Source organism: Oceanobacillus timonensis (genome assembly GCF_900166635.1).
GTDB lineage: Bacteria > Bacillota > Bacilli > Bacillales > Amphibacillaceae > Oceanobacillus > Oceanobacillus timonensis.
The window spans coordinates 173,015-230,685 of record NZ_LT800497.1 but is presented as its reverse complement, the minus strand read 5'-3'; the positions used below and the strand labels follow the sequence as shown (position 1 = coordinate 230,685).

At 37.1% G+C, this 57,671-nt stretch carries 47 protein-coding genes and 1 pseudogene (1 of these 48 cut by a window edge); 11 read left to right on the top strand and 37 right to left on the bottom strand.

Features of this window, described 5'->3' with window-relative positions; genetic code table 11:
* The 10 genes from rhuM to B7E05_RS01480 form a co-directional block, all read right to left on the bottom strand.
* Positions 1 to 110, bottom strand: the 5' portion of a protein-coding gene (gene rhuM / locus B7E05_RS22335; RefSeq protein WP_245832910.1) for a RhuM family protein. The gene continues 70 nt to the left of window position 1, outside the view; 110 of the gene's 180 nt are visible here — the first part of the coding sequence; the start codon lies at positions 108 to 110; its stop codon lies beyond the left edge, outside the window.
* Between the two features lie 9 nt (positions 111 to 119).
* Positions 120 to 380 carry a virulence RhuM family protein gene (locus B7E05_RS22330; protein ID WP_245832908.1) on the bottom strand — a complete coding sequence of 87 codons (261 nt, stop codon included), beginning with the start codon at positions 378 to 380 and terminating at the stop codon, positions 120 to 122.
* Positions 381 to 836: 456 nt separating this feature from the next.
* The gene (locus B7E05_RS01515) at positions 837 to 1,607 is read right to left on the bottom strand and encodes a hypothetical protein (protein ID WP_080871982.1); all 771 of its coding nucleotides are present in this window, start codon (positions 1,605 to 1,607) and stop codon (positions 837 to 839) included.
* Positions 1,597 to 2,457, bottom strand: coding sequence for a hypothetical protein (locus tag B7E05_RS01510; protein WP_080871981.1), 861 nt, complete (start codon positions 2,455 to 2,457; stop codon positions 1,597 to 1,599). The genes B7E05_RS01515 and B7E05_RS01510 overlap by 11 nt, the downstream gene beginning before the upstream one ends.
* 135 nt (positions 2,458 to 2,592) lie before the next feature.
* Positions 2,593 to 4,368, bottom strand: coding sequence for a hypothetical protein (locus B7E05_RS01505; RefSeq protein WP_080871980.1), 1,776 nt, complete (start codon positions 4,366 to 4,368; stop codon positions 2,593 to 2,595).
* Positions 4,369 to 4,860: 492 nt separating this feature from the next.
* Positions 4,861 to 5,649, bottom strand: coding sequence for a phosphonoacetaldehyde hydrolase (gene phnX, locus B7E05_RS01500; protein ID WP_080871979.1), 789 nt, complete (start codon positions 5,647 to 5,649; stop codon positions 4,861 to 4,863).
* Positions 5,646 to 6,740 carry a 2-aminoethylphosphonate--pyruvate transaminase gene (gene phnW, locus B7E05_RS01495; RefSeq protein WP_080876180.1) on the bottom strand — a complete coding sequence of 365 codons (1,095 nt, stop codon included), beginning with the start codon at positions 6,738 to 6,740 and terminating at the stop codon, positions 5,646 to 5,648. The genes phnX and phnW overlap by 4 nt, the downstream gene beginning before the upstream one ends.
* Before the next feature lie 69 nt (positions 6,741 to 6,809).
* Entirely contained in the window at positions 6,810 to 7,796 is a 987-nt protein-coding gene (locus tag B7E05_RS01490) for an extracellular solute-binding protein (RefSeq protein WP_218672688.1), read from the bottom strand.
* A gap of 16 nt (positions 7,797 to 7,812) precedes the next feature.
* Positions 7,813 to 9,429 (bottom strand): ABC transporter permease subunit, encoded by a 1,617-nt coding sequence (locus B7E05_RS01485; RefSeq protein WP_080871978.1) that lies wholly within the window; start codon positions 9,427 to 9,429, stop codon positions 7,813 to 7,815.
* Positions 9,422 to 10,174: an ABC transporter ATP-binding protein gene (locus B7E05_RS01480; RefSeq protein WP_080871977.1), complete on the bottom strand. Its 753-nt coding sequence runs from the start codon at positions 10,172 to 10,174 to the stop codon at positions 9,422 to 9,424. The genes B7E05_RS01485 and B7E05_RS01480 overlap by 8 nt, the downstream gene beginning before the upstream one ends.
* Positions 10,175 to 10,574: 400 nt before the next feature.
* Between B7E05_RS01480 and B7E05_RS01475 the strand changes: the two genes are divergently transcribed.
* The gene (locus tag B7E05_RS01475) at positions 10,575 to 11,339 is read left to right on the top strand and encodes a DeoR/GlpR family DNA-binding transcription regulator (protein ID WP_080871976.1); all 765 of its coding nucleotides are present in this window, start codon (positions 10,575 to 10,577) and stop codon (positions 11,337 to 11,339) included.
* A 236-nt stretch (positions 11,340 to 11,575) separates the two neighbouring features.
* Here the strand turns inward: B7E05_RS01475 and B7E05_RS01470 are convergent, their stop codons facing one another.
* The 3 genes from B7E05_RS01470 to B7E05_RS01460 form a co-directional block, all read right to left on the bottom strand.
* Positions 11,576 to 12,457: an RsiV family protein gene (locus tag B7E05_RS01470; RefSeq protein ID WP_080871975.1), complete on the bottom strand. Its 882-nt coding sequence runs from the start codon at positions 12,455 to 12,457 to the stop codon at positions 11,576 to 11,578.
* A gap of 181 nt (positions 12,458 to 12,638) precedes the next feature.
* A complete protein-coding gene (locus B7E05_RS01465; RefSeq protein WP_080871974.1) occupies positions 12,639 to 13,964 on the bottom strand; it encodes a 6-phospho-alpha-glucosidase in 1,326 nt (441 codons plus the stop codon).
* A 24-nt stretch (positions 13,965 to 13,988) separates the two neighbouring features.
* Positions 13,989 to 15,569, bottom strand: a complete 1,581-nt coding sequence (locus tag B7E05_RS01460; RefSeq protein WP_080871973.1) for an alpha-glucoside-specific PTS transporter subunit IIBC — start codon at positions 15,567 to 15,569, stop codon at positions 13,989 to 13,991.
* A 152-nt stretch (positions 15,570 to 15,721) separates the two neighbouring features.
* On the opposite strand from B7E05_RS01460, the gene B7E05_RS01455 reads away from it, so the two are divergent.
* Entirely contained in the window at positions 15,722 to 16,480 is a 759-nt protein-coding gene (locus B7E05_RS01455; RefSeq protein ID WP_080871972.1) for a MurR/RpiR family transcriptional regulator, read from the top strand.
* A gap of 111 nt (positions 16,481 to 16,591) precedes the next feature.
* Here B7E05_RS01455 and B7E05_RS01450 read toward each other — a convergent pair whose 3' ends face one another.
* From B7E05_RS01450 to betB, 3 genes are all read right to left on the bottom strand, one after another.
* Complete coding sequence (locus B7E05_RS01450; RefSeq protein WP_080871971.1) at positions 16,592 to 17,800, bottom strand: hypothetical protein; 1,209 nt, start codon at positions 17,798 to 17,800, stop codon at positions 16,592 to 16,594.
* A 390-nt stretch (positions 17,801 to 18,190) separates the two neighbouring features.
* Complete coding sequence (gene betA, locus B7E05_RS01445) at positions 18,191 to 19,870, bottom strand: choline dehydrogenase (protein ID WP_080871970.1); 1,680 nt, start codon at positions 19,868 to 19,870, stop codon at positions 18,191 to 18,193.
* Between the two features lie 208 nt (positions 19,871 to 20,078).
* Positions 20,079 to 21,536: a betaine-aldehyde dehydrogenase gene (gene betB, locus B7E05_RS01440; protein WP_080876178.1), complete on the bottom strand. Its 1,458-nt coding sequence runs from the start codon at positions 21,534 to 21,536 to the stop codon at positions 20,079 to 20,081.
* 379 nt (positions 21,537 to 21,915) lie between these two features.
* On the opposite strand from betB, the gene B7E05_RS01435 reads away from it, so the two are divergent.
* Both B7E05_RS01435 and cudC read left to right on the top strand, forming a co-directional pair.
* Complete coding sequence (locus B7E05_RS01435; protein ID WP_080871969.1) at positions 21,916 to 22,806, top strand: glycine betaine ABC transporter substrate-binding protein; 891 nt, start codon at positions 21,916 to 21,918, stop codon at positions 22,804 to 22,806.
* 254 nt (positions 22,807 to 23,060) lie between these two features.
* Complete coding sequence (cudC, locus tag B7E05_RS01430; RefSeq protein ID WP_080876177.1) at positions 23,061 to 23,639, top strand: choline uptake/conversion transcriptional regulator CudC; 579 nt, start codon at positions 23,061 to 23,063, stop codon at positions 23,637 to 23,639.
* Positions 23,640 to 23,908: 269 nt separating this feature from the next.
* On the opposite strand, the gene B7E05_RS01425 is transcribed toward cudC, so the two are convergent.
* The 10 genes from B7E05_RS01425 to B7E05_RS01380 form a co-directional block, all read right to left on the bottom strand.
* The gene (locus tag B7E05_RS01425; RefSeq protein ID WP_080871968.1) at positions 23,909 to 24,910 is read right to left on the bottom strand and encodes a response regulator; all 1,002 of its coding nucleotides are present in this window, start codon (positions 24,908 to 24,910) and stop codon (positions 23,909 to 23,911) included.
* A gap of 146 nt (positions 24,911 to 25,056) precedes the next feature.
* A complete protein-coding gene (locus tag B7E05_RS01420; RefSeq protein WP_143833152.1) occupies positions 25,057 to 26,145 on the bottom strand; it encodes a glycosyl hydrolase family 8 in 1,089 nt (362 codons plus the stop codon).
* 18 nt (positions 26,146 to 26,163) lie between these two features.
* Positions 26,164 to 27,288 carry a non-hydrolyzing UDP-N-acetylglucosamine 2-epimerase gene (gene wecB / locus B7E05_RS01415; protein WP_080871966.1) on the bottom strand — a complete coding sequence of 375 codons (1,125 nt, stop codon included), beginning with the start codon at positions 27,286 to 27,288 and terminating at the stop codon, positions 26,164 to 26,166.
* A gap of 25 nt (positions 27,289 to 27,313) precedes the next feature.
* Complete coding sequence (locus B7E05_RS01410) at positions 27,314 to 28,570, bottom strand: glycosyltransferase family 2 protein (protein ID WP_080871965.1); 1,257 nt, start codon at positions 28,568 to 28,570, stop codon at positions 27,314 to 27,316.
* Entirely contained in the window at positions 28,563 to 30,326 is a 1,764-nt protein-coding gene (locus B7E05_RS01405) for a polysaccharide deacetylase family protein (protein WP_080871964.1), read from the bottom strand. The genes B7E05_RS01410 and B7E05_RS01405 overlap by 8 nt, the downstream gene beginning before the upstream one ends.
* A 563-nt stretch (positions 30,327 to 30,889) precedes the next feature.
* On the bottom strand, positions 30,890 to 31,564 hold the full coding sequence (locus tag B7E05_RS01400; protein WP_080871963.1) for an LrgB family protein: 675 nt from the start codon (positions 31,562 to 31,564) through the stop codon (positions 30,890 to 30,892).
* Complete coding sequence (locus B7E05_RS01395; protein WP_080871962.1) at positions 31,561 to 31,929, bottom strand: CidA/LrgA family protein; 369 nt, start codon at positions 31,927 to 31,929, stop codon at positions 31,561 to 31,563. Before B7E05_RS01395 ends, B7E05_RS01400 begins: the two co-directional genes overlap by 4 nt.
* Positions 31,930 to 32,190: 261 nt before the next feature.
* Positions 32,191 to 33,072, bottom strand: coding sequence for a LysR family transcriptional regulator (locus tag B7E05_RS01390; protein ID WP_080871961.1), 882 nt, complete (start codon positions 33,070 to 33,072; stop codon positions 32,191 to 32,193).
* A 264-nt stretch (positions 33,073 to 33,336) separates the two neighbouring features.
* Positions 33,337 to 35,031: a methyl-accepting chemotaxis protein gene (locus tag B7E05_RS01385; protein WP_080871960.1), complete on the bottom strand. Its 1,695-nt coding sequence runs from the start codon at positions 35,029 to 35,031 to the stop codon at positions 33,337 to 33,339.
* Between the two features lie 658 nt (positions 35,032 to 35,689).
* Positions 35,690 to 35,932 (bottom strand): hypothetical protein, encoded by a 243-nt coding sequence (locus tag B7E05_RS01380; protein WP_080871959.1) that lies wholly within the window; start codon positions 35,930 to 35,932, stop codon positions 35,690 to 35,692.
* A 109-nt stretch (positions 35,933 to 36,041) separates the two neighbouring features.
* Here B7E05_RS01380 and B7E05_RS01375 point away from each other — a divergent pair, with 109 nt between their 5' ends.
* Positions 36,042 to 36,263, top strand: coding sequence for a helix-turn-helix domain-containing protein (locus B7E05_RS01375; RefSeq protein WP_080871958.1), 222 nt, complete (start codon positions 36,042 to 36,044; stop codon positions 36,261 to 36,263).
* Positions 36,264 to 36,418: 155 nt separating this feature from the next.
* On the opposite strand, the gene dcm is transcribed toward B7E05_RS01375, so the two are convergent.
* Positions 36,419 to 37,675 carry a DNA (cytosine-5-)-methyltransferase gene (gene dcm / locus B7E05_RS01370; RefSeq protein WP_080871957.1) on the bottom strand — a complete coding sequence of 419 codons (1,257 nt, stop codon included), beginning with the start codon at positions 37,673 to 37,675 and terminating at the stop codon, positions 36,419 to 36,421.
* 137 nt (positions 37,676 to 37,812) lie between these two features.
* Between dcm and B7E05_RS01365 the strand changes: the two genes are divergently transcribed.
* From B7E05_RS01365 to B7E05_RS22325, 3 genes and pseudogenes are all read left to right on the top strand, one after another.
* Positions 37,813 to 39,201, top strand: a complete 1,389-nt coding sequence (locus B7E05_RS01365) for a Sau3AI family type II restriction endonuclease (RefSeq protein WP_080871956.1) — start codon at positions 37,813 to 37,815, stop codon at positions 39,199 to 39,201.
* Between the two features lie 224 nt (positions 39,202 to 39,425).
* Complete coding sequence (locus B7E05_RS01360; RefSeq protein WP_080871955.1) at positions 39,426 to 40,895, top strand: MutH/Sau3AI family endonuclease; 1,470 nt, start codon at positions 39,426 to 39,428, stop codon at positions 40,893 to 40,895.
* A 24-nt stretch (positions 40,896 to 40,919) separates the two neighbouring features.
* Positions 40,920 to 41,351 (top strand): annotated as a pseudogene (locus B7E05_RS22325) (IS630 family transposase); the annotation flags it as partial.
* Positions 41,352 to 41,886: 535 nt separating this feature from the next.
* On the opposite strand, the gene B7E05_RS01350 reads toward B7E05_RS22325, so the two are convergent.
* Both B7E05_RS01350 and B7E05_RS01345 read right to left on the bottom strand, forming a co-directional pair.
* Entirely contained in the window at positions 41,887 to 43,524 is a 1,638-nt protein-coding gene (locus tag B7E05_RS01350) for an AIPR family protein (RefSeq protein ID WP_080871954.1), read from the bottom strand.
* Between the two features lie 259 nt (positions 43,525 to 43,783).
* Positions 43,784 to 44,566 (bottom strand): adenylate/guanylate cyclase domain-containing protein, encoded by a 783-nt coding sequence (locus B7E05_RS01345; RefSeq protein ID WP_080871953.1) that lies wholly within the window; start codon positions 44,564 to 44,566, stop codon positions 43,784 to 43,786.
* Between the two features lie 75 nt (positions 44,567 to 44,641).
* On the opposite strand from B7E05_RS01345, the gene B7E05_RS01340 reads away from it, so the two are divergent.
* Positions 44,642 to 45,142 (top strand): Pycsar system effector family protein, encoded by a 501-nt coding sequence (locus B7E05_RS01340; protein WP_080871952.1) that lies wholly within the window; start codon positions 44,642 to 44,644, stop codon positions 45,140 to 45,142.
* A 192-nt stretch (positions 45,143 to 45,334) separates the two neighbouring features.
* Here B7E05_RS01340 and B7E05_RS01335 read toward each other — a convergent pair whose 3' ends face one another.
* The 7 genes from B7E05_RS01335 to B7E05_RS01305 all read right to left on the bottom strand — a co-directional run bounded on the left by B7E05_RS01335 (position 45,335) and on the right by B7E05_RS01305 (position 53,913).
* Entirely contained in the window at positions 45,335 to 46,471 is a 1,137-nt protein-coding gene (locus B7E05_RS01335; RefSeq protein ID WP_080871951.1) for an ArgE/DapE family deacylase, read from the bottom strand.
* A 204-nt stretch (positions 46,472 to 46,675) separates the two neighbouring features.
* A complete protein-coding gene (locus B7E05_RS01330) occupies positions 46,676 to 47,578 on the bottom strand; it encodes a quinate/shikimate dehydrogenase (RefSeq protein ID WP_080871950.1) in 903 nt (300 codons plus the stop codon).
* Positions 47,579 to 47,614: 36 nt separating this feature from the next.
* A complete protein-coding gene (locus B7E05_RS01325; RefSeq protein WP_080871949.1) occupies positions 47,615 to 48,802 on the bottom strand; it encodes an MFS transporter in 1,188 nt (395 codons plus the stop codon).
* 12 nt (positions 48,803 to 48,814) lie between these two features.
* A complete protein-coding gene (locus tag B7E05_RS01320; RefSeq protein WP_080871948.1) occupies positions 48,815 to 50,050 on the bottom strand; it encodes an MFS transporter in 1,236 nt (411 codons plus the stop codon).
* Positions 50,051 to 50,373: 323 nt separating this feature from the next.
* Complete coding sequence (locus B7E05_RS01315; protein WP_080871947.1) at positions 50,374 to 51,393, bottom strand: LacI family DNA-binding transcriptional regulator; 1,020 nt, start codon at positions 51,391 to 51,393, stop codon at positions 50,374 to 50,376.
* A gap of 347 nt (positions 51,394 to 51,740) precedes the next feature.
* Positions 51,741 to 52,625, bottom strand: a complete 885-nt coding sequence (locus B7E05_RS01310) for a putative RNA methyltransferase (RefSeq protein WP_080876176.1) — start codon at positions 52,623 to 52,625, stop codon at positions 51,741 to 51,743.
* Between the two features lie 394 nt (positions 52,626 to 53,019).
* Positions 53,020 to 53,913: a LysR family transcriptional regulator gene (locus B7E05_RS01305; RefSeq protein ID WP_080871946.1), complete on the bottom strand. Its 894-nt coding sequence runs from the start codon at positions 53,911 to 53,913 to the stop codon at positions 53,020 to 53,022.
* Between the two features lie 169 nt (positions 53,914 to 54,082).
* On the opposite strand from B7E05_RS01305, the gene B7E05_RS01300 reads away from it, so the two are divergent.
* Positions 54,083 to 55,273 (top strand): coenzyme F420-0:L-glutamate ligase, encoded by a 1,191-nt coding sequence (locus B7E05_RS01300; RefSeq protein WP_080876175.1) that lies wholly within the window; start codon positions 54,083 to 54,085, stop codon positions 55,271 to 55,273.
* Between the two features lie 130 nt (positions 55,274 to 55,403).
* Here the strand turns inward: B7E05_RS01300 and B7E05_RS01295 are convergent, their stop codons facing one another.
* A complete protein-coding gene (locus B7E05_RS01295; RefSeq protein WP_080871945.1) occupies positions 55,404 to 56,018 on the bottom strand; it encodes a hypothetical protein in 615 nt (204 codons plus the stop codon).
* Positions 56,019 to 56,221: 203 nt separating this feature from the next.
* On the opposite strand from B7E05_RS01295, the gene B7E05_RS01290 reads away from it, so the two are divergent.
* Positions 56,222 to 57,469, top strand: coding sequence for an ISL3 family transposase (locus B7E05_RS01290; protein ID WP_080871944.1), 1,248 nt, complete (start codon positions 56,222 to 56,224; stop codon positions 57,467 to 57,469).
* The last annotated feature ends 202 nt before the right edge of the window (positions 57,470 to 57,671 follow it).

Sequence of the window (57,671 nt, the reverse complement as noted above, 5' to 3'; positions counted from 1 at the left end):
TCATCCATGGTAAATCCTTTAACAAGGTATTCATTCAAACGTTCCGTAGCCCACTGACGAAACTGGGTGCCGCGGTGGGAGCGAACACGATAGCCAATGGCGAGGATCATTTCGAGGTTTTAAAAATGAACATCGCGCTCAACTTCTCTCTTGCCTTCACTTTGAACTATTCGGTTTTTCCGAATAGTTGAAGCTTCCTGTAACTCTCCTTCTTCATATATGTTTTTAATGTGTTCATTGATCGTATTTACTCCTTTTTGATACAACTCAGCAATTGCCTTCTGTGTCATCCAGACTGTTTCATTTTCTAAACGGACATCTATTTTTGTATCGCCTTCTTCTGTTTGGTAGATAAGCATGTTTGTATCATTAATATTCATCAGTTCTACTCCTTTCGTTTCGGAGGTGAGGAATATTATTTCTATGCTACCATTTAAAATACATATTCATTTTCTATATTCGTCTTCTTTACTTAATATCATTATTTTAACACAAATTTGGCGAATAAAATTTTCCCTTATCAAATAAGTTACTAAAATATACGGAGGGGATAAATAGAGAAAGGATTAATCATTTTTACATAAGTATAGTCAATCAATTGAAAATAAGGTAAACAATTTTAATAACCCTTTCAGCGAACTGATCCATGATATGACACTTTAGGTTATCAGTATTACTCGTCAGAAAGGGTTATTTTTTCAATTTAAATGGGAATTTTTACGGTAAAGATTTCAATTTTCACGTTCTTATCTCTGTTTCAATTAATAGTTCTCTAATTTTATACATTGGTTTTGTATACATTCAAGGGACTATTTCTTATCTTGTATTTTCTTAACTTAAGCTAATTGCTCTTCTCCACTTTTGTCAGTCTCTAAGTACATATGGAGAGCTGCAAAAACTTCTTGTTTCAGCTCTTCCTTATCCAAAAAAGGTGACATTATTACAGGATAATTTTTATTTAACTCGAAAATCACCCTTCTTCCATATCTTTCATCTTTCCCCAGGTCTGGTCGATGCTTAATCTTTTCTTTCATAATTTTTGACAAGTTTTCTTCATCAATAATCTTCAACAGTTTTACAACAAAATCAGCGTTTCTAAAAATAGAATACTTTATAATATAATTGTACATGTCCAAATTAGAATAAATAAGATGTATATACTTGTCTATTTCCTGATCTTTAATTTCTGCGTTTTCAATGTATTCAGCTGCCAAGACGCATTTGTAAATATAATTTTCCCAATCAAATTTTTTCAACACTATATTATAAAATTCCTTTTGATCCTCTAATATAATTGGGTACTGTTTGATTAAATAGTCGCGTTTTTTTGATACAAGTAGGGAATGCCAGAAAAGTCCGTTCAAATGGATTTCTCTATCCGTTTGAATATAATACTTTTTTAAAGTTATTACTGCTTCACGGAATAATCCTTCTTTGCTGCCTTTTTTCTCTTTGTTCCCCATATATACCGGAAAGTCAGGAGCTTCTTCGATGAACTTTTCCTGATCAGAAAAATATTCTGCATTTTCATCAATTCGGTCATTTACAAAATCCTCATAAAGACTCTGTGATTTTAAGTAATTGCTATTTAATAATTTAACCTGCATAATTCCCCACCTCGCGTACACTATCAACATACTTTTCGACGATTTTATTTGAAATAAGTGCAATAACTTCATCAATATTTCCCGGATGCAATTCTGATATTCCTTTGTTTTCCATTAAATCCAAAAGCTTTTGATCTAAATCACTTACTTGCGTACTGCCACTTAATTCCGTTAAATCAATAAACTCTTCATCCCCTATATTGTCATTGATAAACTGCGTTAACGCTCTGCTTAATCCTTCGTAAATATACATATTCATTAAATTATTATGAGGAACCATACCATTTAATTGATAAGCTTCTTCCTTAAATTGTAGAATAATAGTTGATGAGCTTAATTCTACTTTGAATGCTATTGGTAATTTCGGGTCTACTACTTTATGAATAATTTCTAGCGGTTTCACTTTACTTCCGCTGTAACTGACAATATTAGAGTATCCGATTAATTTATGCTTTTCAATATGGATGTTATCCTTTATAACTTCATAAAATGGGCTTAACTCCATACAATTATCAAAATAAATATCATCTTTAGATTGAATATGCAGTTGCAAAGTAGTTTTATTAGATAAAGATAACCGCTTTTTAGGTACAGTAATCTCATTCACCCCATATGGTATTTCTTTGAAGTAATTATCACTTGATTGAATAATGATGATGAGGCTGGCTTTTCCAGACCTCAACAGCTCTTCAATAAAAACAGAAGAAATAACATATTTAAATGTAAACAGATAGTCTTTACTATTCGTCTCTAAACTAGTCACATCAAAATAAAATTCACTATTTAAATAACTGCTTGATGTATTTGAAAAAACAGGATAAGAAAAGGAAGCATCTTTTTTATAAATCATTTTTTCACCTCTAACTGATAAAGAAATTTCAAATTAGAATTATAGCCGGGTAAGCATTCCAATTTCAGTATAATAAGCCCTTTTACAATGTCTACATCAAAGATTTTTTGAGTGTTAAATGAATAGCTTTTTTGGCTATTTGAATCTGTTACTATTGAAAAAATTCTCAAGATCGAATTCATTATCAAGTTCATTCCCCATTCCATCTATTACCTTAAAAGAAATATTACAGGTTCTCCACTGAGATCCATTTTCAATTTGGTTCAGATTAATTTGAAGTAATTCATTACTTCCAATAATAGCACGTTGGACTATTCCCGCAGGAGCAATAATAGTCTCTCGAATCGATGTATCTTCATTCGATTTTTTTATCTTTCTTGGTTTTCTTATATTACTGTTAATTGATTCTGAATTAAAATCTGATTTCTGTTGATTCCTGCGTTTTCGGGTTTCCTTTACTTTCTTTTTTATTAAAGTCTGTTCATTATCAATGCTTATTTTTTCAGACATCTTAGTCAGTTCACTTTTGAAGTTATTCTCTGTTTCAAATAGTAAGTCTTTGGTATCCACCAAGCCGTCTGTTTGATTGTTCCTATTAAAATACTCATCGATAACTTTACTAAGTTCCTTGTTTAAATTATTAATAAACTTTTTAGCATTTCTTTTTTCTTTAACGTCCCGAATATTCTCTTCTGTTATTTTCGTATGGGACTCGTTTTCTAGTGATTTCAAGTATTCATCTTCTTTCGTTCCACCTAACAGTAATGCATTAAAAGGCTTTCGAACATTATTTTTAACCTTAAAATCTTCAATTTTCATTCCGATGGTACGCAGAATGCCAACTCGACCAGCAGGAATCTCCTCATCGTATGTAAAATAAAGAGAGAATGTGTACTCTTCTGTATTATTTGACACTGTTAATTCAATTGGTTCATTTTTTAAATATGTCTGAATATACAGCGGTGTAAAGCTTTTTTTCTTTACCATCTGCTCTTTATCTGTTTCAAAGAATTCACCAGATGCGACTAAATCACTGATTGTTTCATAGCTAATAAGCACAGTTTGATTAGAGTCTTTTATCTCAACCTCGAGTTTTTTCTGTAAGACAGCTAAAAAGAAATTATCACATACTGCTTTTACAATTCTCTCCATTTTATTAAATTCTTCTCGAATATAGGGAATGATAATTTTTAAACCACGAGTGGATTTAGTAAAGGTAGATGAATAGCCTTTATTTTCAAAAGGATATAACTTTCTCTTCCCATCTTCACCTTGAATGTATGAAAAATAACCGGTAGATCGGTAAGATTTTCCGTTAAGAGTGTGCTCAATTAACTGTGTATTTCCTCCAAGATGCTGATAACCGTACTCATCACAATTTGCAAAATACATCAGGTGAATATCTGATGCTGCATTGTTTGATATCTTACCAATTCCATGGGAACCTCCACGAGAAATTTCCTCTTCTTTATTTTCTTCTGTAAAATGGACACCCTTGCTGTACGCATATATGCCAAAAGTATCTTTTTTACTATTGGATTGACCATTCATCGCACCTGTTAACCCCTTTGTATTATTATCCTCAATAGTCAATACAGGAACGCTTGTTACATCAGTTTTTGCTTTCATATAGTCAATGATGTCTGCTGTATAAGAGTTCGAACCTTGTAGCGTATTTATACGTTCAAATACTTCATTTATTCCGGGTAGATCTCCTTTATTAACGTTTTCTAATGAAATTTTTAATTTTACAGTCAGATCTTTTTCCAGTCTTGCGTCTAATGCATTCTGAATATCTTCTTTAATAGTGCCTTCAATTCCACTTGCATAAAAATCACCAAGAGAATTATCAAATGTTGCTACTTCAATATTAGGTATTTCTGAGAATTGAAATGAATTTTTGTTCATCATTTTGTTACAACATCTCCAGTATTTTTTAGAAATTAATTAGTAAAAAGTAATTTACTTTTTACTAATTATAAAGAATAACCTCATATTTTACTATATTTTATATTTATTTCTTAATTTTCAATTTATAAAGCGTGTTCAAAAAGTGCGATAAATAGGACCAAGAAGTTCACAAGTTGGTGAAGCTTTGGAGAAAGAAGCATATGATTTTACATGTGTAAATATCAGAAAAGAAAGTCAATTCAGAAGTTTGCTATGCATTTTATTGGAATTTTGAACATCCTCTTAATATATGTATTTAAATTTCTAGTGAATTATACCCTTTAACATAACCAATCAATAGTTTAATTGTCACATTATTTTTAGATAATTAGCTTCAATTAATTTAAAAACAGCTGTGTTATCACTACTTTTAAAAAGAGGTAGTGATAACACAGCTGTTTTTATCGCAAAATCCATTTGTTATTTAACTTTAAAAGCTAATCAAACTCACCCCTAAATCCCCCGATCAATCTCCTCCAAAACCCCCGGCAGCTCCCCAAAAGTCCGAATCGTAAAATCAGCTCCGTGCTTTATAAAAGTCTTCTCCACCCGTTTAATCCATTCTTCTTGCTCCACATCCGACAATGCGTAAAATTCCGCTTCACTCAAGCCCATTTCCGAGCTTCCAATCACAACAGCAACCGACCAAACGCCTGCATGTAATGCTTCTTCTATATCCGGAATTGTATCTCCTACCTTAACTACATGCCGTGCTGCAGATAATTTCAAGGCTTCCATATTATGATAAACCATATATGGATACGGTCTTCCCATGCCGCTTGTTCCATCGGCTGTGATATAAAAATCCGGCTGATACCCTTTTTTCGCTGCTTCCGGAGCAACAATATCCATCATTTTTTGTGTATACCCGGAGGTGGAACCAATTTTTAAGTTTTGTTCTCTTACCTTTTCGATTGTTTCCAAGACCTCTGGCTTGGGATCTGTGTAGATTACTAAAGTTTCCAGCAGCGCAGACTCAAATCCGGCATATAAACGCTCTACATCATATTCTGTGAACTCCTGTCCATACCTCTCTTTCCACAACGCAGAAATCCGCGGCATCGACAGCATCGTCCGTACATGATCTATCTTTGTCAATCCCATTGGCTCTCTTGCTTCATCAATCGTTACCTCTATACCAGCATTTTTAAAAACAGTTACAAATGCATGTACAGGGGCAAAGCTGCCAAAATCCACTGTTGTTCCTGCCCAATCTAAGATAATGCCTTCAATTTTTTTCATTTGACCACCACTCCCATATATTCTTGAATGACGTTGCATAATCTTTCTATATCTGCTTCATACACTTCTCCAATATTACCAATCCGGAATGTATTTAGCTCTGTCAGTTTCCCAGGATAAAGCACAAAACCTCTTTCCTTCACGTAATAATAAAAATCTTCAAATACAAAGATATCATTCGGAAATAGAAATGTCGTAATAATAGGCGACTGTCTTTCCTCTGGTATATACGCTTGGAAACCAAGCTGTTCCATCTTCTTTCGCAACAGTTGGTTATTACGCTGATAACGATGGAATCTTTCCTGGATACCCCCTTCTGCAATTAACTCATCTACCGCTTTCGAAAATGCTGCCACTGCATGCGTCGGGGAGGTGTAACGCCATTTTCCATCCTTATGCATTACCTTCCACTGATCGTATAAATCTAAAGATAAACTGCCTGCATTCCCTTCACACGCCTGTAATTTGTCTTGTTTCGCAATTACAAAACCGAATCCGGGCACACCTTGAATACATTTATTGGCACTGCTAATTAAGAAATCTATCCCCAGTTTACCAACATCCATTTCTATTCCGCCAAAACTGCTCATCGCATCCACAATAATTGTTTTGCCATACGCCTTTCCGAGTCTCGAAATCATTTCCAGCGGATTCCATATTCCTGTTGTTGTTTCACAATGCACCATTACCAGATGCGTAATCGTACGGTCATTCTCTAAAATAGACTTTAATTCCCATTCATCCGGATAAGCATTGTAGGCAACTTGATAATGTTTATAATGTAAGCCGATATAATCAGCTATTTTTACGATGCGCTCTCCATACGTACCGTTCGTAATAATAAGTGCTTTATCCTTTTTATTCATTGCTGTTGTCATCACAGATTCCACCGTGAATGTCCCGCTTCCCTGCATCAAAACAGCCGTATAATCATCTTCGGACACCTTTGCAAGCTGAAGCAGCTGTGTACGAATTTTCTGGGTGGTCTCTTTGTAGTCCTGATCCCATGTACAACGGTCCAAAAGCATCTTTTCTTTCACAGTATCCGTTGTTGTTAATGGGCCGGGGGTTAATAGTTTATATTGTTCCAACATCTATCGCTCCTTTTTTAACGTATAGGAAAGTGCTTCAACACTATAGAAACAGCCGAATTTAATCCCCTATTTCGCAGAGTTGAAAAATTCCTGATGCTTTTCCAACAACTCCACACTTAACGGCTGATCAAATGTTTTCGCATATGCCGGTTCATGTGCGTCATCTACAGTTTCTCCTTCATAAAGTGCTACTGGATAATACGTTAACAGTTCTTCTCTGGCATCCGTAGAGATAACCTCTGCCATTTCCATTGCTTTCTGTGATTTTTCATCATTCTCCTCTTTGTTCACCACTCCGACAGCTTCTGTCAGTGAAAAATTGCCTTCTGTTGGATCTACAAAGTCAATTGGTGCTCCAGAATCTTTCGCCGCTACCGCTTGATGTCTGAGCCCGAATCCTGCAGCAACTTCACCTGCCTGCACCTTGCTGATTGGACCCGAGCCGGAACTTTCCATATGTGGCCCGACATTTGCTATTACGTCTTCGAGAATAGCTTTCCCTTCCGCTTCCCCGTATTCATCGATTATCGCCTGTACCATCAACCACCCTGTCGAGGAATCATCAATGTTTGGTATCGATACAAGTCCTTCGTATTCCGGCTTTGCTAAATCTGCAATGCTTTCCGGAGCTTCTAAGCCATGTTGTTTCAGTACTTCCGTGTTTACAAAAATAGCGCCTGTATTACCTAAAATAGGGGTATAAAAATCGGGATGCTCTTCTAATGCATCTGTTTCAAAAGTTAAGTCTGCAAACATGTCATTTTGTTCCTGGGCACTGTCCAGAAAATAGGAACTCATCGTTACCACATCTGCTTCAATCTGATCTCCTTCCGCCAGCAGTTTGCCTCCTAATTCAGATGTTCCTTGCGATTGCAAAATATATTCTCCTTCATAGCCTGCAGCATCCAGGGATGTTTCCATTGCTGCAGTTGCTTCTTCATCTGCATTGGTATAAATAACCACATCATCACTGCTCTGGGCACCACACCCCGCTAAAATAAACGCTAAACCGATTCCTGCTCCTGCCATGGATTTTTTCATCGTTTTTAACATAGTTTCCCCTCGCTTTTTATTCATTGCTTGTCTTTTTTTGAAAAACTTCAGATATGCCTCTGACGACTAAGTTAGTTAAGAAAATAAGCATAGAAAGAACAAAAATTTCATTGAACTGGGCAAAGTGCTGCAATTCATTAATTTCACTTGCCACTACATTCGTCTGCGCAGATACCAGAAAAATAATACCGCTGATGGTTACCATCGCATTGATAAAATAGTAGCTGAACATCTCTAAAACAGTAGATACAGAGTTTGGAAGGATAATGCGGTATATTGTTTTCATCCAGTTATCTCCCAACAATTCCCCGGATGTTTCCCAGCCCGGGTTCATCTTTGTTAATGCATTCTTCGCCATCAAATACGGGGTTGTAAAATAATGCATGATATTACACAACACAATAATGAGGAAGGTTCCTTTTAAACTACTGTCATTAAAAAGCAATAAATAAGATAATCCTAAAACCATACCTGGTACTGTGTTGGTAATCATCGAAAACACATCTATCGTTTGCTTTCCTTTTAACGATGTACGTGCATTAAGAAGTGCTGCCCCGTACGCAATAATCGTTCCCAATCCTGCAGTTAAAACCGCAACAAGAAGTGAATTTCTATATACCATAACCAGATCATTCGACTGAAACACACCTATGATATGATCCCATGTAAAGCGTAAATCATATGGAAAAGCTGTCACGAATGGCGCAATAAACATGACCACAAATATGGAAAGCATCAACAGTAACGAAACAACAGATAACATGCCGAAGAGAGTGTCCCGAGCTTTATTCGATGTTAATTCTGTTTCACTGAGCTTATCATAATGAAAATTGAATCTTTCCAGATAATTTAACAGAATGACGCCAAGCACCGCCGGGAAAAGCATCCAAACAGCAATCACAGCTCCTTGGCTAAAGTCTGGAATCGAACCCAGCATGGCTTGATAAAGCTGCATCGCAACCACATCATACGTTCCGCCCAAAGAAGCCGGTATTCCAAAATCTGTGAAGCTGAGAATAAAAGATAAAACAAACGCTCCGCCCAAAGCACCCAGCAGCGGACGAAAAACCGTGTTCATAAAGCTTCTGAATGTTCCATCGCCCATCAGCTTGGATACGATGATAAATTTCTTATCCACATAATGAAAAGCATTATGGATTAAGAGAAAAGCTGCCGGCAGCGTATAGATGACATATCCAATCAGCAATCCGTTAAATCCATAGATTTCAAACAAATTCCTGCCAAACAAATTTGTCAATAAGCCCTGATTTCCAAAGGTATACATAATCGCAAACCCGTACGTAATCGTAGGAATCAGCATCGGAATAAGGATTCCGATTTTCACTGCCCCTTTGATAGGCCGATAAATTCTCGTGCAGTTCACCGCATAAGCCAAGACAAATGCCAATGTCGTCGTGATCACAGCGGTAGCGCCTGAGACTTTGATGCTGTTGCCTATTGCACTGATGAATGCGCTATTTGATAAAGAAGCAGCGTAATTGGAAAACCCGATTCCTTCCTCTGTTACAAAAGAGCGAAAAAATAATATAGCTAAGGGAGCCAGCAGAAAAGTAACGAATAACAATAAAATAATGATAAAAATCATTCGCATCTCCGGTCTTGCGTTATGCATACTTTTCACCAAACAGGTTGTAGATATTTTGCCTTTTTATATGAAGCTGCCTTAAAATAAAATTCTTCACAAAATCATTCTTCGGCTGATTCATAATTTCAAACGGCGTTCCAAATTGCGAGATATTTCCCTGATTAATAATCAAGATCTTGTCTGATATTGTTAAAGCTTCTTCCGGGTCATGCGTCACAATGATAGTCGTCAGATTAAATTCCTTGGCGATTGACTTGATTCTTTCTTTAATCGATTCCTTAATCACCCCGTCTAATGCACTTAGCGGCTCGTCTAAAAGTAATACATCCGGCTTCGTAACAAGGGTTCGGGCTAAAGCAACCCGCTGCTTCTGCCCGCCGGATAACTCGCCAATTTTCTTTTTCAAATGCGGTGTCAGTTCTAAAAAATCAATATATTCCTTAACCTCCGTATCCGTGGCTGTATCTTTTTTATTACGTAAGCCATATACAATGTTTTCATAAGCATTTAAATGCGGAAATAACGCATAGTCTTGAAACACAATATTAAACCCGCGATTTTTCATCGCTACATTACTTAAATCATTGTTATTAAAAACAACTTTCCCCTGGTCCATCTTGGTCAGCCCCAAGATAATATTTAATAAGGTTGTCTTTCCACTTCCACTTGGACCTAGCAATGATACGATTTCACCGTTATGAATAGTAAGATCAATATTTTCTAGTACAACTTTCTGGTCGAATTGTTTACCAATGTTTTGTAATTCCAACATACAGACCACCTCCTCTGAGTTACCCCCATCATATAAAAAGAGTATTAAGATAAAACACTTATCGTGTTAAGAATATGTAAATTTTGGATATATGAAGCATAATTCATGCATAAGTTATATCTATTCACGCTTAAATATATGCATATTTTATTGTGAAATTTGTAAAAATAATTGATTATACAGCCGTTCATCCGTAAACTGAATATAAAACGAAACTTCATTCAGTGGGAGTTTTTGCTTTTCTCCCACTGAATGATTAGCCTGTGTGATTCAGGGAGTCAGCGCCCGTTATCCCCGCCTAAATAAATTAATTCTCTCTCTTTATTTGGAGGCGGGAGTTTTACGGGCGGTTCTCCGTGATAAAGATTTACCCAATCAAACGTTACAAGAGGAGGATAAGATGCTTCCAGTTGAGAGACAAAAGAAAATAATTGATTTGCTTATGGTGAAAAAAGTAATGAGAATGCCGGCGCTCCAAGAAGAGATGGAAATTTCTATAGATACACTGCGAAGAGATATTAATGCCCTTGCCAAACAGGGAAAAATAAAAAAAATATATGGCGGGGTCAAATTAGCAGAGCCAAAGCTCGGTGAGATTTCCATGGAAGAACGGATGATTAGCCACTTAGATGAAAAAACGGCCATCGCTAAAACATGTCATGCGCACATTGAAGAGGGTGACTGCATTTATCTGGACAGTGGGTCGACGACTTTTCAAATTGCAAAATATATTAAAGAGAAACGAAATCTGACAGTCATTACGAATTCTGTTCCTGTCATACTCGAATTAATGAATAGTCATATCGAACTAATCGTTATCGGGGGTAAAGTCCGAAAAAATGAACAGTCTGTTGTAACCTATGATTACTTGTTTAACTTTCATCAATTAAACATTCAAAAAGCCTTTATCTGTGCAAGCGGCATCACAATAGAGAGAGGCATTTCAGATTATAATGTGGAGGAAGCCCTTGCCCGCAAAAAAATAATTGATCTTTCTCACGAAGTCTATGTAGCTGCCGACAGTTCAAAATTTGGAAAGAACGTTACAGTAAGTATTGCAGAATTGGATAAAGTGAATTATATTGTGACGGATGAAAGAGTAGATGAAAGCTTTAGAAGGCAATTCGCCGACGTGAAGACAGAGCTGATTATAACTACAGAGTAAGATTGAGATGAACATAGGGAGACAGGTGTCACATATTAGGCTGTATTGCAAATGGCTTCTAATATGTGATTCCTTATTTTAGGATAAATAGCGAAATCATAATATTTGGATCAAGCTCACTTTTTGATAGCTACTTCACTTTCTCCGGATTACAAAATGAAAAAGAGAGATGAACGAATTCACCCCTCCATTGAAACTATATTTTCGCTCTTCACGAACAGAATACTTACCCACAATCAAAGTTCATTCAGCTCATCAAATGTTACCTCAACATCAAATACTCCGTAAGCATACGGCCCAAGCACATAGTGTTCATAATGAAAGACAAGCGAATCCTCTGTTAGAACAAAATGACGAAAATTATCCCATTCTGGTTGTGTTGCCTCCTCCAGCTTATCTAATTCCGGTCCTTCATTTTCTAACTTATGATATATTAAATCACCAAGATTGCTAAGTTCCGTTTTATTTTTCACAAAATCGCGGATTGTTAATTCCCGTTGATTATTTACGTCATAATTAAACGGATGTTGATAAAAAAACGGGTGCGGTCCTCCGAGATTCATGACTTGCGCAAACATAAAGGATACATACGCATCCGTCACTGTCGGCTCCCCAAAATAAAGACTTTCTCCTGCTGGATACGAATATCCTTCAAGTTGTTTTTCATTTTCTTCAAATTCTGCCTCAAATTCTTTAAAATGCTTTTCCGCTTCTTGTTTAATTACTTGATCTACTTCCTCCATACCAAACACTGGATATTCAGCAGAAATCTCTATCCATTCCCCTGCTTTTTCGATTTTTTCTATATCATATTCTGGTGATGTTGGCGACTGAAATTCTGATTCCTCTTGTTCTTCATCATCAGATACTTCTTCCTCTAATTCTTCTTCCGCTTCCAGATTTTCTTCATCAGATTTATTGTTCTCTGACTCTTCGCCTTCTTGTCCCGCGTCCCCTAACGCATCTTCATCTGTCTCGACTTCTTCATTCATTTCTTGTGAATGACCTGCTGCGACTTCTTGTGTTTCCTTACTATTATGATTGCTATTGCTGCCGCATCCTACCAGCCCTAAAATAAGTAGTATAGCCATCCCTGTAATAATAAATTTTTTCTGCATTACCTCTCTCCTTATGTCCTGTTTTAATAGTATTCGAACGGAATATTCCACCTTATCTGATAATACCTTTTATTTTACCATAACTATACAGGTTTTCTAGGAAAAAATAAGCAGATTGGTCATACAACAGATAAAACAAGCAACATAAGCGTCTCCACTCACATTGCTTGTTTTATCTAACCTATTTCAACTCCGGCCAGAACGCCCGATTCGCTTCAATCAAATCATCTAAAATATCCTTCGCTACTTGGGCACTCGGAACGGTTTTAGATAAAGTAATCGCCTGCCATAATTTCTGATAAGAACCCTCTTCAAACGCTTCTACCACTAATTTTTCCACACCTACCTGCTGTTCCATCAAGCTTTTTTGGAATCTCGGAATTTCACCGACAACTGTTTTTTCAGGTCCATTGCTGCCAACGAGACATGGTACTTCCACCATCGCTGTCGGGTCAAAGTTTACGATAGCTCCATTATTTTCTACAATCATCAGCATGCGTTCCTTTGTATTAAAGGCAATTGCTTTTGCCAAATCAACAATATAAGAAGCATGATCGTCTGTTTCCAGCTTGGTATCTTTTGCTGTTCCTTGATCAATAATTGCCTGACATTCACCGAATACAAACTTCTCGCGGCCTTCCATCACTTCATTAGCACGGGTATGGTTTTTATCAGAATGTGCTACTTCTGCATCCGGATAGAAATAATATTTCAAATACGTGTTAGGCACCGTATCCGCATCCAATGCTTGGACATCTTTCGCTTTTTTAAATGTGCTGTTCCAGCTTGCTTCTTCTCCCGGAATATCCTGTCCGCCCATGGTATATCCATATTTGCTGACATGTTCTGTTACTTGCGGCATCAAGCTGTTTCCTTTTTTATCCCGAATATCTGTCCACCAACCGAAGTGATTTAAGCCATAATAATTTACTTCCATTTCTTTACGAGAAGTTAAACCTAAGCTTTTAGCAATCAATTCTTCAATTCCAATCGGCATATCACAAATATTTAAAATCTTGGAGTTCGGTCTTAATTTGCGTGTCGCCTCTGCGACAATCGCTGCCGGATTGGAATAATTCAGCATCCAAGCATCCGGTGAATACTTTTCCATATAATCAACCAGTTCCAGTACACCCGGAATCGAACGCATGCCATAAGCAATGCCGCCGGGGCCGCATGTTTCCTGTCCGACAACGCCATGATTCAATGGGATTTTCTCATCCTGTTCACGCATCGCATATTTTCCAACACGTATATGTGCCATCACGAAATCAACATTTGTAAATGCCTCTTCCGGATTGGTACTTGCCAGCAAATTCACTTCCGGTGCCCGTTCTTTTAATAAAATCTCACATGCATCCGCAATCGTTTGTTGTCTGTCTCCATCATTATCATAGAGTTTAATCGTATCAATCAGGAATTCATCCAGGTAATCCATCAGCATCAAGATAATCCCAGGTGTAAACGTACTTCCGCCTCCAGCAATCGTAATGTTAAATTTTTTCATCGTAAAACGCCTCCTGCTATATTTTTAAAGTTTTGTTTCAAAGGAATCTCTCACTTGCGGTACACTCAACCCTACAATGACCTGTATACTTTGACCGCTTTGCGCTATTCCGTGCGCCATCTGATTATGTGTAAAGTAATCATTTCCTTTGACCAAGTCCGGGTCCTTCACTGTGACACGCAATCGCGTTGCACAGTTTGTCACATCTTGAATATTATCTTTGCCGCCAAGTCCTTCTAAATAGTAGATCGCTTTCTCTTCGTATTCGGACTCATATTGAGGAGCTTGTTCTTGTTGGCTCCCTTCTTCTTTTGCCTGCTTATAATCTTCTTTGGTATATAATTTAGCCTCCTCTTCATTTTTTCGTCCCGGCAAGGCAATATCGAATTTCACGATAATCCACCTGAATAAGACAAAGTACAATGCCACAAAGATAAACCCGACAATCGCTTGGATGATATAAATTCCGCCATGACTGGAAGAGAGCGGAATCCAGTTCAGCGCTGCAATCTCAATAAATCCGGAACCCATCATGCCAACCACACCAAACATGTTCATAATCGTCACCATCGTCGCTCCAAGAAGCGCATGAATCACAAATAAATACGGTGCGATAAACAGGAATGTAAATTCAAGCGGTTCGGTAATGCCAGCAAATACGGCTGTTAATGTTGCAGGCAACACAAGTGCAAGTACCTTCTTCCGGTTTTGTTTCGGTGTAGAATAATACATAGCAAGTGCAATACCTAAACAGCCAAACATCTTAACATTTCCTTGCATTAGGAACCCATATGGATAAAGATCCTTTAATGATGCAGTGGTATTAGCAAATTCATTTAAATGTTCAATCCAATATGGTTTTAACCCTTCATTAACAGCTGCCGGGCCATACTCAAACGGTGTATAGATAAAATGATGCAACCCCGTCGGAATAAGCACCCGTTCCAAGAAATGAAACAGCCATACGCCGATGTAACCAGCCTGTGTGATGAACCCTTGCAAGGAACCAATCCCCTGCTGCACATATGGCCAGGCAAATGCAATCAGGAATGCAAAAGGCAGCATGACAAGAAAACCGATAATGGTCACGAATACAAGTCCTTGGAAAATTCCCAGCATGTCCGGTAATTTCTTATCATAAAAACGATTATGTATCCAGATCACAATACCAGATATAGCAATCGCACCAATGATATTCGTATCTAATGTTGGAATACCTGCAATCTCTTTCACACCTGTTAAATTTTCAACACCCTGGGACAAATCAACACCAAACGTCGATGGCCAAAGCGTTAAAATCGCATTGATATAATTATTAAAAACGAGATAAACCATCAACGCGGCAAGTGTTGCCCGTGCCTGTGCTTTCTTGGCAAGCGAGATCGGTAAACCGATGACAAAAGCCAATTCCATATGATCAAAAATCGTCCACCCGCCACTTTCAATAATGGTCCAGATGCTATACCACATGGTCCCTTCTTCTGCGATACTCCCCATAATAGCCGGATTTTTAAATAATGTTGCAAGCCCGACTACAATACCGAAGAACGCAAATAAAAGGACGGGAACAATCATCGCACTACCAAACCGCTTGATTGCATTCATAAACAAAAACCCCTTTGCTTTAATCTGTAACTCCAATATAAAGGTAGCGCTTTCAAATTCCAATAGGTTTGACGCGTTTAGAAATAACGTAGTAACATTAGATTATATTTTCATAAAACGAAAATATTTTCATTATGAGAGGTGGAAAAAAGATGATTTTGGATAAATTGGTAAATAAGTACTACGATAACTTAAACGAGAATGACCTATATATTATTCAAACCATTCACGGCCATATTAACGATATGAAGACGATGAAAATTCAAGATTTGGCTACGTGCGCACATACTTCCATCTCATCCATCCACCGTTTGAGCCGAAAGCTGGGATTAGATGGTTACAGTGACTTGAAATCTTATATAAAATTAAACACTTACACCGAAGAAACCACCCAAGACCTGATGGAACTGCTCAACCAAGATATACAGCAGACGATGAAATACATGGAGCAGCTGCATTATGACAAATTAAATCAACTGATTGACCGAGCACCTTACATATATATTTACGGTACAGGAACAGCTCAGTTGGATTTAGCCAACGATGTACAGCGTCAGTTATGGTCGTTGCATAAGAAATCCCTGGTGTTGCGAAATGAACAGGACTTTAAAAATGGGATTGAAGAAATTGGCGGGGAGGACCTTTTATTTATTATTTCTTTATCCGGAGAATCGAAAAACCTGGATGAAATCATTCACATGGTAAAAACAAGAAACATCCAATATGTCAGCGTGACCACCTTGCGAAATAATTTTCTGGCACAAAATGCCATGTTTAATATCTATGTAAATATCACACCGTTTTATTTGTATAACAAAGTAGATAACTCCAGCTTTCTTCCGTTTTACATTGTTTTTGATATTATTGTAAGGAAGTTTAGCGAGTGGAAGATAGAACAAATGAAGAAATAATATGATTTCCCCACCATAGAGAACGAAGATAGTTTTTAAATACGAAAACACCTTATTTCTGCATAAAAAAGAGACCAGCTCCAAATAAAAGCCCGTCTCCTTTTTATATATTTATTTGGTAAATGAATCCTTCTCTTTATCTTCATCCTCTTCATTTTCTTCTTTCTTTTTCAGTTGTTCATGACGCTGACGTTGACGATAACCATACGTTGCATTCAGCACAACATCTTCATCCTCCAACGCTGTACCAAGCGCTCCGATGACGGTAGATACACTGGCAGCAATCCAGGCAATATAGAAATAATTAATTAATCCGGGGTCACTCGAAAGCTGTTCATCCAGCATTCCCATCGGTATAAAAACAAATACACCGACAAGGAATAAAAAGAACAGCATCACATAATAAATACAAATGGTAATCAATAATGTTAAAAACGTTGTTGCATTATAAAGCTTTCGCGTATAATTATTACCCTGATCTCGCTTTCTTTCCCATAATCGATGAATTAAAATAATCCATAGCGTCATGGCTAACACAGAAAAGACGGTAAGTAAACACATTCTGAAAATGGTATAATGCTCACTTAACAACCATAATGTTGGAAAAACCAGTGCATAGGAACCAGTCGCAAAAGCAATAATCAGGATTTTCAAAAATGCAGGAAACATATTCCAGGGACGATTCGCCCGTACCATTCCTCCCAATAAGCGGGTAGAAATACTGCTTCTTCTCCCCACCGTAAAACGAACGTCCATATATTCTCCTTCACTATCATCTGGAGCTTCACGTTTAAGCGGGGACAGCCAGCCAAAAAATTTGCTTGTCATCAAATTTTTGGGATTATTTATATCAATATCCTTGTGCTTGCTACGCTTTGACTCAATACGTTCTGCAGAACGCTCCCGATCCTCATCTGAGCTCCCATAATACATTTCATTCACCAACTGCATAATGGATTCCCGTAAACGCCTGATCATAAGAGTCGAACCAAAGCTTGGCATACAGATTAGTGCTATATTTTTATCCTCGTTTGCTTCCGCAACAATCAAACGTTTCTCTATAAACAAAGGAATATCCGTTAAACAGACAGCGTAATCCCACTCCTGTTCCTCTTTCTTTTTCTGTGTGGCTTCCAAGACTTCTTTTGAATTGGCACCCCCACCTATTAAAGGATCTTCTATATAATCAATTTTCCATTCAATTTCTTCTTTCACATAGTAGGAGAGCAAAGACGGCAATTCATTTTGGAGTCTTGCTCCTATTTCGTTTGGATATCCTGGTGCAGTTATGATACCAATAGATCTTGTTGTTTCATTCAAGTTGGTTTCACCTCTATTTTTGTATGTTGTTTTGTACGTCTATGTACTTTTAACCGAAAAAGATGAGAAGTAAACTTCTTTTGTTGGAATAGGGATAAGGGGCTTATATAAATCATCATTTCATACATATTTATTATTATTCATGAAATGACTGGGTTTTAGAAGCAGAATGATTAAAATGTTGAAAAGAAACTAAAGTATTTACTAAATGTAATAAAGCTTTTCATCTTTTTATCAAAAAAGATGAAACAAGAGGTCAAACTGTAAGTTAAAAAATGAAAGCCACACGCTCTAAAAAGAGAATGTGGCTCACCCAGAAAACTATTCCTCAGTATAATTGAAAGATTGTAAGAACAAAACAGGTTAAAGTTCTAGATAAGACACCCCATCTCAAGCTGTTCCTGCGTCCTCGGCATGAACACCATGACGATAATATTCCTTATGCTCAGGTTCCATTGGTTCTTGTCCCCGAATAATATCTGCCGCTTTTTCTGCTAACATTAACACGGGTGCATGGATATTTCCATTCGTCGTATGCGGCATAGCAGATGCGTCCACTACCCGGACATTGTCTAATCCATGAACCTTCATCGTCAATGGATCGACAACCGCCATTGGATCAGAAGCGGGCCCCATTTTTGCAGTACAAGACGGGTGAAGTGCTGTTTCCGCATCGTTTGCTACCCAATTCAGGATTTCCTCATCGGTTTGCACCGAAGGACCAGGTGAAATTTCACCAGTACTGTAAGGCGCTAATGCCGGCTGGGAAAGAATGTTACGTGAAACTCTAATTGCTTCCACCCACTCCCGCCGATCCGCTTCAGTAGACAGATAGTTGAAAACGATGCTTGGATGCTGGAAAGGATCACGCGAACGTATCTTTAAACTCCCTCTGGAATTGGAGTACATCGGCCCAACATGTACTTGGAATCCGTGCGCTGTATCCGCTTTTTGACCATCATACCGAACGGCAAGCGGAAGAAAATGGAACATTAGATTCGGATAATCGACCTCTTCATTTGAACGGACGAACCCGCCGCCTTCAAAATGGTTAGATGCTGCCGGTCCAGTACGCCCGAGTAACCATTGTAAGCCAATCCAAGGCATTTTTGCTTTATTTAAGCTTGGTTGTTCTGAAACGGGCTTTGGACAAGCGTGTTGAATATATACTTCGAGATGATCCTCAAGGTTTTCACCAACACCTGGCAGGTCAACAATCGGATTAATGCCAAGGGAACGTAAATGATTAGCGTCTCCTACACCGGATAATTGTAGTAATTGCGGTGTATTGAATGCGCCACCGGAAAGAATCACTTCACCTGCATTAACATGATAGGTCTTTCCATTTTTTTGATAGGTTACGCCATTGGCTCGAGTACCATCAAAATTAATACTGGTAACAAATGCACGTGTCTCCACGGTTAGATTTTTACGACGCATTGCCGGACGTAGATATGCGCGTGAAGCAGAAACGCGTCTGCCGTTATGCACTTGACTGTCAAATGGGCCAAATCCTTCTTGACGAAAGCCGTTTACATCAGGTGTTCGATGATAACCAGCCTCGACAGCTGCATCGAAAAAGGCTTGAAATAGAGGGTTTGTGGCTGGTCCACGCTTTAATTTAATTGGCCCGCCGTGGCCTCGATACTCATCAGATGGATCAGATCCAAAAGCCGTTTCCAGCCGCTTAAAGTATGGAAGGCAATGCGCATAATCCCAACTTTCCATACCTGGGTCAGCTCCCCATCGATCATAATCCTTTGGGTTACCGCGTTGGTATATCATGCCATTTATAGAGCTTGATCCTCCAAGTACTTTTCCTCTGGCATGCGCGACATGACGTCCATTCATATATGGTTCCTCATCGGTTTCATAAATCCAATCATAGAAACGATTACCTGACGGAAACATTAAAGCCGCCGGCATTTGGATAAACAAATCCCAAAAGTAGTCGCTGCGCCCTGCTTCCAGAACAAGTACACTGCTATTTTCATCTATACTTAGGCGGTTCCCGAGCACAGAACCTGCACTACCTCCGCCAATAATGACATAATCATATGTTTGATTCATCTGAAATACCTCCCTAAAAACTGTTTCACTGTGAAAATACAAAGGAATTTAGAAAACATTCATCAAAATTTCTTTTGCTAGTGACATAGATTAGCAGGATTTTCTTTGTACTTAAGGAAATCCCGCAATCTCACAAGTTATTTTATCTTTTGCAATTATTCCTTCGTTAAATTTGTTAAATATAATTTTAACGAAAGAGATAAAAAAATTAATCAAACCAATGAATAGGTTCAGGTCGTTTATTACGATAAATATGTTTCACTTCGGTATATTCTTCCATACCTTGCTGGCCAAGTTCACGGCCTATGCCTGATTGTTTATAACCGCCCCAGGGTGCTTGCGCAAAATAAGGATGGAAGTCATTGATCCAAACAGTACCCATACGCAAACGTGCTGCGATAAAATCAGCCTTATCCAAATCTTGTGTCCATACGGCACCCGCCAAACCATAAATCGTATCATTCGCTAAATTAACGGCTTCCTCTTTGGATTGAAAGGTTTCTACTGTTAATACGGGTCCGAACACTTCTTCTTGAACAATGCGCATGTCGTTTGTACAGTTTGTAAAAATAGTAGGTAAATAGAAAAAACCGTTTTGTAGTTCCGGGTCATCTGGACGCTGCCCACCGACAGCTAATGTGGCTCCTTCTTTTTCGCCTATATCCACATACTGTTCCACTTTAGCGCGATGTTCTGCAGAAATAAGCGGACCGCTTTGTGTACGTTCATCAAAACCATTGCCCAGTTTAATACGTTTGGTTCGTTCAATCAGGGCTTCTACAAAATCAGCATGGATACTTTCTTCCACTAAAAGTCTGGATCCCGCAGAACAAACTTGCCCAGCATGGAAAAACACAGCGTTTAAAGCCTGATCAACTGCTGTTTCAAAATCAGCATCAGCAAAAACAATATTGGGGTTTTTCCCGCCAAGTTCGAGCGCAATTTTTTTCACATTATGACTCGCTGCTTGCATGATGGTCTTTCCAGTCTCTATACCGCCTGTAAAGGAAATTAAATCAACATGAGGATTAGCAGATAGTTCTGCACCAGTAGCTGCGCCAGCACCAAGCACTAAGTTAGCGACACCTTTTGGAATACCAGCCTCTTCTATTAATTGAAAGACTTTCCCTGTCGTTAACGGTGTAATTTCACTCGGTTTCACCACAATAGTGTTCCCTGCTGCCAGTGCAGGCGCAATCTTCCACGCCGCTTGCAGCAAAGGATAATTCCAAGGCGTGATTTGACCACAAACACCAACCGGTTCGCGAACAATTTTACTTTCACTATCAGGTATCGGTGATGGAACCATTTCACCACCATGTTTATCCGCCAGTCCACCGTAATAAAGAAAAACGTTCGCGATATCAGCCATATCATCACGGCTTTCCTGGATTGTTTTCCCTGTATCTAATGTCTCCAATTCCGCCAATTCTTGTGAATCACGACGAATCAACTGACCAATCTGATAAACAAACTCACCGCGCTCATTCGCTGGTATTGTACTCCAGCTGCCCTCATCAAACGCTTTCCTTGCTGCTTGAATCGCTTCTCTGGTATCTTCTTCCTTTCCTTCTGCAGCAGTTGCAATGATTTCTTGATTATAAGGGTTTATAATCTCTCTTGTTTGACCAGATTTAGCTCTAATCCATTCCCCATTTATATACATGTTTTGTAAACGCAAACCATCACTCCTTCGCTAAAATCGTTTGTTAAATTTATTAAATAAAAATTTAATATTGTTAATAAAGTTATCCTAACAATGTTTTTATTTACTTGTCAAACGTCTAAAAAAATATAAATGGATGATATGACTGCTAAGACAACGATACAACAAGCGAAAGATTATTTTCCAATTTGACAAAAAAGAATCTTTCGTTACTCTGTTAATAGAATGAAACATTCAATAATTTTTGAATGTATTTATTTTATTTAACGAAGGAGGTCGAAATGATTCATTCATTAAAAATTGCCAATAGCACTTCCGGCAAAGGTGTGTTTAAATCAATGTTTGCCAAATTCTAAATGAGAAGGGTGTATGACAGTTAATGAATTTTCGAAGACTAAGTCAGCTATTTTTATTTACGATTATATTTTTTGCACTAACAGCTTGCGGTTCGGATAGCGAAGCAGATAGCTCAAGCAACACAACAGACGAAAACAAAGATACAATCACGATTGGACAGATTAATTGGCCTGAAAATATAGCTGTTACAAATTTGTGGAAAGCTATCCTCGAAGATGAGGGGTATGATGTGGAGTTAATGCTGATTGAGATGGGGCCCCAGTTGGCAGCATTAGCTGAAGGAGATTTAGATGTGGCTCCAGAAATTTGGCTGCCAGTACAAGATAAGAATTATTATGAAGAATATAAAGATGAAGCTCATTTTTTCGAAGAGCCCTGGTACGACAATGGGAAAGTCGGGTTGGCTGTTCCTGCACATATGGATGACATCAATAGCATTGAAGACTTAAATGAAAACAAAGATACATTTGACGGCAAGATAACAGGATTTGAACCTGGCGCAGGAACAATGTTAACAACGGATGACGTCATTCAAGAATATGATTTGGATTATAATCTCGTGGAGAGCAGCGAGGCAGCAATGATCACCTCCGTTAGGAACGCGGCAGAAAACCAGGAACCTATCGTTGCACCGTTATGGAAACCGCATTTTATTTTTTCAGAAGTAGACTTAAAGTTTTTGGAGGATCCTAACAAAACCTATGGGGAAGTAGAAGAAATTTTTATGGCAACCCGTGAAGGATTTAACGAAGACTTTAAAGAAGTAAATAATTGGATGGAGACCTTTCAATTGAACGATGAGCAGCTTGGTGAATTAATGGTTTATGTGAAAGAAAATGAAGACAACCCTATTGAGGGTGCAGAAAAATGGGTAGAAGAAAATCAGGATGTAATCAACGAATGGATGGAATAAGCATAAATAAGAGGCGAAACTTGGCATAAGTTCGTCTCTTTTCCTGCTAGAATACGTGGGAGCATCGTTTTACCTATAACGAATCCTAAAACATGTTCTTCATGTGTGCAGCCACTACAATCTTTGCACATCTCCTGGTGAATCTAAGTTGCATACCCAAGTGATTCATTATAAAATATAAGAAACGTTTAATGAATTATAAACAAATTGAAGAGCGGAAATTATTGATTGTTCCTAATAAAAGAGGTGCCGTAATGGAAGGAAATCAGAATCATTTTAATGGTGAAAAAAACAAAGAAAAAATCAGCCAAGCTGAAAACCTGATGGTTAATACATTTTCAGAAACGATGGATTTTTATGGAGTTACCCCTTCAGTCGGGCGCCTGTATGGAATGATGTATTTTAAACATCAGCCCATTACGTTGGATGAAATGAAAGAAGCACTAGGCATGAGTAAACCCAGTATGAGCACATCTGTAAGAAAGCTTCAAGATATCGGTATCGTTCAAAAAGTGTGGCAGAAAGGTTCACGAAAAGATTCTTTCATGGCTGAAAAAAATTTCTTTAATTATTTCTCTCATTTTTTTGGCATGAAATGGGAACGTGAAGTGAGTATGTTTATGGGTAATATTAAAAAAGCGCAGGAACAACTGAATGAAGTGATGGAAGATAGTGAAACCGATGAAATACTACGGGAAAGAGCTAAGCTGGATTATCAACAGCTTGATGATGCTATGATATATTATCGCTGGTTGGAAAAACTTACAAAACTCACTAAATCTGGCGAAATCTATAACTATATACCCGTGGAAGACGTAGACGAAAAAGATTAAGAGAGGTATCCCTTCTCTTTTTTTGTTAACAAACGAACGATATATTTTATATACTCCAACCGTTCATGGTGGTACAGATTGAAGAAGAAAACATGCATCTGCCCATGCAGCTTTCTTCCTCAGTCTGTTGCCAGCTTTCCTCCACTTTGCTTTTCTACCTGATCGGGAGCAATCTCCTCCTTTGGTTCAATAAAAATATGCCGGTCCGAACGTTGTTTCGCATTCCTTTATATACAGACACCTTAGCCGCCCTTCTTCCAGAGGCATTATCAAACCACCCCGCACTTATCTTTGATAATCCCTTCTGCTTCTGTATCAAAACCTGTTAACCTTTTTAATTTTGCAACGTTATAAGAAGATGTTTTCTGATAGAGAGGTAAATTCTCCGTCAGTCGATCAATAAGCTCGAGCCATAATTCTTTTAGCTCTTCCCTCTCATTAACAGCCCATGAATAGCCTAATCCAGCTAAATAATCGCCTTGATACCATTCCAGCACCATAAAATATTGTTCCATATCCACTTCTTTTTCTGTTAACAAACGCTGTGCCGCTACCTTAAATTGATGAGATTGAATCTGTACATCATCATCCATATCAATTTGATAAAATTCTTCCTGACTGATGATTTCAATAGGAGCATCAATTTGCTGTAGAGTCTTTCGAATTTGATATATCGCTGAATATAATTGCGCATTTGCTTTTTCCCAAAAAAGGTTACTCCACAACAATTCGATTAATTCCCTTTTCAAGATGGTCTTACCATGATTATGGATAAAGTAAGCAAACAATTCTTTGGCTTTAGACGTACGCCATTTTACATCTGCCCGTATATCACCCTGGTATATTTGCAACATTCCCAAATCCTTAATAAGCGATGTTGATTTATCGGGCATCATGTTTCGTTCTATCGCCTGTTTTTCTTTTATCCGCTGTACAGCTACTGCCAAACGCTCCTGCTTCACAGGCTTCAACATATAATCCACTGCATTGATCTCAAAAGCTTCCGCTCCATATTCATTATACGCCGTAACAAACACAATATATAAGGAAGGGTTTATGTTTAATAGCTGCTTGGCCAAATCCGTTCCTTTGACATAAGGCATACGTATATCAAGAAATACAGCATCTACCTTGTGTGCCTGAACGTGACTGATTAAATCTTTCGCATCCATAAACTTGCCTGTAACATGCACTCCTTCGATTTTACTTAACTGCAGATCCAAATATTGTAATGCTAAATGTTCATCGTCAATAATAGAAATACGAAGCATAGCATCTTCTCCCTTTACATATTAGAATAACGTCAAAATACGGCTGTTTACTTCATATATTTATCAGCTAAATCTACTCCTTAAAAACTATTTCCTCCCTGACATAAGAAATATCAATGATTCCTGTCACCGTGTTATCCATCCTATCATTGCTTGTGATGCTGCATGAATTGCTCTGCGATGAATGGTACGATATTATCAAAAATATGCGTATCCCCGTCTGTAATGGAATATCCACCCTCGTATTCGCTATTTGCATTCGTCACTTGAAATGCTTTCATACGGTCAAAAACGTCGTTAGCCGTCTGAACCTCATCCACTTCCAAAAGATATAAAACGAGAAAACCATAGATAGCCGGGGATTCATAGTCCACAACAGGTTCTTTGGTTTCCAGATCGTACATACCATATACAATCCCGTTCTCCGACATTTCCGCTTGTATAAAGCTTAAAAGTTCCTCAGATGAATTTCCGACTTGTGCATCATGATAGGCAGTAATGACTTGATCAACCATGTTGATGTCGGAATCATATGCATATGTCTCATTTTCAACATTGTAGGATTTCGGATAAAAACCATTATGCAAAGGAGCTTCTGTTAGTACACTTGTGGTATTCTCTACTACCTGCCTATTTAAGCTGCCTTGTTCAGCCATCTTGTTCATGGCTTGTATATCAATATACGATAAAGTGATGTTCGAAGACGCATATCCTTCCTCCCGATCATAGAAATCTGTGAATATACCAATGTTGACATTATTTGCAGAAACATATGCATTCATCGTATTAGCTGTATCTACATATGCTTCTTCTCCCCACAATTCATAAGCATCCAGCAAAGCACTTGAAATTCGAATATCATCAATGAACGCATTCGTCGACACCTCACTAATCCCATCTTCTGTGAGTTTCCAATGTACAAAACCGTCATTTTCCAGAAAAAAAGTATTTAACTGTTTATAACTTTCAGCAAATAATTCGCAATCTCCTTTTTCTAATGCGTAAATCATCCAAAGCCCCAGTGTTTCAGAAAGCGACTCGCGTCCTGCTACCAAGTCTTCATCCTTTACATCGCTATGTTGAATATAAGTGGCTAGCAAACCATTATCATTTCTTAACCACTTATTCATAAAAGCTACATTTTTATTATCTGTTTCGTTCGACTCTTTGGAAACATCCATCGTACAACCTCCTATCAAACAGCAAATACCAATGAATAAAATGAAACGTCTCACGTGCTATCCTCCCGCATACTACTTAGAAATCAGTAGTCCTTGTCCAACGTTCATTTTTATATACGCAACAATTTTATTTGCTGAATCGCCTTGTCCAAATGGATTTTGAATCTCGCTCATCAGTTTATAACTGTCTTCATTTAAAAGTAGACGTTGGGACGCTTGAAAAATCATCTCTTCTGAGGTTCCTACAAGTCGCAAGGTGCCAGCTTCCACCCCTTCTGGACGTTCAGTTGTGTCTCTTGCAACCAAGACCGGAACACCGAGCGCAGGGGCTTCTTCTTGAATGCCGCCAGAGTCTGTAATGATAAGATAGACGTTTTTCATGACATGTATAAATTGTTCATATTCTAAAGGCTCAATAAGATAAATATCTGCATTCCCGCCAATTTCATCAAGCGCTATTTCTCTAATGACAGGGTTTTTATGAATCGGGAAGATAACCTGTACATCCTCATTGGCATCGACAATACGACGGACAGCCCGGAAGACAGATTGAAGTGCTTCTAAATTTTCCCTTCTATGCGTGGTTAATAATATCGTTTTTTTACCAGTAGCCAAAATATTCTTAAGCTCTTCAGGAAGATTGCTTTTTCGACGGCTAATTTCCAATAGAGCGTCAATCACTGTATTTCCCACGACTTCAATATATTCCTCTGGTACATTTTCTCTTAGTAGATTTTCTCTGTTTCTGTTCGTTGGCGCGAAATGATAGGTTGCGATTTTGCTAACCAGTTGACGATTAATTTCTTCGGGAAAGGGGGAATATATATTATGTGTTCGTAGGCCCGCTTCCACATGACCAACAGGAACTCGTTGCAAATACGCCGCATATGCGCCTACGAATGTCGTTGTTGTATCTCCATGAACCAGCACTAAATCCGGTTCTTCTTTCTCAATCACTTTCGATACCCCGTCTATAAGTCTATTCGTTAAGTCTTCCAGTGACTGTCCCTTTTTCATAATATTTAAATCATAATCCGATGTGATACCAAATAAATGTAGCACTTGATCAAGCATATCTCTATGTTGCGCTGTATTAACAAAAATACTCGCTATATCTGGATCTTGTTCTAACGCTTGCACAACAGGTGCCATTTTTATTCCTTCAGGTCTTGTACCAAAGACGGACATAATTTTCATCAATGGAATTGCCCCCTTATGATTATTATTTACTTTGCTCGAATCTTTCGGTTTTGTACCATGTAACATCTTGTTTCAACATGACTCGTTTCAGTTCAAGGAATGTAGCATAAGCCACTAAGACAACCCACAGCTGGGAGTAGACAAAATACATCAATACAGCAATTAACGCATTTTTAAACGTAAGCTGGTTTTTCTCAAGGCTGAGTGCAAGCCAGACTTCAGCCAGAAACATAAAAAATCCGGTAATCAATAAAAAGATGGAGACAGGGCCAATCGATAAATCTAAATCAAAAAATAAATTCGTAATAAAAATGCTGTGTGAGATGATAATGCCGCTAAAGAACAAAATATATACAAATAGAAAATAGAATAAATCCAAAGGTACTTTTTTATTCATTACCTGTGACGGGCTCAAAATAAATTTGGCAATCACATACTCATTCCCACGCGCCCAACGGGTTCTTTGCTTCCACCAAACCTTTAAACGCTCTGGTTCCTGCTCCCATGTAATGGCTGAAGGAAAAAAGCGAATGTGATAGCCAAAGTTATAGACACGAAAACTGAGTTCCGTATCTTCCGATAATGCTTTTTCATCCCATCCACCAAGTTCTTCAAGAATAGAACGCCGAATAGCAAAATTGGTTCCAGGAATCGTTGTTAATTTGAACCAAGACCAGCGCCCCGCCTGTGCAAGCCATTGAAACGTCAATGTTTCAATATTGATAAAACGTGTCAGTAAATTTTGATGCGCATTTACCACTCTGAACTTCCCGACAACAGCTCCGGCCTTTTCATCTTTGTTTAAACCAAGAACCAAATTATAAACCGCTTCCGGTTCCGGCGTATTATCAGCGTCATAGACAACAATGACTTCCCCTGTTGAATGTTTTAACCCTTGATTAAGAGCGCCGGATTTTCCTTTTCCCCCTTGTGGCGGTTTCGTATGAACCGGCTTAATAAAGTCATATTTTCTCGCATAGTTATCAAGAATAACACCTGTATCATCACTGGAATTATCGTTGATGACAACCACTTCCAGTTTACTTTTGGGGTATTTCAAATGAATCATTGATTCAATCGTATGTTGAATCACCATTTCTTCATTGTGAGCAGGAATTAAAATACTGACAAAAGGCATTTCTCCGGGATCTTCATCCCATTTTTGCTTAATTTTTGGATGATGACGAAAATATCGATAGCCGCCTAACATTAAAAACATATGGTAAAGAAGCATAAACCAGATTAAAAATAAGGAAAAGTAAAGAATAAAATCAGCCATTGCTCACCCTTCTTTCTGCGCTATCTGTCTGCTTTTCTTTTGTCTTTTGGAAGGCAGTAAAGCAAATCAATACAATAACCGTCAAAGCTCCAATCCAAGCTATAACCCATGCAACATTTCTTAAAAATTCCTTGATGTGGTACGCGGTATAGTCGAAGGATGTTGTCATTAAACCCAAATGATCCATATTCACATCAATCTCCCCGTTTCTACTGACGATGGTGACATTGTCAACTTTCACGGTATTATCCATTTCCTTTAAATCAATCCATTCAATATTCGCTATTTTTTCCATCTCATCCATCAATTCAATGAATCCTTCTTCCCCCAGATAAGGATGATAAAAACTGCCAATCACCCCACCATCCGTCACTTGGTACAATTCTGCTGATTCCATCATATTTGCGACAGGGTCATCTAATTCAGGCTGCACAAAACCAATCGTCTCCGGAAGTAAAAGCATCCCGTTTAAGAAATCCGGTTTGGATGCATACGGGGTTGTATTCATAATCTCCCATTCTTCGTCGCTAAGCTGAGCTTGCCCCACATAAGTGGAAAAGAATTCCGACGTAACCGCATAACCATTCTGAGACATGGTATAGTGGGGGGCTTCAAACGACAACGGAAAGATACCATAATTCGCTAATTCCTGTACCCCTTTCGTCAGACGATCTTCAATATATGCACGTTCAAAATGTCGATTTTCTTCCATGTACGTCTCGTACGCTTCACGACGCTCAAAATCATCCTCTGACAAGTTAACTACTTCTTCATCGGGACCGTGATAAATGGGCATTTCATTTTCGACATCCCAAAATTCAAAGCCTTCCCCCGTTTCGCTCTGCCTAAATTGATGCGTATATCCGTGCAGGACAACACTGCCTCCATTTTCCTGCATATATTTGAGTACTTTTAACACTTCCGGCATGTCCTCAAATCGATATTCTTTTCCAGTTTCAGGATCCGTATAAACCGGAATCACAGCAATCATATAAGGAATATCTCTTTCTTTTAATTCCTCTGCGATAGCCATGAGACTCTCTGGATCAACTAAAGGATGAACATCCTCTAAACGAATATAAGCAGGAGTCTCTTTATTCGTCTCTGCATCAAACATGGTATTCAGAACTTGTGAAAAATAAACAGAGAATGGAGAGAGTAGAGTGTCCGTAGCAACATAGTAACGGTCATCATGATGCACAATCAGCGGAAACACTCCTTGATTGCCGCTTCCCTGCACCAAAACTTCCACATCTTTATCCAACTTCGTTTCTATAATGTATTCCGGCTCAATTTCTCTTGTTTTGTCTTCATCATCCATATACGCAAGTTCATCTATCGTTTGTTCGGTGCTCTCTCCCGTTTCAACGAAAGTAAAACTATCTCCTAATTGTTCCACATTATGCCCAATAGCCATTGTCGGTCCATCAAATGAAGACACTGCATCGGGAATATCATTTGAAAGATTTTCTTCCGTTTCCCCGTAATAAACGAGATGAGTCACCTCATTCAAATCCGTTTCTTCAAAATTTTCCGAATTAACAAACGAAATATTTCCCGAAAAATGCCCTAGCGCCATATCGAGTACCCTTTGGTTTTCATCTATATTTCCATCGTCAGATGAAAATATCACTAATATATGTATATCTGGATGCATTTTCTCGATATTAGCCTCTATTGCTTTTACGTTACTCTCGTTATAGACTAGCAAAAATGTGATGAAAATAACGGTATACAACAGAAATTTCATTTTCATACTCCACAAGCACCTCCTTTATAATCATATAAATCAGCTTATATCATTTCTGTTTGTGCTTTAGTACTTAGTTTTATAATACCTTCCAACGTGTATAAAAGAGAACAGTACGCGTCTGTACAAAATCTGTACAACCTAATGCTTAGTTGAATATTAATTATTAAATAAAAATAACTATAAATGATTTAACGCGTTTCCTATTTAAAATAATGAAGCATATTGTTAAAAATTTGTTGTTTATTTTAAACGAGGAGGATTTCTTTGCGATTACGGAGATAAAATGGTACAAAAAATCGCCAAACAGTGATGAGAAATGTTTGACGATTGGTTAACGTTTGTTAGAAAAATGGTCCTGTATCGGAATCTACTGGTATTCAATTTAAAAAAGTCAATAACATACAAATATCAGGTGTAAAGTGGAGTTCGTTGAGGACTTATCGTTTTAGGAAATCAATTGTTTAGAAGGGTAAATGCTGCTTACATATACAAAATGGAATGCGTATAAATAACGGTTAGACCATTTTATTACTCGTAGAGGCTTTAATAAAAAACGTCCCGAAATTTTAAATAAAGGACGTTAACACCGAACCCCAAACCAATGTAAAGAGAGCCGCAAAAATCATCGCTAAGGACGAAAAGACGGATTCCTGTTTTCCATATTCCAATGCTTTATTCGTACCGACACCATGCGCTCCCATTCCTAAGGCTAATCCTTTGGCAATCGGCGTTTTGATAGACAGCCATTTCAGTACATTGGGGCCTACCATTCCTCCCACAATCCCTGTAATAATCACAAAAACGGTCGTTAAAGTCGGCAAACCGCCAATTTCTTTTGATACCTCCATGGCAATCGGTGTAGTAATCGATCGTGGAAGAATGGAAACAATAAAATCATCACTCAAGTGAATCAATTTAGATAACAAGAATGTGGAAACCATTGCCATCAGTGTTCCAGCCATAATACTAATTAGAATGGTTTTCATATATTTTTTTATAATTGGCAAGTTCTTATAAATAGGCACCGCAAAAGCCACTGTCGCCGGTGCAAGCATATGTGATAAGAATTTGGACCCCTGCATATAATCATTGGCAGACACATGCATGATGGAAATAACTGCTATTAATAATATTGGCGCTAATAACAGCGGGTGGAAGAGCGCAAAGTTCATCTTGTTATAAATTCTTTTTGAAAGAACATAAATCAAATACGTTATCACCGTAAACAATATGATAATCAATGCGATTCCCCCTCCTTCTTCACTGATATTCTTTCAGCAGTCCAAGCAGTCAAGCCCATCACAATCATCGTGCTAATCACAATCAAAACAACAATTCCTATCCCTTGGATACTGAAAATCTCTTCGTAATTGATGATTCCCACAGCAGAAGGAACAAAGAACAACAGCAATTCTGCCATTAACCATTTCGCACCTTGGTCGACCCACTCTAACTTGATAACATGACAGCACAATGCCACGAACAATATAAATAATCCAAACATAGAGGCTGGAATCGGCAATGGGATAAAATATTTTAACACTGCTCCCAGGAGCAGAAAGACATGTAAAAAACAAATTTGTAAAATAACCTTGATAACTTTCACAGGCTTTCCCTTCTTCTATACGTAATATAAAACGAAACTTCATTCAGTGGGAGTTTTCGCCCTTCTCCCACTGAATGATTAGTTGAGTGATTCAGGGAGTTAGCGCCCGTTATCTCCCGCCTAAATAAATTTATTTTCGCTCTTTATTTTGAGGTGGGAATTTTACGGGCGGTTCTCCGTGATAAAACATCTGCTTTCTATATTACGCCGTACGAATCCATTCGTAAAATACATATTAATTATCATTTTCATAACTCAAAGTTATAATGAATCCGTTAAAATAAAATCAATAAACTTTCTTCCCGCATTGGAAATATATTTCCCTTTTTTCGTAATAACAGCAAGTTTCCACATAATCGTCGGTTCAAAGTCGAGAATTTTAATATCCTTTGTAAACAAACGGTTGCAGATGGACTCTGGCAATATCGTTACCCCAAAATTTGCAGCAACCATCTCAGACATTAAATCCCACTGCATGCTCTTAAATAAGATTTTCGGTTCAAAACCCGCTATCGTAAAGAAATGATTTCGTACAATTTGATTTAAAGCAAAATCCTCATGATAAAAAATAAATTCTTCATCCCTTAAATCCTTTACATTTACTTTTGTATAAGAAGCCAGCGGATGATCCTTATGAACAATCAGCTTCATTTTCTCCTTCACAATCGGATAAATATTAAAGACGCGCTCATCTAAAGGAAGTACTGCCACACCTAGCTCAAACTCCCCCTCTTCCACACTTTTAACAACCCTGGCGCCTCCATATTCCGTGATATCTAATGTGATATTCGGATAACTACGATGAAAATTCTTCATTACTTCCGGGAAAAACAGGCTGCCGATAAAAGGAGGAAGGCCAATATTCAGCTCCCCTGCCGATAAATTCGTCAAATCACTTACTGTTAATGTCATTTCATCTACCAAGTTGTTTATTTTTTGCGTGTATTCCAATACCGTTTTGCCAGCATCGGTTAAGTCTATGGTTTTGTTTGTCCGGATAATCAGCGGGGTTCCCAGTTCTTCTTCTAAGGATTTGATGGACTTGCTTAGGGCCGGTTGGGAAATGTGTATTTGTTCGGCGGCTTTGGTGATGCTTTTTTGATTTGCTACTTCTTTGAAATAAGTTAGTTGTTTGAGTTCCATGGGCTCACCTCTTTGTTTTAGCTATAATTAATATAGCATTATTTTAGGGGTTCATACTATTATACTGAATCAGCTTAATGACTAACTGACAAGGGGGATTCTAAAAGATGCTAAATCGCAATATAAAAAGGAATCACAGGGAATTGCTCTCACCCCCTGTAACACCTTTAATTGAAAAGTTGTTTATCAGCTTTATACGCAACTTCTCTACAAAATCTCTTTATTTTCTCATTTAGGTAAATAAGATACTTCCAAACCCATCACCTAAAGCTTAAACCGTCTTACCAAACCATTTAACTCTTCCGCAAGCTTCGATAATTGCTCCGAACTTCCTGCTACCTCATCCATTGCACCGCTTGTTTGCTGTGTAGAAGCAGATGTCTGCTCAACTCCTGCAGCTGCTTCTTCGGAAATGGACGCTATTTCTCCAATTGATTCATTCATTTCCTGGGTATTTGTAGCAATATCAGCTAAGTTACCAGATACCAGATCAATATTTTCTGCCATTTTTGATATGGATGCGTTGATTTCATTAAAGGTTTCTCCAGTTGTCATGATTTGTTTCGTCCCCTGCTCGACTTCGGTATAACCGCCTTTCAATGATTCTACAACGGCACTTGTTTCACTCTGAATATTCGTTACGATACCTGTGATATCCGTGACGGAAACAGCTACTTGTTCCGCAAGCTTCTTCACTTCATCTGCCACCACAGCGAAGCCTTTTCCATGCTCCCCTGCCCTTGCTGCTTCAATGGCTGCATTTAACGAAAGCAGATTCGTCTGGTCTGCAATATCTTTAATCATAGAAACAAGGTTTGAAATTTGCTGAGATTGTTCATCTAATCCCTCTACCTTTGCAACCGTTCCTTGAACAATCCGGTCAATTTTAGACATTTGATCTGTTGTAGCTGTCATTGCTTCGCTACCTTTATGTGTCATTCCCAACACTTCATTTGAATACTCCTGAACGCGTTCGCCATTGTCATTCACTTCTTGTACTTTAGCGGAAAAAGTACCCATTATCGACGCTAAATCACTAGCACTATTCGCCTGTGTTTCGGAACCTGTTGCCAATTCCTGCATGGTGACGGCTACCTGATCCGAACCAGATTTCACTTCATTGGCCGCCTGCGTTAATTCTTCACTTTGATTGGTAACTGTTTCGGATACCGTATTTATTTGTGTCAGTAAATCACGTGTATTGGTTGCCATTTCGTTGGCGGCATTAACCAGCTGTCCAACTTCATCTCTGGAATGGGTTTGTAAGTCCCCTTGACTTAAATCGCCACTTGCAATAAGCTTCATTCGTTCCATCACAGTTTTAATCGGCTTTGAAATGATTCCCGCCGTAATAAGTGCTGCTGTAATGCTAAGAATAACAATCAAAATGGATGCAATAATCACAATGGTTAATGTTTGCTCTCCATTATCAATAATCCCTTCCCCATGCTGGTTTATTTCTTCTTCCGAACTCGCTGCCAGTTCCTCATATCCTGTCATGATTTCACGGACGATTGGAGTCAATTCATTAAGATTCTCTACGGCTGTATCTTGATCGCCGCTCTCATACACCGCAAATACATCATCAGCAATGGCCGTTCGCCACTCGACGGTTTCGTTAATCAAAACGTCAAATTCTGCCGTAACACCGACACTTCTTGCTAATTCTTCAAATTCGGTTCCTTGCTCTGTATATTCTTCAAAGCGGTCCTTCATCGTACTGTCTCCGCTTAATATATAACCACGGGCTGTTGATATCCGGTTGGCCATTGTTGTTTCCATACCCTTGTTTGCAATTAATTGCTGAAGATCGTTTTCAATTATATTGGTTGTATCCTGATTGACCTGTTTAATAGCTGTATAATTATATACACCTAATATAATCACTAATAAAATAACCACCGAAAATGCAGCTATTACTTTGCTTTTGATGCTTTTGAAATTAAATATCTTTTCCATTGTTTTCTCCTTCTGTATATAAAAAATGGAACACTACGCGGTTATCTTCAAGCTGTACACTGGAGATTCTATTTATTTTTCTGATTGAGTAAGGGCAATTTTATTTTTAAAATTGCTGAGTCAGAACTTAATGATTTGTCTCGTGTGAAGATGTGCGGTTTGTATACGTTTATAGCGTGGAGACTATGGTTGTATGCAAGCCAAGAGAGGCGATAGTGCATGTGGTTTATATCGGCTTGATTGGCTATGTTTTGAAGGAAAAGGAAGAAGTTGATAGAATTTGGGAAAAAGATATCGGTAAAGATAGTTGTAGAATGAGGTAATTAAAGAATATCAATCCTGAATTATTTCATAAGAATATCTAAATAGCCAGTAATCCTTTATCTATAAAGTTCCCTTGGAATATATGGTCTGCATTAGTTAAATATAAAAAGAACCCAATTGCTGATGCGGTTAATGTATAACTAAATAACCGCATCAGCAATTGGGTTCTCATAATACTACTTGGAATCCCTCCTACCTCGTTATGAGTACGCGGGATTCCAGGTTACAGGGATAGTCATTCAACTGAACTATTATATAGGTAAAATAATTGTTATGAGTGCTTACTGTATAAAGGATTTTCTTGATATTTAACAAATAAAAACAGAGCAGATTCTTAATTTCTGTGTCCAAAGGATATTCCATCTAATTTGCCAATACAATACGTAGTTCCTTCTTGTTCTTTTTCTAATAAATTAATAAGTTTAATTAATTCAAGAATAGCATGGTCGACGGTATATTGCTCATCAGAAATTAAACCATACGTGACCGAGACTAACCTTTCCTGCATTTCAGCAATATATAATTTGTGATTTAATTCTTCTATTAATATCTCTTTTATCTCTGGTTCAATAATCATGAAATCTCTCCTTTTTATCAAGATTAATTTGTACCTTTATAGGTACACTATTAATGCAATTATACTGTACGCTTTAAAGTACAGTCAATACAAAAGGAGAGATTTAGCATTGAAAAAAGTACATTTGCAACTGAACCAATTGCTCCATCAACATGATTTATCGATTACACAATTGCATATAAAAACTGGGATTCGTCGGGCAACACTTAGTGAGCTTGCAAGCGGCAAGCGTCAGCGAATCCAATTAGAACACATAGATAAAATCGTGAATGCCCTAAATATTAAAGATATAAATGAATTATTCCGTATTGAAGAAGATGATGAATTATAAATATCTTATAACAGCACATGGTTAATGATAATCATCCATTTTCTATTTTTATAATTATTTGAAGCCGAAGAAACTATCTGTTAACGAAAGGGGCTGTTGCATAATCAGTTACTACCTGTTTATGCAACAGCCCCTTTTGTATAACTTTATTCACATTAATAACCAAACAAACTCATTTGTTGTGGTTCAACTTTCAATTGTTTAATTTCTTCTTGTTCAATTTCATTAATACGTTGACCCATTCTTTTAATTAAACCTACAACTAACGCATTTCCCATACAAAAATAACGCATTCTATCAGCCATGCCTTCTGTCCAATTATCAGGGAAACCATTAAGACGTTCACATTCTACAGGTGTCAAGAATCTTAACCTCTGCGTTAATGGATCTTCAACAACATGTGTACTGCGATTATTTGTTCCTTCGCTGGTCAGCATCGTTCTTCCAGGTTTATCAAGAGCATCTGGAAAAGCCATCCCACCTTCTGAAAAGAAATAACTATGCCCTGTTGCTGATGTTCTTTCAATTCGCTTGGGTCCTTTAAGATAACGAAACTTTTCAATAGATTTCTCACTTAAATAGTATTTTTCTTCTACATCGGACTGTAAAATGCTGCCCAATGAAATGAAAGGCTCTGTTCTAGAGATAACCTCTTCGGTATATACCAATCCGTCTTTCATAATCCCTGCATTTAAATACTTTTGCGAAAACTCATCAGATACTTCCAATAAATTTTTCGGTAATTTAAATTCTCTAGGCGGATGTCTCTCTACAAAGTTTTCTTCTACCGGGAATGCTGGAGCAAAAAAACCATCATTATGAATAATACTCGGATTTGTTTCTTCGAATAGTTTTTTATAATATGCTGTACTATTATGCACTGCGAATATAAATACTCTTCTTCTCCTTTGAGCCTGCCCATAATCCGCGGCATTAATTACTCTCCACTCTACCGAATAGTTTAAATCCCGAAGACTTGCCAGCATAACAGAAAAGTCTCTTCCCCTCTGTTTAGAAGGAGATTTAAGTAGACGATCAACATTCTCTAGAAGTAAATATTTAGGTTGAATTTCTTTAACCATTCTTGTGATATCCCAAAATAAAACTCCTTTTTTTCCTTCCAAGCCTTTTTCACCGGATAGACTACGTGCCACAGAATAATCCTGACAAGGAAAACCGCCTACAATTAAATTTATATCATTATTAATAAATTGTTTTTCATCTACATCAGCAATATCTACATTGGAGTGATTACCTTTATCTTTGAACTGCTTAGCATAACAATTAAAAGCATCTTGACTCTTTTTAGAAGGTTCCCATTGGTTCCCCCATACAACTTCAAAATCTTCCGTTTGCTCCAGTCCAAGTCGAAACCCGCCAACTCCAGCAAAGAGTTCCATAATTTTCAACATGCTATACACCCTTTCGGTATTCATTATACCTAATAACAATTATAATAAAAAGTAAGATGAAGATCAACATGTTATTAAGATTTATTGTAATTATATCATAAAATACGAACTAATGTTCTTTTTGAGGTGAAAAAGTTATGATTTACGAAACAGAAGAAGAATTATTAGAAAAAGCTCTTGCTGCAGAAGGAAGTAGTTTTGAAGAATTAGATAAAAAGGGAAGGTTAAATAATGCTCGATCAAAAGGTGGGTTAGGGCATATCATCGAGGAAAGTTATTTTGGTTATGAAGTAAACTCTAATGCAGCACCAGATTTTGAAGAATTAGGCATCGAATTGAAGGTTACACCGTTTAAAATTAATAAAAATGGAACGGTATCTTCCAAAGAAAGATTAGTGCTTAATATCATTAATTATATGGAGGAAGTTCATTGTAATTTTTTTACGTCTAGTTTTTGGAATAAAAATCAAAAATTACTTTTAATGCTCTATGAATGGATACCTAATGTAGAACGGAAAGATTATCAAATTTATAAAAGCTTTCTTTATACTTTTCCAGAAGCTGATTTAGAAATTATAAAACAAGATTGGGAAATTATTATAAATAAAATTAAATCCGGAAAAGCCCATGAATTGTCTGAAGGGGATACTAACTATTTAGGGGCATGCCCAAAAGGAGCAAATAAAAAATCATTAAGGAACCAACCCTACTCAGAAACCCCTGCTATGCAACGCGCATATGCCTTAAAACAAAGTTATATGACTGCATTATATCGAAAAATTATTAAAAAAGAAGAATTGGTATCTTTTACAAAGAAAGAAGAACTGCATAAGTTAAGTTTTGAGAAGATTTTAGAAAATCGCTTTAATGATTATATCGGAATGTCTGATGTACAAATTGCTGACACATTAGGTATTGAATATAATCGGAAGGCTAAATCATCCATCGCTCTGCTCATAAGTGCCCTCTTAGGTATTAAAGGCACTCGTTTAGATAAGATAGAAGAGTTCTCCAAAGCTAATATCCAGTTTAAAACTATCCGATTAGAGCCTGATGGTTTACCTCGCGAGCATATGTCATTTGAAAATATTCGCTTTGATGAATGGGTGAATGAGAAATGGGAAGATAGTGCTGTGCGGGAGAAATTTATGACAACAAAGTTTTTATTTGTTGTATTTCAATTTAATGAAACTAAAAATGAAAATCCAGATAGACTCCCATATTTAAGGGGAATCCAATTATGGAATATGCCTTTGCAAATTATCGATAATGAAGTAAAAGGTATATACGATGAAGTTAATAGATTAATGCAAGCTGGTCTAGATTTAAAAGTGAAAAAATATGGAAAAACAACAAGACAAGAGAATAACTTCCCTAAAGCTAATTTTAATGGCGTTGCACATGTCCGACCAAAGGCTAAAGATGGTAAAGATACTGTAACCCTCCCTACTGGTCAAGTTGTTACAAAACAGTGTTTATGGCTGAATCGGGAATTTGTTGCTGGGATATTGGATAGGAAGGAATAGCAATAATAATATATTCTATTTAAAGAGCCCTTACAATTGGTTTTAAGAATAATTATATAAAGTTATGTATCACTGCTTTGTTAGTCAGAGCTAGGTATCATTTATTATTTAAAATATTATCTAGCTTTGCATACATAGGCTTGCGGCTATAAAACACAACTTATTCCAAATATTTTCATAAAAAAGCTTTCACATAATTAAAGTAAATAAGGAGTGCACTCATCATGGAACCTCATAAATTTACCCGAAAAGAATTAGATAAAATCTTCAACAATGTTGTTGGTAAAACGCTTGGAGAAGCTGATACAAAAAATGTTTTTGCCCGTACTATTACTCATCCCAAAATAACGGGGATTGCAGGGGATGTAATCGAACAATCTGTTTTAGGCTATCCGGCAAACCAAGCTAAGAATCCTGATCTAACTGTGGACGATATTGACATAGAATTAAAAACAACAGGGCTTCGCAAACCGAAAAAGAAAAAGGATTTATTTTTTGAGGCAAAAGAACCTATGACAATTACTGCCGTCTCTCCTCATTCCATTACAAATGAAGAGTTTGAAACATCTAATTTCTGGCATAAGTTAGAACATTTATTATTGGTCTATTATCACTATGATTCTTCAAAAACAGTATCAGCTGCAGAATATGCAGATTTTATTATCGAAGGTTTTCATTTCCATGAATTTTCTAGCGAAGACAAGGAAATTCTGAAGAAGGACTGGCTTATTGTACGAGATTTTATTCAATACTTGAAAGATACATATGAAAATCCAGAAGATGAATATGCTCGTATTTCTTCAGATTTAAAGAAAACACTAATGCTTATAGATACTGCTCCTAAATGGCCGCATCGACCACGTTTTAGATTAAAAAGAACAACCGTTTCCACGATAGCACAAAAACACTTTGGTGCTAAATTTGAGAAATTAGATGAAACGTATACGTCACTTGGAGAGCTTGATAATAAATTACATCTTCTTTCCAATCAATATAAAAATAAAACTGTTCAAGAATTAATGGATATATTAGGTATCACTAAGAAACTTAATAAAAAAGGAGATGTTAACAAAGGTATTAGTGAGCAAATTATCGTTAAAATGTTTGGAGGAAAAGCAAAGAAATTAAATAAAATTGATTTATTTAGTAAAATTGGAATCATTCCCAAAACAATTGTTCAAACAACGAAAGGTTCACGAACAGAGGATATGAAATTATTCCCTATTGATTTTGAAGAGTGGACAAATCCGAATACTCCTTTTGAAGACTCTTTTGTGTATAACTATTTTAATCAACAATTTCTTTGCATTATTTTTGAAGAACCTTCGCCAGAGGCAAAATTATTAGATAATAAATTTATTGGGTTTAAACGTATGGCAATTGATGAAAGTATTGTAGAAAACGAAATTAGAAGTATCTGGGAGGAAATCAGAGATTTAATTAATAGTAATAAACTTGAGGAAGTACCCGTTCTGGATAAAAATCAAAAACAACGGTTTACTCCAAAAACTAAAAAACCAATGTCGGCTCTTAATTTTCCAAAAGCAAAACACAATAACTTTTTTCTACGCGGAAGTGGTGAAGATGCTTCAAAAAAGACATTTTCGCTAAATGGAATTCAAATGTATAAACAAAATGTTTGGATGAGAGGTAAATTTATTATATCTATGCTTGAGGATGTTGATTTTATTTAGATTATTTTATGGGGCTTATAATGAATCATCCCAACACATGGACAACACAAGGGTGTAAAACTGGTTGGCACATTGAACTATGAAACAGGTGAAATATTCTGCATCGAAGAAGAAAAGTTCGATGCAGCTGCTTTTCTAAAATTTCCAACTGCGACACTCGAACATTATCCTGTCAGTAAAATCGTTATGATATTAGACAATGCCCGGATTCTCCATGCCAAACTCCTTCGCCCATTTTTGGATCAACACAAAGACCGGCTGGACCTTGTATACTTACTGCCCTACAGCCCAGAGCTCAACCTCATTGAAGGTTTATGTAAATGACTGAAAGAATCTGTCATTAACAATGTCTTTTTTCCAGAGGTCCGAAAAATTGCGCTCAAGGTCAGAGAATTTATTGGTGATATTAATCAGTACAAGGATACTATTATCGACCGGATTTGTGTTAGGATGTAAGTTAAATGATTATTTCTCATAAAGAAGTCCACCAATATTCATGACGAGTCCATCGGGTTTTGCGATTAAGATTATTGTAACTCAATAGGAATATGCACTTGAGGTCCACCGTTTCATACTTCAAGTCCACTAATCATCTGGAATAGAATAACTTGCCTTTTTCAAGCCAAGTATAGGTTAACACCGCCACCATCCTTTACCATTGTTTGTGCCCATGGTAGTGAAGTCATGAGAATGGGAAAAGTCAAGCCTATAAGGCTCCATTCGCTTTAATAGCGTACCATGGTCAATCAATTCTAAGTTCCGCTGGCGGGACTCCGTCCCCTTCCAGCGATCACTAAGAATTGGCACAATGGTAAAGGACAAGCAGCTGCCGCTGTGGTTGAAAATTGCTTCCCGCTAGAGAAGATTAATCATTATTGCCATAAGCGGATCTCAATTGGATATTAGTGGACTTGTATTGACCAGAAGACCCATCTTCATGTATTCATAGACTTATTAACGTGAAATAATCAGTTAAAATCATAAATTCAACTTATATAAATGGTTTTACAATAAATTCATCATTTATTATTGTTTCAATTAAATTTGTACCTTTAGCTACTTTATTATTGCCTCCAAGTTGTTTATATTTTTCGTAAACATATTCGGCACAAGTTTTAATTTTTTCATCAGTAATATCATCTAACCTAAAATTCGCTAGTTGTTTGAGCGTAATTTCTGCTGACCCAGTAATTTTCGCTGAACAAACATACATGACATAAAAAGAAATATCTGACTGTTCACTAATAGAATAAACACCCAGACTATTTATAAAGCTTTTCACTCTTTTTCCAATTACCGCAGCATTATAATAACTGTCTAAAATTTTATTGTTTAAATATAATTTGGTATATGTTTCTTCATCATTTAAAAGTGTAGAAGGTCGCGCTCTAGCATAATTAGGTTTTTTCAAGATAATAGACATTAAACTTTGAGCTAAGAAAGGAATACTAATTATTTTATCTTTAGGTTTACCTTCGTTCTTATAGAAGTTTTTCCTTCTATCATAAAATAGCCCCTTGGTTTTCATATAATTCTCAATCTCTCTATGAATACTATCCGTACCTCTCAATATTGCTTTCGGAATTGTTGTCTGGCTGTTTGTAGCCAAAATAATATTATCTCTTGAAGCATCAGTATCAGGAACGATTATCCTTAATAAAACTTTTCTACTTTCTTTTCTACCTTCTTTTTTTGCATTGTTAAAATAATTATATAACTCAGTTGAAGTTTGCAATCCGTTTACTATTTCTGGATTCTTTATTTCAAAAACTTTAGTGGACTTTTGATCAATTTCGCTAGCCAACATTGTTATTCCATTATTTAACCACCAAAAATCTTCTTTATAATCCGTTTGTCTTAATGTAGCAGCAATTTCCTTATTAACAGTTATACTACCTTGATAATCTCGAACATTGGATTCAAAAATATGTTTGATTAACTTCTCATTTTCATTCGTTATAAAATCAAAATACTGATTAAGATTAGCTAATACAATATATTCTTTTTCCTCTTGCACTATGATAGGTGTCTCAGAAACATGCAATACAAAATCTGTTTTAGAAGGAGCATCATATAATTTTAAAATTTTCTGAGCATCAATATACTCTACATTAACATCAGTATTTGGACTTGGAAATAAACCTTTAAGTTTACCCATTAACTCTTCTGCCTGCTGTTTTACATTAAGATGTACCTCATTCCCTAAGCTTACATAAATGAATTTAAAATTTACTATAGGTGACTTAGTTATTAAATTTAAAAATGTCTTGTGAAATCTTTCAAAGAACTCTATCACATCACTATTGTATCGTTTTGAAAAATCATTGCCTTGAAACGACTCTGTTGAGAAAAGATTATCAACAATACTTTTCCATTTATTAAAAACATCTTCTCTAAAGGATGTTTCAAATTTCGATTGTATTATGTATAAATCTAATTTAGGATTCCTTTTGATATTTTCTAATGGTGTATCGTCGAAAATCAATTCTTCATTTACAAATAAATAAAGCCCATCACAACCACCATCATTTCCACTACCAACAATACCTTTTTCAAGTTCTTCGTCACTTAAATCAAAAGTTTTTAAAATTAAACTTGCAGAAAAAACCTCAAAATAGTCATGTAGCATTCTATTTGAATTTTGAGTTGTCCATTTTGATTTCTTCCCGCTTATCTAATAAACTTTCTTCAAAACTCTTTTTAATTAATTCTCTTGATATTAACTGAGAGTTGTCCATTTTAGTTTCCATATTTATAAGCCCTCCATAATTTTGAATTTAAAGGAAATCATATCGAAAGAACTCGATTATGATTATATAATCCACCTTTTTTACATTAACTGCACTTACTTATGGTACGGTTCTCCGTGGTGTAGCTAAGTGAGGTTTTCAAGAGTTTTCTTTACACCACTCATTCATACTTATACGATAAAAGTTTCCAACATAAACTTTATCGTACTTTGAATGGTATTTTTCAGTTAAAAAGTCTTGAAACGTTTTTTGTTCATCTGAATTTGCTATGTAAGTTCCTGCTGAAGTATAAACAGCTTCAGTAACACATATTGCAAAGCAGGGGAAATCCTTATAGGCTAATCCACACATTTTTGAAGCTTTATTTACGACATCTCCCATATATATTAAATCGTTTATTCCACTTCCGCTATATCCAGCTTTAATTGTTAAAGCTCTTCCGTATGCAACTCCGATGCCAGCATTAACCTCTTTAAAATCGCTTCCCCATTTCTTCTTGTACTTAATATTCAATATATCCATCATACCGTTTGACATAGAAGCTGCCTCTAATGCTTGCGTAACAGACGATTTAGCGGGGTCGTTTGCCTCCCCAGAGAATACTGCGGACACACAATCTCCAACAATATTTACTTCCCTACATGTTTCAAAACTATTTACGATTGCTACAATTTCACTTATATACGCTCTATATAACCTTGCTAAAGACTTTGATTTTTTACCTTGAGTTTCAATTAAATCCGAAGAGCCTCTTAAATCTATAAAGAAAGCTGCACACTTAACATATTTGCCATTTTTATAAGTCAAATCTTCTATTTTTGGTATATCGTCTGCCTCACCAAATGTTGTTGAATCATTTAAAATTGAATCAATCCGCTCTAAACTTTTCTCTAATTCAAAACTCTTAATATTTGCCCTCATATTATTTCTTCCTTTCTTTTAAATTATCTTTTATACTAAATATACTTGGACTTAATGTTTTTATGAGGTGACAATATGACCGTAGATAAATACTATAAACAGCTAGATAAAGTTGATTATTGGATTGCGAATGCAGATACTAAGGCATCGTTTGTTCTAGCTTTTTCAGGTGTACTGAGTGGATTTTTATTTAGTGACGAGACGATTGAACAACAAAATGTCGACAATCACACTGATTCTTTTATCAACCTACCTAATACACTACTAACCTTAACTATAATCAGCCTAATCATTACTATCACTTTCTCTTTACTAGTGTTAAGCGCTAGAACTAAAGGGGTTAAACATACTCTCTTTTTTTGGGGTGATATATCTAAATATACCCATTGGAGTTACTACCTTCGTGCTAAGCTTCGTGAAACTGATGATGCATTGGAAAAAGACTTAATATATCAAATATATATTAACTCTAAAATTTGCAATAAAAAGTTTAAAAGATACCGTTTAACACTACGTTTTTTGATTATATCGTTAGTTCTATTTGCAGTACATAAGATTATTACTATCCTTCTATAAAAAAGCTCCATAATTAGTGGAGCTTTTTTACTATTCTACCATTTTCCACCTTACAATAATAGTACAATTATATATCGTCTATGCTTCTAACATGCTGATTCTCTCCAAATACACATCTACATCTATAAAAACCTATTAAAAACACCTTAATTGTTATTAATTAAGGCGTTTATGGCTATTAATTGCTCAAATTTATTTTAAATATTCTTTATAGATTGCTTTGTAATTGTCTATCATTTCTAAATAATTTTTAATGGACACATACTCATCCACCTGATGAGGCAAATCTTCAACCCCAGGACCATAAATAACAACGTCAAACTCATTATCAACCTTAGTAAAAGCAGCCGCATCCGTCGTAGGTGAAATACCATTCACAGGCAATTCTTCCTTGGAAACAGCCTGAATAGCTTTAATCAATTCCGAATCCGGTTTAGACTCTACAGGATATATATCATAATCCACGTTTAATTCTAAATTAAACCCTTCTTTTTCGTTCAACTCATCAACAATACCCTGCAACACTGCCTTCACTTTGCCATTATCAAATTCAGGAATCGTACGAATATTCCCTTGTAATGTTGTCACAGCAGGAATACTGTTAACCTGATCTCCGCCATTAATGATGGTAATAGCATGAGCAGTCTCACCTAATACATCATTTTTATATTTGTTCGTGACTTCTTGCATTTCTGCATTAGCACGTGTCACAAATTCATTCATATTTGCGATGGAGTTAATACCTTCTTTAGGCATGGAACTATGTGCAGATTTTCCACGTGAAACAATGGTATAGTTCATGGAGCCTTTATGCGTGTAAATCAATGCTGGGCCGGTTGGTTCGCCAATAATCAATCCATCCAGATCATCTGCATAACCTTCCTTCGTTAATTGTTCCGCTCCTAATTCACCGACCTCTTCCCCAACTGTTGCCATGAATTTCAATGTACCGTTGATATCTGTGTTTTCTTCTTTGATTTCGATCATAGCGATTGCTAAAGCTGCCAGACCAGATTTCATATCTGTTGAACCCCGTCCGTATAATTTATCCCCATCGATTTCAGCTGAAAACGGCGGGTATTTCCATTCACTTTCATCACCAGCCGCTACCACATCTTCATGTCCGCTGATACCTAATACTTTACCGTTACCTTTTTTGTAAGTGGCTACCAGGCTTTCACGTCCTTCACTATATTTTACTTTCTCAGATTCTATCCCATGTTTTCGGAATAGATTTGCGAAGTAATCCGCTACTTCAGATTCATTGTCGTTTACCGATTTTATTTTTATGATATCTCGTAATACTTTAATACGTTCTTCTTTATTCAATGTATGATTCCCCTTTCGTTGATATATACTGGTTCAAATCTAAAGCGGAAAGCAGTAAATTGATAAGGTTGTCGACTATAACATACAATACCCTCCTAACAAGAAAAGTATTCGAATACAGGTTCAAATCAAAACACCAAAACAAACAAAAAGCTGCCGATACCCTCGACAGCTTTTTCTTTATTTCCAGCAACCCTCATACAACTATAAAATCTCACTAAACAATTCTCTTTTAACTTCCTCCATCGCCATATCTTCCCCAGTAAACAATTTATAAGCCAAAGCGCCTTGCCATAAAACCATTCCCAGACCATTAATTGCTGTAGCTCCAGCCTCTTCCGCTTGTGCTAACAATTTTGTTTTTTGCGGGTTATAGACCACATCCGTTACAACTAAATCCTCGCGCAGTACATCTGTAAGATCATCCAGAATGCTCATTTCATCTAGTGGTTTCATCCCTAAGCTTGTAGCATTTGCCAGAACAGCACTTTCGGCGATTTCTTTACGGAAAGTTTCTTTATCCTCTAAAGGAAAAATGTTTGCTTTAACACCGAAATGAGCCATCTCATTGTTAATATAGGATACATTTTCTTCTGCTTGTGGGAAGAACTTGTCGTCTCTCGCAAAGATACTAATTTCTTTGATACCAGATTGTACGAGTTGAATAGCTATTGGCGTTGCAACACCGCCGGAACCGACCAGGGTGATTTTTTGGCCTTCCAATTTCACACCATGTTCTTCCAGGTTTTTCACATATCCTAAACCATCTGTATTATACCCAATCAGCTTGCCGTCTCTGTTTACGACGGTATTGCTGGCATGTGCATATTTTGCACTGTCATCCACTTCATCTAGATACTGGATGACTTCCATTTTATTTGGCATGGATACATTGAATCCTGCTGCTCCTACTGCTTTCATGCCCTCTACCGCTGTTTGAAGGTTTTCTGTACCAACTTCAAAACCTAAATATGCATAATTCAAACCGCCAATGGTGTATCCCAAATTATGCATTTCAGGCGAAATGCTGTGCCCGATTGGGGTGGCCAGCAATCCTACAAGTTTTGTTTTACCGTTAATTTTTGCAAGGTTTTTATCATTATTCATTATGTTTCTATCTCCCTTAAATTTAATTTCATTCCATTAATTGAGTACTTTCTTACCTCGATAAAGTACAAATACAGCAAGTAAAATACTTAATAACGCGATAACCATGTCAAATACTAATGTCATGGAAATACCAATTCCTCCAACCAAAGAGCTTGTAATCATTGGAACGAGTATGAAAGCGACGCTTCCTGCTATATTTACGTAAGATGTTGTTGTTCCTTTGTTCTCTACAAAGAAGTCTGTCATCACACTGATTGCCAATTGGAAAATACCAGAAGTTGACAGTCCAAGGATAAATGTAGCTACGATAACAACTGGATAAGAATGAACAAAGAAAAGCATTAGCATGGATACAAAAGCAACTGCCGGGTAGATGATCATGATCGTTATCGGCTTAATAAATTTGTCCAATACGACAGCTAACAAGAGAACCGATACCAATGCACCTATACTGAAATAACTTAAAAGCTGTACAGCGACATTTTCACTTAAGTCCATGAAACCTGTACCCAGCTCCGGAAGCCATGTCTGCCAAACGACAAATAAGGCCGTAGACGTAAACCCGATAAGGATGATGGCCAGTCCTTCTCCCCAAAACTTTGGTTTCTCTTTAAAACGATTATCTTGGGCTTCGCTTGTTTTCTGATTCTTTTCCTTTGTATTGAATGCCGGGAATGGCATAAAGATTAAATACATACCACTGATTAAGAATAAGGCTGCTAATAAGTAGAATGACCAGCCCCATGAAAGATCATGAGACGCTAGAAACGCCAGGATAACTGGTAATAAGGTCGCGCCAATGGATACCATTGCTTTAACCAAGACCGTAGCTGAACTTGATTGCTTTGGAAATGATTCGATTAGAGCCGGATAGGTTCCTGAGTCTAATAAGGAATTCGCAATCCCTGCGGTTATTGCCAGGGCAAAAGCCACCGGATAGCTTGAAAACAGTGGTATTCCGATTAAAAACAGCAGGTATAAAAAGCTTCCGGTAATAATAATCGGCTTTCGCCCCAACTTATCGGAGAGCCGACCGGCAAAGAATAATGCAACCAACTTTCCAATACCAATGGCAGATACTAGCAAACTGATACGTTCAACTGGTTGATCATAGTTTGCCGATAAGTTACCCATGTTGGAAGCGATGATAATATTGATCATTCCTAACATGAAGTAATTCAAGTACATTCCAAACGACGTTTTAATGTATGGATTTTTCATTTCTTCTCACCTCTAAAATCTTTGCAGAGATTTCAATTTATCATTCATATCTCTTTGGTTATTTTTCGAGAACAGCTTGATCTTTCTGGATAGATAGAGTGCTAAAGCTGTACTCACAATGGTTATGACTAATTCTAGATAGAATACCGAGGATATCCCGATATGCTTGGTCAGCACTCCCGTGATATAAGGGATAACCATAAAGGCTACACTCGCCGCAGCACTAACATAGGAAACGCTGACTCCCTTGTTATTTGGAAACATTTGAATCATCACCGTCATTGCCAGCTGATAAATCCCAGATGTCGATAATCCCAGAAAGAACGCAATGAACGGTACGAGTGAAGAGTCATGAGCAAATAGCAACGCAAAAACAAAGATGGCAGCAACACTCGGTGCGAACATCATTGCCGTGATCGGTTTGATGATTCTTTTCAGTAACCAGGCAAGCAATAAAACGGAAATAAGCCCGCCTACACTGTAAAAGCTGAGCAATCTTACTGCATCATTTTCATTCAGCTGAATCATTTCTTGGCCAAACGTCGGCAACCAAGTCTGAATGACAATGGTCATGGAAACGGAAAAAAATCCAATCAATACGATAGCTGTGCCTTCCTTCCAGCTATGTGGATTGGAACCTGGCTTTTCGACGTTCTCCCTATCTATTTCTTCGTTACGCTTCTCCCCATTAACAGCCGGAAATCGAACAGGAATGAAGTAAACTCCCAGGCCAATAAACACTATCGCCGGCAGGAAGAATGCATAACCATAAAACATGTCTTGGGATATCAAAAATGCGATAAATACGGGAAGAAGTGCAGCCCCTATAGACATAAATGCTTTGATCAAAACCGTTGCTGTGCCCGCTGCCTCTTTAAATCCTTCATTAAGCGCTGGATAGGAAGCAGCGTCGAGTAATGAGTTACTTATACCTGCAAACAAAGCGAAAAACATAGCCAATGCGAAATGCGTGGTTGTTGGCACCCCTATAAGGAATACAGTATAAAGTATGGCAGCCGATATGAGTAATGGCTTTCTTCCGTAGCGATCCGATAACTTACCCGCAATATTGATACTAAGTAAGTGACCAATCCCGACAATAGAGATCAGCAAGCTGATATCTGTTCGGAAAACACCCAAACGTTCTGATAAAAAACTCATATTTGATGCCAATACGATATTGACCATTCCCAAAAGCAAATAACTTAGATAAATCCCCACTCCCATATTTAAGTATGGATGTTTCATGACGCTTCTCCTTTGCAACATGCTCTCTTATAGAAAGTTCCTCTCACCCTCCTATATAGCTGGTACTAGCATTTCCAAACTTATTGGTATATCGATATACTAAAAGACAAAATAAAATAAAGTTAATACAAGAACAACTTTAGGTGTTTTCTGGTATATCGATATACTAAAATAACGAAATCAACTATACTCCTGCGATTTTTTTGTGTCAACATTGTGACGTATTTCACTTGCTTCTTCTCAAATACTATCTATTTTCCTCTTCACAAAATGAAGAGAGAACCTTCCTTTACAAACAGGAAAGTCCTCTCTTTATCTATTGATTATTTCGATGTTTCTCTGATAACGAGCTGTGGCTTAAGTATAATGCGCTGCATTTCCTCAATCTCACGCTTTATTTTACTATGTAGAAGTCTGGCCGCTTGATTACCAATAGATTTAGGATGGGAAGAAACCGTCGTTAATGGGGGATGATATATTTCTGCTTCGGGAATATTATCAAATCCTACAATATCGATGTCCCGTCCAATCACGATCCCTTTTTGAGTTAACACCTTCATCACGCCAAAAGCAATTAAATCACTAAAACAAAAAATAGCAGTAGGAACCTCCGGTAAATCCAGCATCTTTAAAGCTGCTTCTTCGCCACCTTTATCGGTTGGTTCACTGTCAATGACAAGTGATTCATCAATCGTCAGGTTAGCGTTTTCATGCGCCATCCGGTAACCTTCCATTCTTTCTGTCCATGTGGAAGAATTTTTCACCCCGCCTAAAAAAGCTATTTTTTTATGTCCTTTGCTGATTAAATGACTTATTGCTTTATACGTTCCTTCTGGATAATCAATCCCTACATAATCTGCATGCACATTGGGTAGTTCCCGATTAGCAAGCACCAAAGGAATTTTCAAATTATTTAACTGTTTTGCTGTTTTACCAATACTTCTCGAGGCAGGATTAAGAATCAGCCCATCTACTCTGTGCTCTACCATCGTGGATATTAATTTTTGTTGTTTTTCAACCGAATCAAAAGTTGTACCAAGCAATACCGTATAACCGAAGCCTTCCAGCGTATTTTGTACACCTATCAAAAATTCTGAAATAAATTTATTTGCGATATCCGTAACGATGACCCCAATGATATTGGAATTCTGCGATCGCATATTGGCAGCTACTCTGTCATAAACGTACCCCAGTTCTTCCATAGATGCTAATACTTTATTTCGCGTAGCTTCTGATATTCTTGGGTTATTTCTAACGACTAAAGAAGCGGTCGTCGTCGATACGCCAGCATGATCTGCAACCTCTTGTAATGTAACACGCACATTCTTTTTAGGTTTTTTCAATGTTCATCACCTCTTCCATCTAATCATCGAATAAACGCTGCCTTCGTGTAAGCCTGCTTCCTTTACGTTTAAAAAGTCCTCTGCCATAAGCGGGCTTAAACACATATGTAAGGTTCTATTTACTATTTTTTCTGGGAAGCATCTATATCTACTATAACACTTTTGATTCAAGTAGCGTTTCGTCATTTCAAATAACTTATTTTGCGATGTATATCGGATTTGTTACCTGGCTTAGGTTTTCCTTTTTGTACGGAAATTAGAAATGCTCAGACTAAAAATATAAAAATGAGACGAGAGACCAAAAATCCCTCGTCTATTTAGCTGACGTAGCCAATATATCGTATGATTTAATTGGTTTTCCTGCCAATTAATATTTCTAAATCCACGGTTATGTCAGCTGAATCTTTTTCTAAAAATGATTGTATTCGTTCCTTCTTGGCTGACCACGTTAAAGGAGTCATTTGCATGAACAATTGAATGGATGGCTGATTCAGTTTCCTAGTATAATGCACCCTGAAACTATCCAAGATGCGAAAGTTTTCGTTAAAACGGTCAACCGCCTCTGTATTGGAGTAATCTTGCTTTACAGTTTTATCAAATAAATCCTCTCTTATTTCTTTTAGATAGCCGCTTCGGGGAACAACTTTCATCACTAAACCATCCGCTCTCAATAATCGATTAAATTCTGCATAATTGGAAGGGGATAAGATATTAAGAATAACATCGAACCGTTTATCCTTAAACGGCGTATTAGCAAGATCTGCTACAGCCCAAATGTTATGAGTATAGTTCTTGGCAGCTGCCAATACACCTTCTTTGGCAATATCAATTCCTACTCCAGTTACAGCTTTTCCAAAGTCCGAACGCACTTTATCGCATACGTTAGATAGATGGGAACCTTCCCCGCATCCTGTATCAAGTATCCATAATGATTCTTTTTTTATATCAGCTTGCCTTCTTATCATTTCGGCAATTGCTTGAATAAGCGGTTCAAAAAATTTATCTTCTGCAATCAGTTTCCTTCGCGCCTCAAAAAAATCTTTGCTGTACTTTGTTTTCATTGGGTGTGTCGTTAAGTTAAGATATCCTTGTTTGGTGAAATCAAACGTATGATTGTTAGAGCAAATGAAACTTTTTAATTCAAATACGTTCATAGACGCCTCACAAATAGGACACTTGAAAATGGATTCCAATTCGCTTACATATGTTGCGCTCTTTTCTTTTTTAGTCATTTTAGACAAAGCAGACACCTCATTCATTCGTTTTTATAGATAAATGAAAAAGGCATAGACAAATAAACCCTCGTTTTATTTTAAAAAAAACTGGGTTTGCATGCAGTCTATACCTTTTACTATCGATAACGAATGAATTGAATAATCATGGAAAGGCTCTCCTCTGAATAAAAACTGGCAATCAAGCCATTAATAATTTTATCAAGTTTTTATAACAAGAGCAAACAAGCCTTGCTTCTTCTTTCAACGGCAAGCCCCTCTGTGTTTTATCTAAATGACGATTCTTGCATCAGCTTTCAGTCCGTGGTTTTTAAGGTGTTTTCAAGATGAATCAGATTATTTTTTCTACATACATCTTCTGATTTTAACAAAACGAATAGCAAACTTACTGCTATTAGAAATTCTTCTTATTTTCTTCCATAATATCCACAAACCTTTCCGCAGCTCGATTTAAAGGAACATTTTTCAAATAACATATGCCTATACTTCTTTTCGGTATCGGTTCCGTTAAAATCACTTCATCAAGCTGGCCTTCTCTCAAAAACTGTTCAGAGAATTCTTTTGTAACACAGGCAACGCCAAGATTAATCTTAGCAAATTCTAACAGCAATTCATGGGAACCTAACTCAAATTCCGGCTGAATTTTAATTCCTTTTGCAAGAAAAAATTCTTCAACATATCTCCGGGAATTGGAATTGTCCAATAAAATAAGCGGAAAATCAACCAATTCTTCTGGTTTTATTGGCTTAGATAATACTTCTCGGTATTTTTCACCATATACAAAGGTATCCTGAATTTCTAATAAAGGCTTTACTTCTAATGACTTGTCATCAATGGGGAGATTACAGATAGCGATATTCACTTCCCCTGCTTTTAAGGCAGCTATGATTTCCCACGTTGTCCCATTGACTATTTTGAATTTAAGATTTGGATACCGATTATGAAATGTTTCTAAATAGGGAAGCAAAAAAAATCGCGAAATGGTATCGCTGACCCCTATTTTAAACTCACCAATGAATAAATTTTTAAATTCTAAAAGCTTTTCTTCCCCAGCTTGTATAAATTGAAGTGCTGAACTGACATATTCAAACAATAAATTTCCTTCATCCGTTAGCGTTACACCTTTAGACAGCCGATTAAACAGCCTTGTATCTAACTCTTTCTCTAATTGTCCCATGGATTGACTTATTGCTGGCTGGGACATATACAGCTCTTTTGCCGCTTTAGAAAAGCTTTTATTTTTACCAACCGTATAAAAAAGAAAATATAAATCCAATTTTCCTGTCATATAACCCACCCTTATACCCCATATTAGATATATTGACTTTACTTATATCATGAAAAGCCGTATATTACAAGAGGAGACTGTTTAGATTGTTAGTGTATTAGTAAGATACTTTTTAACAAGTGAATACTTTATAGAATATAGCAAGATTACAAAGAAGGAGCGAATGATTGTGGAAAGAGTTGTAGGAACTATCGCCAGAGGACTGCGCTGTCCCATCATCAATACAGGAGATAACATTGAAGAGATTGTTGCGGATAGTGTATTAAAAGCAGCAGAGGTTGAAGGCTTTACTATTCAGAATAAAGATGTTGTCACCGTTACGGAGTCCGTAGTGGCACGTGCACAAGGCAACTACGCTACGATTGACCATATTGCTAACGATGTGCAAACTAAATTTGGAGAGGATACCATCGGGGTAATTTTCCCAATCCTTAGCCGTAACCGATTTTCTACTTGCCTCAGCGGAATCGCAAAAGGCGCCAAGAAAATTGTGTTAATGCTAAGCTATCCTTCCGATGAAGTAGGCAACCATTTAGTGGAGTTAGATACATTGGATGAAAAAGGGATAAATCCTTGGACAGATGTTCTAACCGAAAAGCAATTTCGAGCGCATTTTGGCTATAATAAACATACCTTCACAGGCGTAGATTATATCGATTATTACAAATCCCTGGTTGAAGAATATGGTGTAGAATGCGAAGTCATCTTTTCAAATAATTCAAAGACAATTTTGGAATACACAAAGAGCGTACTTTGCTGTGATATTCATTCACGGGAAAGAACGAAGCGAATTTTAAAGGCACATGGCGGCGAAAAAATTTATAGTCTTGATAATATTCTTTCTGAATCCATTGACGGAAGCGGCTTTAACGAGGCTTACGGCTTACTGGGCTCAAATAAAGCAACAGAGGATAGTGTAAAGTTATTCCCGCATAACTGCCAGCCTGTCGTTGATACCATTCAAGAAATCCTGAAAGAAAAGACAGGTAAAACGGTTGAGGTCATGATTTATGGGGATGGCGCATTCAAGGATCCCGTCGGAAAGATATGGGAACTGGCAGATCCGGTTGTTTCCCCTGCTTACACAACTGGATTAGATGGAACACCAAATGAAATGAAATTAAAGTACTTGGCTGATAACCAGTTTGCTGACTTAAAAGGGGAAGAACTGAAAGAGGCTATCTCTAAACACATTAATGAGAAACAGGATGACTTGGTTGGAGCAATGGAAGCTCAGGGAACTACTCCTCGGAGACTGACGGACCTTATCGGGTCGCTGTCTGATTTAACTTCAGGCAGTGGAGATAAAGGGACGCCGATTGTTTTTATTCAAGGGTATTTTGATAATTATACGAAATAAGTATTGGTAGGAACAACTTACAGGACAAGGGAGCGGGGCTCCTTTGTCCTGTTTTTATAGGAGGCTGCGGGTGCTTGGAAGGGAATGTGCTTGTAATAGTGGTATGCTCCTTTTGGCTAGTTGAAAAAAATCAGGAATTTATAGACTGGTTATTCTGATTTACCTCTGTAAGCTCCGATTGAATAATCGGCAAAGCCTTCAAGATATTCTTCACCATTAAGAAAAATATAACAATTAAAATTAAATCAAGAATAAAAGATATAACAAAAATGTGAATGTTAGGAACTTCACTAGCTACAATACTTCGATTTAAAATTTCTGTACCGAGGAATAATATGTAGTAAAAAGGAATAATTAATTCTAATCTGTTACCTATGTTAAAGGTTTTGTTATGTTCTTTAAAGTATCTGGACATCGTCGAGAAAATATTCCATAAACCATATAGATTATAGAAGGGAATGATGATTCTTGCTATGGATCCTAATGGAGTAATTGGATAATCCGGATTTAATATTCGCAAATCTGTATGCACCTTATAAATCCAAATTAAATAAATAATACAAGTTATAAACCAAATAACACTATTGGAAATACTCACCGCCTGATCCACCCAGAAGATTAATAGATACACTTCATAAAAATATGCGTAAAAAAAGTTTGTCAGTACAACAATACCACCTAATATCATTCCAATAACTAAAAATATCTTTAAAACATTACCAGTTGCTTGGTTGGCTAAATTCATCTGATTCCCCACTTTAAAAGTATTTTTGAAAGGCTAGTATATGGCCATGCTTCACAAAATATGCCATTTTAATTATGGGTCTACACCAAAATCTATGGGTGACACATTAGGTTAAATATGGTAATAGATCCAAATACATGAAAAAACACCCGTAACCCTGCTATAGTGAAAGTACCAACAACCAAAATAGCGAGGTGTTACCGGTGCAATTTCACTATATCAATAAATTGATTCAACTTCCAGAAATAAACGTAAAAAATATATTATTTGATGACAAAACAGGTGTTGTTTATCTATCTGTTGAGCCGATACAGTACGTTCAACCGTGTCCTTATTGCGGCAGCCATGACGTTCATCGGGATGGTGTATTATACCACCGTCATGTCCGCCATTTGCCATTGGCAAACTGGCGAACACTGCTTTGTATTCCAGCAGTGAATATGGAATGTCAGGAATGTAAGGCCCATTTCGTTTGGCAATATGCCTTTGTTCCGCCGAAAAAGCGATATACAAAAGCTTTTCAGCATCAGTTGATGAAACAAGGACAAGGCGTAACGGTACAATCCATGTCTGCTTCTCAATCCGTCCCTTATTCCACAGCGGAAAGGTATTTTAAAAATGGACTTCAAGCAGAAAGGAAGCATACCCAAATGACCTGCATTCAAGATGCGGTCCAGCGTCATCAATTGGTGCTTGGCATCGATGATTTTGCCGTGCGGAAAGGACACAGCTACAATACAGGCATTCATGATTTAAAAGGCGGCAACATGCTGGATATCATTTCTGGGCGGAAACAGGAAGACTTACAAGCGTTTCAACAAACATCTTCCTATATGCATCTATTAAACCCTGTCGCTGTAGTGATGGATTTAAGCTATACGTATCATAAATTTGTCAAAGAAACCTTCCCGCAAGCGATTCGGATTGCCGATCGATTTCATGTCAATCGTTATGTGACCGATGCAATGCATGCCGTGCGAAAAGAGGTGCAGCAAAAACTTTCTACACAGGCAAGGAAACAACTGAAACGTCATCATCAGCTGCTGGAAACACGCTACGATGCTCTGTCCAAAGAAGACCAGACAACGGTTCAAACCCTTTTAAACTATGATAACCAATTAAAAGCCATCTATGAATGGAAAGAAGCTTTTATTGACTGGTATGATTTGAGTTTAAACGCACAACAAGCGAAACAAATGCTGGAACAATGGTATCGACAAGGACATCGTATCCAGCATAAAGCAGTTGAATCCTGTCTCCAAACGATTAAAAACTGGGAAACAGAAGTGATTAATTATCACCGGATGCGCTTTACGAACGCTGTGGTGGAAGGACGTCACAATAAGATAAAAGCGATACAGCGCCGGCATTTTTTCACACGTAACCGGGATGTATATGAGAACCGTATTTTAGTTGAATGTAATTGGGCTTACATGCAGGATATTATTTAATCGTCAACCATAGATTTTGGTGATGAGCCTTAATTATAAGACGACTTCGTTAATTCATTAAGAGTATATAGTCCCGTATTAATGGGCAACAGAGGCTATCGTATAAAATTTCATTGAAAATCCTATCAAAGGAATCAGCAGAAAAAAATAAAGTTTATAATAGCATTTAATTGTTTTCTATCCATAAACTCCTCCATTGTTT

Bases quoted from the DNA above. Each gene is read 5' to 3' on its own strand.
- B7E05_RS01485 (WP_080871978.1), bottom strand. From the start codon at position 9,429: ATGCATAACGCAAGACCGGAGATGCGAATGATTTTTATCATTATTTTA.
- B7E05_RS01505 (WP_080871980.1), bottom strand. From the start codon at position 4,368: ATGATGAACAAAAATTCATTTCAATTCTCAGAAATACCTAATATTGAA.
- B7E05_RS01425 (WP_080871968.1), bottom strand. From the start codon at position 24,910: ATGCTTCGTATTTCTATTATTGACGATGAACATTTAGCATTACAATAT.
- B7E05_RS01320 (WP_080871948.1), bottom strand. From the start codon at position 50,050: ATGAAACATCCATACTTAAATATGGGAGTGGGGATTTATCTAAGTTAT.
- B7E05_RS01310 (WP_080876176.1), bottom strand. From the start codon at position 52,625: ATGACTAAAAAAGAAAAGAGCGCAACATATGTAAGCGAATTGGAATCC.
- wecB (WP_080871966.1), bottom strand. From the start codon at position 27,288: ATGAAAATTATGTCCGTCTTTGGTACAAGACCTGAAGGAATAAAAATG.
- cudC (WP_080876177.1), top strand. From the start codon at position 23,061: ATGGAAGGAAATCAGAATCATTTTAATGGTGAAAAAAACAAAGAAAAA.
- phnX (WP_080871979.1), bottom strand. From the start codon at position 5,649: ATGAAAAAAATTGAAGGCATTATCTTAGATTGGGCAGGAACAACAGTG.
- betA (WP_080871970.1), bottom strand. From the start codon at position 19,870: ATGAATCAAACATATGATTATGTCATTATTGGCGGAGGTAGTGCAGGT.
- B7E05_RS01460 (WP_080871973.1), bottom strand. From the start codon at position 15,569: ATGAATGCAATCAAGCGGTTTGGTAGTGCGATGATTGTTCCCGTCCTT.
- B7E05_RS01515 (WP_080871982.1), bottom strand. From the start codon at position 1,607: ATGCAGGTTAAATTATTAAATAGCAATTACTTAAAATCACAGAGTCTT.
- B7E05_RS01380 (WP_080871959.1), bottom strand. From the start codon at position 35,932: ATGATTATTGAACCAGAGATAAAAGAGATATTAATAGAAGAATTAAAT.
- B7E05_RS01405 (WP_080871964.1), bottom strand. From the start codon at position 30,326: ATGAAAATGAAATTTCTGTTGTATACCGTTATTTTCATCACATTTTTG.
- B7E05_RS01470 (WP_080871975.1), bottom strand. From the start codon at position 12,457: ATGCAGAAAAAATTTATTATTACAGGGATGGCTATACTACTTATTTTA.
- B7E05_RS01385 (WP_080871960.1), bottom strand. From the start codon at position 35,031: ATGGAAAAGATATTTAATTTCAAAAGCATCAAAAGCAAAGTAATAGCT.
- B7E05_RS01295 (WP_080871945.1), bottom strand. From the start codon at position 56,018: ATGAATTTAGCCAACCAAGCAACTGGTAATGTTTTAAAGATATTTTTA.
- B7E05_RS01360 (WP_080871955.1), top strand. From the start codon at position 39,426: ATGGAACCTCATAAATTTACCCGAAAAGAATTAGATAAAATCTTCAAC.
- B7E05_RS01465 (WP_080871974.1), bottom strand. From the start codon at position 13,964: ATGAAAAAATTTAACATTACGATTGCTGGAGGCGGAAGTACGTTTACA.
- B7E05_RS01345 (WP_080871953.1), bottom strand. From the start codon at position 44,566: ATGAGGGCAAATATTAAGAGTTTTGAATTAGAGAAAAGTTTAGAGCGG.
- B7E05_RS01510 (WP_080871981.1), bottom strand. From the start codon at position 2,457: ATGATTTATAAAAAAGATGCTTCCTTTTCTTATCCTGTTTTTTCAAAT.
- B7E05_RS01455 (WP_080871972.1), top strand. From the start codon at position 15,722: ATGATTTTGGATAAATTGGTAAATAAGTACTACGATAACTTAAACGAG.
- dcm (WP_080871957.1), bottom strand. From the start codon at position 37,675: ATGTTGAAAATTATGGAACTCTTTGCTGGAGTTGGCGGGTTTCGACTT.
- B7E05_RS01475 (WP_080871976.1), top strand. From the start codon at position 10,575: ATGCTTCCAGTTGAGAGACAAAAGAAAATAATTGATTTGCTTATGGTG.
- B7E05_RS01325 (WP_080871949.1), bottom strand. From the start codon at position 48,802: ATGAAAAATCCATACATTAAAACGTCGTTTGGAATGTACTTGAATTAC.
- B7E05_RS01480 (WP_080871977.1), bottom strand. From the start codon at position 10,174: ATGTTGGAATTACAAAACATTGGTAAACAATTCGACCAGAAAGTTGTA.
- B7E05_RS01365 (WP_080871956.1), top strand. From the start codon at position 37,813: ATGATTTACGAAACAGAAGAAGAATTATTAGAAAAAGCTCTTGCTGCA.
- B7E05_RS01305 (WP_080871946.1), bottom strand. From the start codon at position 53,913: ATGACAGGAAAATTGGATTTATATTTTCTTTTTTATACGGTTGGTAAA.
- B7E05_RS01410 (WP_080871965.1), bottom strand. From the start codon at position 28,570: ATGGCTGATTTTATTCTTTACTTTTCCTTATTTTTAATCTGGTTTATG.
- B7E05_RS01350 (WP_080871954.1), bottom strand. From the start codon at position 43,524: ATGCTACATGACTATTTTGAGGTTTTTTCTGCAAGTTTAATTTTAAAA.
- B7E05_RS01390 (WP_080871961.1), bottom strand. From the start codon at position 33,072: ATGGAACTCAAACAACTAACTTATTTCAAAGAAGTAGCAAATCAAAAA.
- B7E05_RS22330 (WP_245832908.1), bottom strand. From the start codon at position 380: ATGAATATTAATGATACAAACATGCTTATCTACCAAACAGAAGAAGGC.
- B7E05_RS01490 (WP_218672688.1), bottom strand. From the start codon at position 7,796: ATGTTAAAAACGATGAAAAAATCCATGGCAGGAGCAGGAATCGGTTTA.
- B7E05_RS01330 (WP_080871950.1), bottom strand. From the start codon at position 47,578: ATGAATAATGATAAAAACCTTGCAAAAATTAACGGTAAAACAAAACTT.
- B7E05_RS01435 (WP_080871969.1), top strand. From the start codon at position 21,916: ATGAATTTTCGAAGACTAAGTCAGCTATTTTTATTTACGATTATATTT.
- betB (WP_080876178.1), bottom strand. From the start codon at position 21,536: ATGTATATAAATGGGGAATGGATTAGAGCTAAATCTGGTCAAACAAGA.
- B7E05_RS01340 (WP_080871952.1), top strand. From the start codon at position 44,642: ATGACCGTAGATAAATACTATAAACAGCTAGATAAAGTTGATTATTGG.